At 70.2% G+C, this 57,671-nt stretch carries 49 protein-coding genes; 27 read left to right on the top strand and 22 right to left on the bottom strand.

Going from position 1 to position 57,671, the window contains the following annotated elements; translation table 11 throughout:
- Window positions 1–25: 25 nt before the first annotated feature.
- The 5 genes from AMK22_RS24750 to AMK22_RS24730 all read right to left on the bottom strand — a co-directional run bounded on the left by AMK22_RS24750 (window position 26) and on the right by AMK22_RS24730 (window position 4,991).
- Window positions 26–781 carry an SDR family oxidoreductase gene (locus AMK22_RS24750; protein WP_073788422.1) on the bottom strand — a complete coding sequence of 252 codons (756 nt, stop codon included), beginning with the start codon at window positions 779–781 and terminating at the stop codon, window positions 26–28.
- 5 nt (window positions 782–786) lie between these two features.
- Window positions 787–2,601: a glycoside hydrolase family 15 protein gene (locus tag AMK22_RS24745; protein WP_073788420.1), complete on the bottom strand. Its 1,815-nt coding sequence runs from the start codon at window positions 2,599–2,601 to the stop codon at window positions 787–789.
- 103 nt (window positions 2,602–2,704) lie between these two features.
- Window positions 2,705–3,520, bottom strand: a complete 816-nt coding sequence (locus AMK22_RS24740; protein ID WP_073788418.1) for an SURF1 family cytochrome oxidase biogenesis protein — start codon at window positions 3,518–3,520, stop codon at window positions 2,705–2,707.
- A 174-nt stretch (window positions 3,521–3,694) separates the two neighbouring features.
- Window positions 3,695–3,928: a hypothetical protein gene (locus AMK22_RS24735; protein WP_073788416.1), complete on the bottom strand. Its 234-nt coding sequence runs from the start codon at window positions 3,926–3,928 to the stop codon at window positions 3,695–3,697.
- A 64-nt stretch (window positions 3,929–3,992) separates the two neighbouring features.
- Entirely contained in the window at window positions 3,993–4,991 is a 999-nt protein-coding gene (locus AMK22_RS24730) for a DEDDh family exonuclease (protein WP_073788415.1), read from the bottom strand.
- 255 nt (window positions 4,992–5,246) lie between these two features.
- On the opposite strand from AMK22_RS24730, the gene AMK22_RS24725 reads away from it, so the two are divergent.
- On the top strand, window positions 5,247–5,960 hold the full coding sequence (locus AMK22_RS24725) for a VIT1/CCC1 transporter family protein (RefSeq protein WP_073788413.1): 714 nt from the start codon (window positions 5,247–5,249) through the stop codon (window positions 5,958–5,960).
- Window positions 5,961–6,082: 122 nt separating this feature from the next.
- Here AMK22_RS24725 and AMK22_RS24720 read toward each other — a convergent pair whose 3' ends face one another.
- Window positions 6,083–9,181 carry an NACHT domain-containing protein gene (locus AMK22_RS24720; RefSeq protein ID WP_073788411.1) on the bottom strand — a complete coding sequence of 1,033 codons (3,099 nt, stop codon included), beginning with the start codon at window positions 9,179–9,181 and terminating at the stop codon, window positions 6,083–6,085.
- Window positions 9,182–9,351: 170 nt separating this feature from the next.
- Here AMK22_RS24720 and AMK22_RS24715 point away from each other — a divergent pair, with 170 nt between their 5' ends.
- Entirely contained in the window at window positions 9,352–10,308 is a 957-nt protein-coding gene (locus AMK22_RS24715) for a sterol desaturase family protein (protein ID WP_073788409.1), read from the top strand.
- Window positions 10,305–10,997, top strand: coding sequence for a lysoplasmalogenase (locus tag AMK22_RS24710; protein WP_073788407.1), 693 nt, complete (start codon window positions 10,305–10,307; stop codon window positions 10,995–10,997). The genes AMK22_RS24715 and AMK22_RS24710 overlap by 4 nt, the downstream gene beginning before the upstream one ends.
- 58 nt (window positions 10,998–11,055) lie before the next feature.
- On the opposite strand, the gene AMK22_RS24705 is transcribed toward AMK22_RS24710, so the two are convergent.
- Together AMK22_RS24705 and AMK22_RS24700 are read right to left on the bottom strand one after the other, a co-directional pair.
- Window positions 11,056–12,489 carry a CoA transferase gene (locus AMK22_RS24705; protein WP_073788405.1) on the bottom strand — a complete coding sequence of 478 codons (1,434 nt, stop codon included), beginning with the start codon at window positions 12,487–12,489 and terminating at the stop codon, window positions 11,056–11,058.
- Window positions 12,490–12,574: 85 nt separating this feature from the next.
- Window positions 12,575–14,110, bottom strand: a complete 1,536-nt coding sequence (locus AMK22_RS24700; RefSeq protein ID WP_073788403.1) for a S8 family peptidase — start codon at window positions 14,108–14,110, stop codon at window positions 12,575–12,577.
- Window positions 14,111–14,422: 312 nt separating this feature from the next.
- Here AMK22_RS24700 and AMK22_RS24695 point away from each other — a divergent pair, with 312 nt between their 5' ends.
- The 3 genes from AMK22_RS24695 (at window position 14,423) to moaA (ending at window position 17,706) form a co-directional block, all read left to right on the top strand.
- Window positions 14,423–14,791, top strand: a complete 369-nt coding sequence (locus AMK22_RS24695) for a DUF485 domain-containing protein (RefSeq protein WP_073788401.1) — start codon at window positions 14,423–14,425, stop codon at window positions 14,789–14,791.
- On the top strand, window positions 14,788–16,431 hold the full coding sequence (locus tag AMK22_RS24690; RefSeq protein WP_073788399.1) for a solute symporter family protein: 1,644 nt from the start codon (window positions 14,788–14,790) through the stop codon (window positions 16,429–16,431). Before AMK22_RS24695 ends, AMK22_RS24690 begins: the two co-directional genes overlap by 4 nt.
- Window positions 16,432–16,716: 285 nt before the next feature.
- Window positions 16,717–17,706: a GTP 3',8-cyclase MoaA gene (moaA, locus tag AMK22_RS24685; RefSeq protein WP_073788397.1), complete on the top strand. Its 990-nt coding sequence runs from the start codon at window positions 16,717–16,719 to the stop codon at window positions 17,704–17,706.
- A gap of 9 nt (window positions 17,707–17,715) precedes the next feature.
- Here the strand turns inward: moaA and AMK22_RS24680 are convergent, their stop codons facing one another.
- Both AMK22_RS24680 and AMK22_RS24675 read right to left on the bottom strand, forming a co-directional pair.
- Window positions 17,716–17,958, bottom strand: a complete 243-nt coding sequence (locus AMK22_RS24680) for a hypothetical protein (RefSeq protein WP_073788395.1) — start codon at window positions 17,956–17,958, stop codon at window positions 17,716–17,718.
- Window positions 17,959–18,288: 330 nt separating this feature from the next.
- The gene (locus AMK22_RS24675; RefSeq protein ID WP_073788393.1) at window positions 18,289–18,651 is read right to left on the bottom strand and encodes a DUF3099 domain-containing protein; all 363 of its coding nucleotides are present in this window, start codon (window positions 18,649–18,651) and stop codon (window positions 18,289–18,291) included.
- A gap of 233 nt (window positions 18,652–18,884) precedes the next feature.
- On the opposite strand from AMK22_RS24675, the gene AMK22_RS24670 reads away from it, so the two are divergent.
- Complete coding sequence (locus AMK22_RS24670) at window positions 18,885–19,196, top strand: GlsB/YeaQ/YmgE family stress response membrane protein (RefSeq protein ID WP_073788391.1); 312 nt, start codon at window positions 18,885–18,887, stop codon at window positions 19,194–19,196.
- 101 nt (window positions 19,197–19,297) lie between these two features.
- Here the strand turns inward: AMK22_RS24670 and tyrS are convergent, their stop codons facing one another.
- The 3 genes from tyrS to AMK22_RS24655 all read right to left on the bottom strand — a co-directional run bounded on the left by tyrS (window position 19,298) and on the right by AMK22_RS24655 (window position 23,818).
- Window positions 19,298–20,563, bottom strand: coding sequence for a tyrosine--tRNA ligase (gene tyrS / locus AMK22_RS24665; protein ID WP_073788389.1), 1,266 nt, complete (start codon window positions 20,561–20,563; stop codon window positions 19,298–19,300).
- 253 nt (window positions 20,564–20,816) lie between these two features.
- Window positions 20,817–22,211, bottom strand: coding sequence for a metallopeptidase TldD-related protein (locus AMK22_RS24660; RefSeq protein ID WP_073788387.1), 1,395 nt, complete (start codon window positions 22,209–22,211; stop codon window positions 20,817–20,819).
- Window positions 22,212–22,294: 83 nt separating this feature from the next.
- Window positions 22,295–23,818, bottom strand: a complete 1,524-nt coding sequence (locus AMK22_RS24655) for a TldD/PmbA family protein (RefSeq protein WP_073788385.1) — start codon at window positions 23,816–23,818, stop codon at window positions 22,295–22,297.
- 220 nt (window positions 23,819–24,038) lie between these two features.
- Between AMK22_RS24655 and AMK22_RS24650 the strand changes: the two genes are divergently transcribed.
- Genes AMK22_RS24650 through AMK22_RS24640 form a run of 3 tightly spaced genes read left to right on the top strand, consistent with a single transcriptional unit; the run spans window position 24,039 to window position 30,831 of the window.
- Window positions 24,039–27,722, top strand: coding sequence for a DEAD/DEAH box helicase family protein (locus AMK22_RS24650; RefSeq protein ID WP_107430630.1), 3,684 nt, complete (start codon window positions 24,039–24,041; stop codon window positions 27,720–27,722).
- Complete coding sequence (locus tag AMK22_RS24645) at window positions 27,719–29,206, top strand: restriction endonuclease subunit S (protein WP_073788383.1); 1,488 nt, start codon at window positions 27,719–27,721, stop codon at window positions 29,204–29,206. Before AMK22_RS24650 ends, AMK22_RS24645 begins: the two co-directional genes overlap by 4 nt.
- Window positions 29,207–29,214: 8 nt before the next feature.
- A complete protein-coding gene (locus AMK22_RS24640; protein ID WP_079186390.1) occupies window positions 29,215–30,831 on the top strand; it encodes a class I SAM-dependent DNA methyltransferase in 1,617 nt (538 codons plus the stop codon).
- Window positions 30,832–30,897: 66 nt separating this feature from the next.
- Here AMK22_RS24640 and AMK22_RS24635 read toward each other — a convergent pair whose 3' ends face one another.
- Together AMK22_RS24635 and AMK22_RS24630 are read right to left on the bottom strand one after the other, a co-directional pair.
- On the bottom strand, window positions 30,898–31,119 hold the full coding sequence (locus tag AMK22_RS24635) for a DUF397 domain-containing protein (RefSeq protein ID WP_073788380.1): 222 nt from the start codon (window positions 31,117–31,119) through the stop codon (window positions 30,898–30,900).
- Window positions 31,116–31,985, bottom strand: a complete 870-nt coding sequence (locus tag AMK22_RS24630; RefSeq protein WP_073788378.1) for a helix-turn-helix domain-containing protein — start codon at window positions 31,983–31,985, stop codon at window positions 31,116–31,118. The genes AMK22_RS24635 and AMK22_RS24630 overlap by 4 nt, the downstream gene beginning before the upstream one ends.
- A 153-nt stretch (window positions 31,986–32,138) precedes the next feature.
- Here AMK22_RS24630 and AMK22_RS24625 point away from each other — a divergent pair, with 153 nt between their 5' ends.
- From AMK22_RS24625 to fabI, 5 genes are all read left to right on the top strand, one after another.
- The gene (locus AMK22_RS24625; RefSeq protein ID WP_073788376.1) at window positions 32,139–32,609 is read left to right on the top strand and encodes an ATP-binding protein; all 471 of its coding nucleotides are present in this window, start codon (window positions 32,139–32,141) and stop codon (window positions 32,607–32,609) included.
- A 484-nt stretch (window positions 32,610–33,093) separates the two neighbouring features.
- Window positions 33,094–34,599 carry an HsdM family class I SAM-dependent methyltransferase gene (locus AMK22_RS24615; RefSeq protein WP_073788374.1) on the top strand — a complete coding sequence of 502 codons (1,506 nt, stop codon included), beginning with the start codon at window positions 33,094–33,096 and terminating at the stop codon, window positions 34,597–34,599.
- Window positions 34,600–34,653: 54 nt separating this feature from the next.
- Window positions 34,654–36,810: an AIPR family protein gene (locus AMK22_RS24610; RefSeq protein ID WP_073788372.1), complete on the top strand. Its 2,157-nt coding sequence runs from the start codon at window positions 34,654–34,656 to the stop codon at window positions 36,808–36,810.
- 273 nt (window positions 36,811–37,083) lie between these two features.
- Window positions 37,084–37,803 carry a 3-oxoacyl-[acyl-carrier-protein] reductase gene (gene fabG, locus AMK22_RS24605; RefSeq protein ID WP_073788370.1) on the top strand — a complete coding sequence of 240 codons (720 nt, stop codon included), beginning with the start codon at window positions 37,084–37,086 and terminating at the stop codon, window positions 37,801–37,803.
- Between the two features lie 5 nt (window positions 37,804–37,808).
- Window positions 37,809–38,576 (top strand): enoyl-ACP reductase FabI, encoded by a 768-nt coding sequence (fabI, locus tag AMK22_RS24600; protein WP_073788368.1) that lies wholly within the window; start codon window positions 37,809–37,811, stop codon window positions 38,574–38,576.
- A gap of 203 nt (window positions 38,577–38,779) precedes the next feature.
- Here the strand turns inward: fabI and AMK22_RS24595 are convergent, their stop codons facing one another.
- On the bottom strand, window positions 38,780–39,454 hold the full coding sequence (locus tag AMK22_RS24595; RefSeq protein WP_073788367.1) for a FadR/GntR family transcriptional regulator: 675 nt from the start codon (window positions 39,452–39,454) through the stop codon (window positions 38,780–38,782).
- A gap of 151 nt (window positions 39,455–39,605) precedes the next feature.
- On the opposite strand from AMK22_RS24595, the gene AMK22_RS24590 reads away from it, so the two are divergent.
- From AMK22_RS24590 to AMK22_RS24580, 4 genes are all read left to right on the top strand, one after another.
- Window positions 39,606–40,907 (top strand): CynX/NimT family MFS transporter, encoded by a 1,302-nt coding sequence (locus AMK22_RS24590; protein WP_073788365.1) that lies wholly within the window; start codon window positions 39,606–39,608, stop codon window positions 40,905–40,907.
- 26 nt (window positions 40,908–40,933) lie between these two features.
- Window positions 40,934–41,047, top strand: a complete 114-nt coding sequence (locus tag AMK22_RS41850) for an SGM_5486 family transporter-associated protein (RefSeq protein WP_274535436.1) — start codon at window positions 40,934–40,936, stop codon at window positions 41,045–41,047.
- A 154-nt stretch (window positions 41,048–41,201) separates the two neighbouring features.
- Entirely contained in the window at window positions 41,202–41,408 is a 207-nt protein-coding gene (locus AMK22_RS24585; protein ID WP_073788364.1) for a hypothetical protein, read from the top strand.
- A 74-nt stretch (window positions 41,409–41,482) separates the two neighbouring features.
- Complete coding sequence (locus tag AMK22_RS24580; protein WP_073788362.1) at window positions 41,483–42,001, top strand: SixA phosphatase family protein; 519 nt, start codon at window positions 41,483–41,485, stop codon at window positions 41,999–42,001.
- A gap of 132 nt (window positions 42,002–42,133) precedes the next feature.
- On the opposite strand, the gene serB is transcribed toward AMK22_RS24580, so the two are convergent.
- Window positions 42,134–43,390: a phosphoserine phosphatase SerB gene (gene serB, locus AMK22_RS24575; protein WP_073788361.1), complete on the bottom strand. Its 1,257-nt coding sequence runs from the start codon at window positions 43,388–43,390 to the stop codon at window positions 42,134–42,136.
- Between the two features lie 430 nt (window positions 43,391–43,820).
- On the opposite strand from serB, the gene AMK22_RS24570 reads away from it, so the two are divergent.
- Window positions 43,821–46,457 carry an ABC transporter ATP-binding protein/permease gene (locus tag AMK22_RS24570; protein WP_073788359.1) on the top strand — a complete coding sequence of 879 codons (2,637 nt, stop codon included), beginning with the start codon at window positions 43,821–43,823 and terminating at the stop codon, window positions 46,455–46,457.
- Window positions 46,458–46,612: 155 nt separating this feature from the next.
- On the opposite strand, the gene AMK22_RS24565 is transcribed toward AMK22_RS24570, so the two are convergent.
- A complete protein-coding gene (locus AMK22_RS24565) occupies window positions 46,613–47,344 on the bottom strand; it encodes a transglycosylase SLT domain-containing protein (protein WP_073788358.1) in 732 nt (243 codons plus the stop codon).
- A gap of 632 nt (window positions 47,345–47,976) precedes the next feature.
- Between AMK22_RS24565 and AMK22_RS24560 the strand changes: the two genes are divergently transcribed.
- Together AMK22_RS24560 and AMK22_RS24555 are read left to right on the top strand one after the other, a co-directional pair.
- Window positions 47,977–49,122 carry a GAF domain-containing sensor histidine kinase gene (locus AMK22_RS24560; RefSeq protein ID WP_073788357.1) on the top strand — a complete coding sequence of 382 codons (1,146 nt, stop codon included), beginning with the start codon at window positions 47,977–47,979 and terminating at the stop codon, window positions 49,120–49,122.
- Complete coding sequence (locus AMK22_RS24555) at window positions 49,115–49,756, top strand: response regulator (RefSeq protein WP_073788355.1); 642 nt, start codon at window positions 49,115–49,117, stop codon at window positions 49,754–49,756. The genes AMK22_RS24560 and AMK22_RS24555 overlap by 8 nt, the downstream gene beginning before the upstream one ends.
- Window positions 49,757–50,092: 336 nt before the next feature.
- On the opposite strand, the gene AMK22_RS24550 is transcribed toward AMK22_RS24555, so the two are convergent.
- Window positions 50,093–50,878, bottom strand: coding sequence for a hypothetical protein (locus AMK22_RS24550; protein WP_073788353.1), 786 nt, complete (start codon window positions 50,876–50,878; stop codon window positions 50,093–50,095).
- Window positions 50,879–51,021: 143 nt separating this feature from the next.
- Here AMK22_RS24550 and AMK22_RS24545 point away from each other — a divergent pair, with 143 nt between their 5' ends.
- From AMK22_RS24545 to AMK22_RS24530, 4 genes are all read left to right on the top strand, one after another.
- Window positions 51,022–51,819 (top strand): ABC transporter ATP-binding protein, encoded by a 798-nt coding sequence (locus tag AMK22_RS24545; RefSeq protein ID WP_073788351.1) that lies wholly within the window; start codon window positions 51,022–51,024, stop codon window positions 51,817–51,819.
- A 243-nt stretch (window positions 51,820–52,062) separates the two neighbouring features.
- Complete coding sequence (locus AMK22_RS24540) at window positions 52,063–52,491, top strand: NfeD family protein (RefSeq protein ID WP_073788349.1); 429 nt, start codon at window positions 52,063–52,065, stop codon at window positions 52,489–52,491.
- 149 nt (window positions 52,492–52,640) lie between these two features.
- A complete protein-coding gene (locus tag AMK22_RS24535; protein WP_073788347.1) occupies window positions 52,641–53,573 on the top strand; it encodes an SPFH domain-containing protein in 933 nt (310 codons plus the stop codon).
- Between the two features lie 62 nt (window positions 53,574–53,635).
- On the top strand, window positions 53,636–54,403 hold the full coding sequence (locus AMK22_RS24530; protein ID WP_073788345.1) for a sulfite exporter TauE/SafE family protein: 768 nt from the start codon (window positions 53,636–53,638) through the stop codon (window positions 54,401–54,403).
- A gap of 93 nt (window positions 54,404–54,496) precedes the next feature.
- On the opposite strand, the gene AMK22_RS24525 is transcribed toward AMK22_RS24530, so the two are convergent.
- The 3 genes from AMK22_RS24525 to AMK22_RS24515 form a co-directional block, all read right to left on the bottom strand.
- Window positions 54,497–55,003 carry an HNH endonuclease gene (locus tag AMK22_RS24525; RefSeq protein ID WP_073788343.1) on the bottom strand — a complete coding sequence of 169 codons (507 nt, stop codon included), beginning with the start codon at window positions 55,001–55,003 and terminating at the stop codon, window positions 54,497–54,499.
- Window positions 55,004–55,205: 202 nt separating this feature from the next.
- A complete protein-coding gene (locus tag AMK22_RS24520; RefSeq protein ID WP_073788342.1) occupies window positions 55,206–55,739 on the bottom strand; it encodes a YbhB/YbcL family Raf kinase inhibitor-like protein in 534 nt (177 codons plus the stop codon).
- A gap of 118 nt (window positions 55,740–55,857) precedes the next feature.
- Complete coding sequence (locus AMK22_RS24515; protein ID WP_073788340.1) at window positions 55,858–56,640, bottom strand: sporulation protein; 783 nt, start codon at window positions 56,638–56,640, stop codon at window positions 55,858–55,860.
- Between the two features lie 73 nt (window positions 56,641–56,713).
- On the opposite strand from AMK22_RS24515, the gene AMK22_RS24510 reads away from it, so the two are divergent.
- Window positions 56,714–57,355: a DNA-3-methyladenine glycosylase gene (locus tag AMK22_RS24510; RefSeq protein ID WP_073788338.1), complete on the top strand. Its 642-nt coding sequence runs from the start codon at window positions 56,714–56,716 to the stop codon at window positions 57,353–57,355.
- Window positions 57,356–57,671 lie beyond the last annotated feature (316 nt).

Raw genomic sequence — 57,671 nt, 5'->3', positions numbered from 1 at the left:
GGACCGGGGCAGGAATCGCGCCGGGTCAGAAGCCGTGCCGGAAGCCGCCGTCGACCGGCAGCATGACCCCCGTCAGATAGGACGCCGCGGGAGAGAGCAGGAACGCCGCGGTCCGGCCGAACTCCTCCGGAGCCCCGTACCGGCGCAGCGGGATGAGCGCCGCGCCGGCGGCGCGGGCGGCCTCCGCGTCACCCGACAGGGCGTCGAGTTCACGGACCCGGTCGGTGTCGATCCGGCCCGGCAGCACGCCCACCACCCGGATCCCCCGGGGCCCGAGCTCGTCGGCCAGGGACTTGGCGAAACCGGCCAGGCCGGGGCGCAGCCCGTTGGAGATCGTCAGCCCGGCGATCGGCTCGTGCACGGAGCCGGAGAGCACGAAGCCGATGACACCGCCCTCGCCGAGGGAGGCCGCCGCGGCCCTGGCGAGACGGACCGCCCCCAGGAACACCGACTCGAAGGCCGACCGCCACTGCTCGTCGGTGTTGTCGGCGACGAAGCCGGGCGCCGGGCCGCCCACGCTGATGAGGATGCCGTCCAGCCGCCCGAACCGTTCGTGCGCGCCGTCGACCAGGCGCTGCGCCGAGGACGGGTCGGCGTTGTCGGCGACGACTCCGACGGCGTCCGGCCCCAGCTCCGCGGTCGCCGCCTCGACACGCCTCTCGTCCCGGCCGGTGATGATCACCCGGGCGCCGTCCTCGGCCAGGGCACGCGCCGTGGCGTTGCCCAGCCCCCGGCTCGCGCCGGTGACGATGTACACACGGTCCTTCAATCCAAGATCCATGCGCCCTATCCTGCCTGGTCGGGCCCCAGGGTGTCGGTCTCCGTCGTATCCTCGCCGGCCAGGGTCATGGCGGTGCTCACCAGCCCGATGTGGCTGAACGCCTGCGGGAAGTTGCCGACCTGCCGATGCGTGACGGTGTCGTACTCCTCGGCGAGCAGCCCCACGTCGTTGCGCAGCCTCAGCAGGCGTTCGAAGAGGTTCCTGGCCTCCTCGGCCCGCCCGGTCATCGTCAGGGCGTCGGCCAGCCAGAACGAGCACGCCAGGAACGTCCCCTCACGGCCGGGCAGCCCGTCGATCGAGGACCCGTCCGTGCTGTAGCGGCGGACCAGGCAGTCGCTGCCCAGCTCCCGCCGGACCGCGTCGACCGTGCCGATCACCCGGGGGTCGTCCGGGGGCAGGAAGCCGGTCCGGGGGATCAGCAGGGTCGCGGCGTCCAGGTTCCGGGAGCCGTAGGACTGGGTGAAGGTGTTGCGCACCGGGTCGAAGCCCTTCTCGCACACCTCCCGGTGCACGGCGTCCCGCATCGCCCGCCACCGGTTCGCGTCCCCGGCCAGTGCCGGGTTCTTCTCCAGGGTGTGCACGGCACGGTCGGCGGCGACCCAGGCCATGACCTTGGAGTGCACGAAGTGGCGGCGCTGCCCGCGGATCTCCCACAGCCCCTCGTCCGGCTCGCGCCAGGTGGACTCCAGGAAGCCGAGCAGGCTCAGCTGGAGGCTCCAGGCGTGCGGCTGGTCGTCCAGACCGGCCTCGCGGGCGAGCCGCAGCGAGTCGATGACCTCGCCGTACACGTCGAGCTGGCGCTGGCGGACGGCGGCGTTGCCGATCCGTACCGGAGCGGAGTTCTCGTACCCGCGCAGCCACGGCAGCTCCGCCTCGGGCAACCGGCGCTCGCCCGACAGGCCGTACATGATCTGGAGGTCGGCGGGGTCACCGGCGACGGCCCGAAGCAGCCAGTCCCGCCAGGCCGCGGCCTCCTCCAGATATCCGGCCGAGATGAGGGCGCCGAGGGTCAGCGTGGAATCGCGCAGCCAGCAGAAGCGGTAGTCCCAGTTCCGTACGCCGCCGATCTCCTCGGGCAGCGAGGTGGTGGGTGCCGCCACGATGCCGCCCGTCGGACCGTAGGTGAGTGCCTTCAGCGTGATCAGCGAGCGGATCACCGCCTCCCGGTACGGGCCCCGGTACCGGCAGGTGGCCGACCACTCGGTCCAGTCGGCGAGGGTGTTCTCCAGCGCCTCGAACGGGTCGACGAGGTCGGGGCGCGGGGAGTGCGAGGGGTGCCAGGTCAGCACGAACGCGACCCGTTCACCCGCGGCGACGGTGAACGACGAACAGGTGGAGAACTGCTGGCCCCAGGTCTTGACCGGCGGCTCGCTGCGCAGCCAGGCCGAGTCGGGTCCGGCGACCGCCACCCGGTGCCCCTGCGAGCGGCGCATCCACGGCACGACCGAGCCGAAGTCGAAGCGCAGCCGGATCACGGAACTCATCTCGACCCTGCCGCTGATGCCTTCGATGATCCGCATGACCTCGGGCTCCTGGTCGCGCTGCGGCATGAAGTCGATGACCTTGACCGTGCCGGTACGGGTCTCCCAGAACGTCTCCAGGACGAGGGACTCACCCGCGTAGCCGCGTCGGGTACAGACGTCGCCGCCCTGCGGCGCGATCCGCCAGTGGCCGTTCTCCTCGTCGCCGAGCAGGGCCGCGAAACAGGCGCCCGAGTCGAAGCGGGGCAGGCAGAGCCAGTCGACGGAACCGTTCCTGCCGACCAGGGCGGCCGTCTGCAGATCGCCGATCAGGGCGTAGTCCTCGATGCGTGGGGTCACGTTCTGGCGTGTTCCCGAACATAGGCCCTGTTAAGCAGTCGCACCCCACGAGCGACGCTCCGCCGCCCACCGGCGACGCCCGGGTCCGGGCCGGACCCGGGCGTCAGGCCGTGGCGGGTTCCGTCCGCTCCGGTTCGGACGCCGACCGCTCCTCGGCGGCCTGGGCCGCCGCGGCCGTGGCCCGGTCGAGCTTCTCCCGGCGGGCGAGGATCACGAAACCGACCGGGACGGCGGCGGCGAACAGCCACCACTGCACGGCGTACGCCATGTGCGGGCCGATCGAGCTGTCGTCGGGGGCCGCGATCAGTTCCGGGGAGCCGCCGGACGGCTCGGGCGAGATCTGCTCGATGTAGCCGCCGAGCACCGGCCGGGACAGCCGCTCGGCCTCCTGGGAGCTGTTGATCAGCATCACCTGGCGGTCGGGCAGGTCCGAGATGTCCTTGATGCCGCTGGTGCTCGTCGTCTCGTCGGCCTTGAGCCGTCCGGTGACGGTCACCTCGCCCCGCGGCGGGGGCGGGACCTCGGGGAAGGCGCGCTGGCTGGCGGCGGCGGGCACCCAGCCGCGGTTGACCAGGACCGTCCCGCCGCCCTTGAGGTCGAACGGGGTCAGCACATGGACGCCGACCCGGTCCTCGGTGGAGGTCCTGCGGCGCACGACCACCTGGTGCGCGGTGTCGTACGTGCCGGTGGCCGTCACCGTGCGCCAGTAGTCGGAACGCGGGACCGTGTGCCCCGGCGAGGTGAGCGAGGCGACCGGAACGGGGGCCGCCTTGAGGTTGCGCGAGATCAGGGAGTTCTGCGCGACCCTGTGCTCGTGCCGGTGCAGCTGCCAGAAGCCCAGCTCGACCATCGTGGGAATCAGGACGAGGACGAGGAGGGCGAGGAGCAGCCACTGCCGGGTCAACAGGAAGCGGTACACCCCACGACCGTACAACTGCGTCATGGGGCGCAACGCGCAGGGGTGGGGAAGAGGGCAGGGCCGAAGGGGCGGGAGACGAGGGACCGGGGACGAGGGCAGGGCCGAAGGGACGAGGGCCGAGGGGCCGGGAACGAGGGGACGGACCGGTGAAGGGGAGCGGACGGCGGGCCGTGGTCAGACCTTGTCGATGATGCCCACCCTCCCCTCGGCGCGGGAGCAGTGACCGCCGCAGTACCAGTGGCCGCCGACCTCGACGCCCTGGCCGATGATCTGGACCCGGCAGTGTTCACAGATGGGTGCCATGCGGTGAATGGCGCAGGCGAAGCAGTCGAAGACGTGCACCGCGCCCTGCGCGTGCACCTCGAAGGACATGCCGTAGTCGTTTCCGCAAACCTCACAACGTGCCATGCGCCACAGGGTCGGACGCGGGGGCGGCGGTGGGCGAGCGGCGGACGGGCGAGTCGCCCCCGGTTCACTCCGATGACGGCGCGTGCGGCCGCGTCGCCGCGGGGGCCACGTCGCGCAGCAGATGGGTGAACGCGCTCTCGTCCAGGATCGGCGTGCCGAACGACTTGGCCTTCACCGTCTTCGACGTCGCCGCGTCCGGGTCGTTGGTCACCAGCAGACTCGTCAGGCGGGACACGCTGGTCGCCACGTGCAGTCCGGCCTCGACGGCGCGGTCCTCCAGCAGCTCGCGGTCTATGGAGGTGTCCCCGGAGAACGCCACCCGCATGCCCTGCATGAGCGGCTTGTCCTTCTCGTACCTGCCGGGGTTCGGATACGGGCACGCCGGGCGCTTGCGCGAGGGGCGCCAGCTGTTCTGCCCGTACGAGGGCTGGTAGCCGATCCGGGGCGTGACCGGGGAGTCCGACCACTCGGTCAACGGGCGGCACTCCAGCAACGGCAGCCGCACCCCGCCGTGCGCCGCCGCGTGCAGACTCGGCCGGAACGCCTCGGCCAGCACCCGGGCGTCGTCCAACGCGTGGTGGGCGCGCCGCTGCACGACTCCGAAGTGCGCGGCCAGCGACTCCAGTTTGTGGTTGGGCAGCGGCAGCCGCAGTTCCTTGGCGAGCGCGATGGTGCACAGCCGCTGCTCGACGGGGGCGGTGACCGAGGCACGGGCGTACTCCCGGGCCAGCATCGACCAGTCGAAGGCCGCGTTGTGCGCGACGAGCACACGGCCCGCGAGCCGTTCGGACAGCTGGGCGGCGATCTCCGGGAAGAGCGGGGCGCCTTCGAGGACATCGCTGGTCAGTCCGTGGATCCAGACGGGGCCGGGATCACGCTGCGGGTTGACGAGGGTGTACCAGTGGTCCTCGACGTCGCCCTGCTCGTCCAGACGGTAGACGGCGGCGGAGACTATCCGGTCGTCGCGGGCGAGGCCGGTGGTCTCCACGTCGACGACCGCGTACCCCCGGGGGTACGCGGTCGGCCACGGTGCTGCGGTCTGGCGGTCGTCGAGCATGGTCACAGAGAATACGGGCCGCGACTGACAGTCTCCTATTCCGGCCGTGCCCCGCCGCCCCTGTTCCGGCCGTCTCCGGCCCCGGCGGACGTGCCCTCTCCCGCGCCCGTGAGCAGGCTCTTTCCCGGAGTCCGCACATCGGTTCCGGCGGGTACGACGCGGCCCCGCCCGTTCCCGGACGTCCGAAGACCGCCCGGGTTCCGCGACGGCGGGCCGGGTCGGTGCGCGACCGGCGGCCGGGCGGGGTGAGACCATCCCCCGATGACGGATATCCGGACGCATGACGAACCGCACGGCAACGGGCTCGGCGCCCGGCTGAACTGGCTGCGCGCCGCGGTCCTCGGCGCCAACGACGGCATCGTCTCCACCGCGGGACTCGTCGTCGGCGTGGCCGGCGCCACCGGCGACAGGGGCACCCTGCTCACGGCGGGTCTGGCCGGGCTGCTGGCCGGTTCCATGTCGATGGCGGCGGGCGAGTACGTGTCGGTCTCCACCCAGCGCGACTCGGAACGGGCCGCGCTGGCCACCGAGAAGTACGAGCTCGCAGAGGCTCCCGAGGCGGAACTGGTCGAGCTCACCGGCCTGTTGGAGGACAAGGGGCTGAGCCACGAGGTCGCCCGCGAGGCCGCCCTCCAGCTCACCGCCCGCGACGCGCTGCGCGCCCACGCGGAGGTGGAACTCGGCATCAACCCGGACGAGCTGACGAACCCGTGGCACGCGGCGGGCGCGAGCTTCCTGGCGTTCACGGTGGGCGCGCTGCTGCCCCTGCTGGCGATCGTGCTGCCGCCCGCGTCGCTGCGCCTGCTCGTGACCGTGCTCTCGGTGCTCGCGGCCCTGGCGCTGACGGGCTGGTGGAGCGCCCGCCTGGGCGACGCGGCCCCGTGGCCGGCGGTGGCGAGGAACATGGGCGGGGGAGCGCTGGCGATGGCGGTCACCTATGCGGCGGGAGAGCTGCTGGGGGCGGTGGGGGTGTAGGGGCGCCATGGGCGCCCGGCGTACCGGGCAATGCGCCCATGGCCGGGCTGCGCCCGGTGTTCCTCCGGTACGCCTGATTCCTCCGGTCCGCCTGAGAGCTGCCCGATGCGTGCGTTCCGGACTCAGGCACGCCGGACGATGCGCTCCGGCGGGAAGAGTTCGGTGCCGACGGCCCGGGTGTGGTGCGAGAGAGTGATGGTCAGCTCGTTTTGATCGCTCAGCGGGGACAGGTCGACGGGGCCGGACAGTGACGTCAGGTCGAGGGAGGTGAGGCGGGGCAGCTCGCGCAGGGGGCCCAGGCCGTCGGGTACCTCGCACCCGGACAGGCTCAGCGTGCGCAGTCCGGTGAGCGGTGACAGCAGTCGGAGGTCGAGCGGTGACAGCCGATTCAGCATGAGCGATTCCAGGCCGGCGAGTGGCGGCGCACCGGTGAGCTGGAGCAGATGCGTGTTGTCCCAGAGGGACAGTGTGCGCAGGGCGGTCCAGCGCTCCAGTCCCTCCAGGCGCATGGGCCGGTTCTGGATGCGAAGCGTCAGGTTGGTGATCCGTCGGCCGACGGGAAGTTCGCCGATGCACTCGATGAGGGGGGCGTGCCCCAGGGTGAGTCTGCGCAGATCGGGCATGTCGCGCAGGGGGCCGGGGTCCAGGTCCGGATGCAGTTCGACCAGGGAGAGCCATTCCAGACCGGGGCGGGCCAGCGGACCGAGTTCCCTGATCCGCGGGCACATGCTGAGGCCCACCTCGCGCAGCCGGGGCATGGCCGCGATGTGACTCAGCTCGTCGAGGGCCTGGTTGCGGAAGACGAACAGCCGTTCCACATCCGTCCGGGAGGTGACGTCCGGGAAGCATGCGTGATCTCCCTGGACATGCACGCCTCGCACGGTGGGGATGTGACGCAGCGCGGCCAGCTGGGCCTCGGTCCGTACGTAGACACGCGGTCCGGAGTCCCAGGACCGGTCAGCCAGGATCTCGCGCGCGTAGGTCTCCGCGTCGAAGGAACTCCACGCATCGGAGAGGGCGTCAGCCACCAGGAACCGGTCGTCCGACCGGAAGCGGCCGATGACCTCGTAGGCCGCGTCACCCTTGATCTCCGCCGCCGTCCGCACGATCTCGGCCGCCTCGCGCTCGTTCACCTCGTCCGGGCCCGGCAGCAGTCCCAGCACCAGTTCACCGACCTTCGCGAGCGCATCGGTGTCCTCCGGAGTGGCCGGCGGCAGCAGTTTCGCGGTCCGGCGCTCCACCTCCTGCCGGACGTCCGGTTCCAGCTCCGGGGCGTGCTCCAGGCTCGCCGCCGCGAGCAGCACCAGCCGGTGGCCGAGGTCGGGGTCCCGGTCCGCACGGCGCAGCAACCCGCGCAGGAGCTCGCTCCGTTCGTCCACCCGGGCGTGCCCCACGGCCATCTGCACCACGTCGTCCCAGCCGTCGTCGTGCGCGTTGCGCACCAGCACCCCGAAGTCCCGGGCCTCCACAGCCGCCTTCGCGCCCAGGTGGTCCAGGAACGTCCGGTGCACGAAGTCCACGGCGCCCGGGGCCGGTTCGCGCAGCAGACCGCTGCGGATCAGCAGGTGCGAGAACACCTGCTCCGCCGTGCCCCGCACCTGCGGCATGGCCCGCAGCCAGTCCCCGAGCAGTGCCACCGCCTGCGCGCGGTCCGCCTCCAGCCGGCCGTTGCGGATCAGCCAGTACGCCAGCCGCTGCAACAGCGCCGTCTGCTCCTCGCGGGTCAGGTCGACGCCCTCCACACCCACGATCTCGCGCTCGGTGTCCCGGCGGACCAGCAGCATGTCCAGCGCGGCGTCGTACAACTCCTTGCGGGCGCGCGGGAGCTGCATCCGCCGGTCCCGGTTGAGGGCGCACAGCAGCGCGCACATCAGCGGGTTCGTCGCCAGCCGGCCCAGGTCCCGGCGCGTCCCGACCGCCCGGCGCAGCGCCTCCTCGTACGTGTCGAGCCTCGTCCGCTCGTCCCCGGACGGGCACTCCGTCCGTGCCGCGTCGTGCCAGTGCCCGATGAAGGAGCGGATGTCCTCCCGTTCCATCGGCTGCAGGGAGTGCGCGACGAAGCCCTGTCGGTCCAGCCAGCCGTCCGGGACGGCGGAGGGCCGGGTCGTCACCACGTAGCGGGCCTGCGGATAGGCCGCGATCAGGTCCTTGAGCCAGCGCTCGGTCCGGTTGCGCAGTCGCATCGGGACCTCGTCCACCCCGTCCACCAGGACCAGCGCCCGGCCCTCGGCCAGCAGCCGGTCCGCCCAGCCCGGGGGCGCCGCGCCGTGCAGCGGGACGCCGGTCGCGCGCAGGAAGTCGTCGGGCACGGGCAGGGACTCGTACGAGGTGAAGGCGCGCAGCCGCAGGACGAAGGGCACGCAGCGGTTCCAGTCCGCGAGCCCGTCGGCGAAGGTGCGGCGCGCGGCGTTCACCGCCAGCCACTGCACCAGCGTGCTCTTCCCGGAACCCGCGGGCCCGCGCAGCAGCAGCCGGCTGGTGTCCGCGAGCGCCTGTTCGACCCTGACCGTCACCCGGTCCGGGGCGGGCAGTTCCCACCACTGCGGGCCGGAGGAGTCGTGGGAACTCACCGTCAGGCCGATGTAGGCCGTCTCCAGCGGCCATTCGCCCGCCGAGCGCCCCAGCGTCAGCCCGAACAGTCCCATCCGGCTGTGCGTGACGGCCACGAAGTCCGCGTACCGCTGCTCGAAGTCCAGGGCCGCCGCCTCCGGGCGCGGACCCGTCCGGGAACGGACGTCCTCCATCAGCTCCCTCGTCCGCGCGGCCGAACGGACCTGCTCCACCGCCGCCCGCGCCGCGAACGACGGCTCGGCGGTCAACTGCTCCACGACGTGCTCGCAGCACCGGCCCAGCAGTTCCTCGTACAGGTCGCTCGCGCGCTCCCCGAGGCCCGCGGCGGGCACCGGCAGTTCGGCGCGCAGCCGTGCCGGATCCAGGTCCAGTGCGAACAGCCGGTCCGCCGTCAGCCCGCCCGCCGCCGCGAACGCGTCCCGTACCGCGTCCACGGCGGCCAGCCGCTCGTGCTCGGGGAGATCCGCGTACGACTCCGTCAGACGCTTCCCGAGCACCTTCGCCAGGCGGTCCGGCTTCGCCGGGCGGGGGAGTGGGCGCACCGGATCGGGGACCAGCCCCGCGCCGGTCCTCGGCCGCACCAACGACCTGGCGACCGCGCCGGCCACCGTCGTGGCCAGCCGGAGCACCGCAACGTCCAAACCCTGCATGGCAGTTCCTCCCCCGAGGTGGTTCCGTTCACAGGGATCGTACGACGCCCGCGCCGACGGGAGTGACGGAGGATTTGGTGGAAGCCACCAAAGACTGTTGACATCGTGTCTCGCATACTTGTTGGTAACAACGTCTGGTCCTCGGCGACGTGCGGCTCTACGGTGCTGGCATGCCGTCGAACCTGCCCGATGTCGTGCTCTGGTCCATACCGGCCTTCATCCTGCTCACCGTGCTGGAGCTGGCCCTCCACCGCCTCCATCCCGACGAGGACGCCGCGGGGTACGAGGCGAAGGACGCGGTCACCAGCGTCACCATGGGGGTGGGCAGCCTGGGCTTCGACCTGCTGTGGAAAGTGCCCATCGTCGCGATCTACACCGCGGTCTACGAACTGACGCCGCTGCGGGTCCCCGTGCTGTGGTGGACCGTCCTGCTGATGCTGCTCGCCCAGGACTTCCTCTACTACTGGTCCCACCGGGGCCACCACGTCATCCGGATCCTGTGGGCCTGCCACGTCGTCCACCACTCCAGCCGGAAGTTCAACCTCACCACCGCGCTGCGCCAGCCCTGGACGTCGTGGAGCGTCTGGCCGTTCTACGTGCCGCTGGTGGCCTGCGGGGTCCACCCGGCCGCGCTCGCCTTCTGCTCGTCGGTGAACCTCGTCTACCAGTTCTGGGTGCACACGGAACGCGTCGGCAGGCTTCCCGGGCCGTTCGAGTACGTACTGAACACGCCCTCGCACCACCGGGTGCACCACGCCTCGCAGGGCGACTACCTGGACCGCAACTTCGGCGGCATCCTCATCATCTGGGACCGGCTCTTCGGAACCTTCACCCCCGAGACGCAGCGGCCCGTGTTCGGCCTCACCAAGAACATCGACACCCACAACCCGCTGCGGGTCGCCACCCACGAGTACGCCGCCATCGCCCGCGACGTGCGGGCGGCGCACAGCTGGGGCGAGCGCGCCGGGCGGATCTTCCGCGGGCCGGGCTGGCAGCCGGCGACCGCGACGGCCTCCCGGGGTCCCCGGGCCGGCACCGCCGAGGCGGCTTCGGCGGCCACCGAGCCCCGCGGCGGCGAGGCGCCGACGAGCTCCATGACCCTTCGCACCGAGGAGCGTGCCGGATGAGCGCCGACATCGGAACGGACCGCCGGGAACGTCTCGCCCGCGCGCTGCTCACCGCCTTCCTGGTGGCCGCGGCCGTCGACCTCGTCGCCGTGCTCGCCGGCATCCCGGTCGCCGGCCTCGTCGCCAAGCCGCTGCTGATGCCGCTGCTGGCCGGGTACGCCGCGGTCCGGCGCGGCCCCCGGCTGCTCGTCGCGGCGCTGCTGTTCGGCTGGGGCGGCGACGTGCTGCTGATGGCCGACTCCGACACCGCCTTCCTCCTCGGGATGGGCTCCTTCGCCGTCGGACACGTCTGCTACCTGTGGCTGTTCGGACGCGCCCGGAGTTCGCCGTCCGCCGCGGTCGCGTACGCCGTCGTGCTGACCGTCGCCCTCGTGCTGCTCTGGCCGGGGCTCCCCGCCGACCTGCGGATCCCGATGGTCGGCTACAGCCTGCTGCTCACGGCCGTGGCCTACCGCGCCGGTGTCCTCGGCCGGTACGCGGCCGTCGGCGGGGCGCTCTTCCTGCTCTCCGACGCGCTCATCGCCGTCGGGGTCGCCGACGCGCCGCGCCTGCCCGCCCACGGCTTCTGGATCATGCTCACGTACATCGCCGCGCAGTTCCTGCTCGCGGGCGGGGCGCTCTCGCCCGGGACGCGGCCGTGGGCACGCGCCTCGGCCGTCCCCCTCGCGCCGGGGACCCCGCGGCCGTGACCCCGCCACCGGGGACGCCGGGCGGTGGGTGAACGACACGTGGACGCGTACGGCCCGTTCAGCCCGCGCCGAGCCAGACCGGCGCGTCCGAGCCCAGCGGGCCGGGCGGGCGCGACCAGTCGGCGGGCGAACCGTCGAAGCCGACCGGCGGCAGGACGTGACGCAGGCGGCCGAGCGGACCGTCCGTCTCCGTCAGCCACTTCTCCGGGTCGTACGGATCCGCCGCTCCGTCGCGGGTCCCGGGCCGGGGGGCCGCGGGCAGTTCGTCGAGCAGCCACGCGGCGGTACGGGCGAGCGAGAGGGTGACCAGCCGGGAGCCGCCCTCCTCGTGCTGTCCGGTCAACGCGCGCAGTACGGCGGCGGCCAGCAGGTAGCCCGTGCCGTGGTCCAGTGCCTGGGCGGGCAGCGCGCCCGGTGGGTGCTCCGCCCCGTCCGGGGCCTCGACCGAGGCGATGCCGGTCGCCACCTGCACCAGGCTGTCGAAGCCGCGCCGCCCGGCCCACGGACCGTGCCCCCACGCCGAGAGCCTGCCGATCACCACCCCCGGCCTGCGGGCGGCCAGCGACTCGGGAGTCAGCCCGAACCGCTCGACCGAACCGGGCCGGTAGCCGATGACCACCACGTCCGCGCCGGCCAGCAGCTCGTCGAAGACGTCCGCGCCGCGGCGGTCGGCGAGGTCCAGGTCCACGGACCGCTTCCCGAAACCGGTGTCGCTGTGCGCGTCCGGGCTCTCCGGCAGCTTCGGGGCGTCGATGCGCAGCACGTCCGCGCCGAGCAGTGCGAGCGTACGGGTGGCGACGGGGCCCGCGATCACCCTGGTCAGGTCCAGCACGCGCAGCCCGGCCAGGGGCAGCAGGGGGCTCTCACCGGTGAGCGGCGCGGTGCGGCGCACCGGCGCGTCGTCGAGGCGGACCCGGTCCACCAGCGGCGTGTCCCGGACCGCGGCGCCCCGGGGACCGGCGGCCCACTCGCCGGGCGTACGGGCGGCGACGGCCAGGCCGCCCGCCGCGTACACGGTCTCCTCGATCTCGTCGCCCCGGCGTCCGGCGAACGAGGCGGCGACGGCGTCCGCGGCGGCCGGATCCGGGATGTCCTCGGGCAGGCCCAGCGTGCCGAGCAACCGGGCCCGGTGGTGCGGGTAGTTGGCGTGCGTACGGACCCAGCCGTCCGCCGTGCGCCAGAACCGGGACAACGGGGCGAAGGAGGTCGGCGCGCGCCCGTCGATCCGCAGATGGCGTTCGCTGGTGAACGCCGTGGCGACCGCGCCGTCGTCGACCCGGACCCGGGGCACGGGGCGCGCGGCGCGGAGCGCGGCCAGTTCGGCGGCGGCCAGCGAACAGACCGCGACCGAGGAACGGGCCAGCTCCATGACCGGCAGCCGGGCGGGCAGCAGCCCCGCCGGGCCGCCCGTCACGAGGTGCGGGAGGAGCGCGGGGTCCCCGCCCAGCGCCGCCCATGCCTGCCGCGTCCCGGACACGTGTGCGTCACTCATCTCCGCACTATGGCACCGAGTGCCACCGGCCGGGAAGGGAGGGCGGCGGCCGGTGCCGGCCGCCGCCCCGGGATCCTCGCTGTCGCTACCAGCGGACCGCGTTCAGCGCGTTGACGATTCCGGCCCCGTAGAAGCCGTTGTCCTTCTTGCCGCCCTCGCACACGGCGTCGATCTCGCCGTCGCCGTCGATGTCGTACGGCGCGCCGCACGCGGTGGCGTCGGCCTCGACCGCCAGGAGCGCCTTCACCGCGGCCGCCGAGGCGTACGGGTGCTTGGACTTGATCAGCGCCGCGACGCCCGCGACGTGCGGGGACGCCATCGACGTACCGGCCTTGTAGCCGTACTTGCCGCCCGGCAGCGTGGACAGGATCAGACCGCTCGTGGCGGGCGCCTCGGGCTTCTGGTAGATCGTCGAGTCACCGCCCGGGGCGGCGACGTCGATCATGCCCTTGCCGTAGTTCGAGTACGAGGACTTCAGCCCCTTGGCACCGGTCGCCGAGACCGTCACGACACCGGGCAGCATCGCCGGGATGTCGAGGCACTGGCGCGGGTCGATCGTCCGGCCGACCGCCGTGGTGTCGTTCGGGCTGGTCGTGTCCTCGATCGTGCGGGCGGCCAGGTCGAAGGCACTGTTGCCGGCCGAGGCCACGTTGACCGTGCCCCTGCGCTCCGCGTAGCGGCTGGCGCGGGCGACGGCCTCGACCAGCGCGCCCTGGTCGAGGTCGTCCTTGCAGTTGAACATCCAGGGGTCGGTATAATAGCTGTTGTTGGTGACGTCGATCCCGTTCTCGGCGGCCCAGACGAAGCCGCAGACGATCGACTCGGTGTAGAAGAAGCCGTCCGGGTTCGCCACCTTGATGCCGGCGACCTTCACGCCCGGCGCGACGCCCGTGATCCCGACGCCGTTCTTCGCGGCGGCGACGGTGCCCGCCACGTGCGTGCCGTGGTCGCTCTCCCCGGTCTTCGGACGCCAGGCGCCGTCCGACGTGTCCGGCGCCCCGGACACGCAGCTGGCCGAGGCCCCGCGGTCGAAGTTCGGTGCCAGGTCGGGGTGGGTGTCGTCCACGCCCGTGTCGATGACACCGACCGTGACCTTGCTGCTGCCCAGCGATATGCGGTGCGCCTGGTCCGCCTTGATGGCGGGCAGGTCCCACTGCAGCGGCTCCATCGGGTCCTGCCCGGCGGTCGCCTCCGCCGCCGCGGCCTCGGCCTGCGCGGCGGTGAGCGGCTGCTCGGCCCCGGTGTCCGTGGTGGCCTGCGGAACGATGGGGTTGGTGCGGGTGGCTCCCGCCGAGTCGACGCCCTTGGCACGGCGGATCGTCTTGGCGAAGTCCGGGTTCTGCGAGTGGACGACGATCACGCCGATCTGCTCGTAGGCGGTCACCACCGTGCCACCGGCCGCGGCTATCGCCTTCTTCACCTGCTTGACGGTGCCGTGGTTGGCCCGGGTGTTGACCACGTACGAGAGCTTCGGGCCGTCCGTCGACACCGCCGCCGAGGGCTGCGCGTCCGCCGGAGCGGCGGAGGCGGCCCCCGCCGGCAGGAAGCCGAGCGAAGCCGTGAGTGCCAGTCCGACGGAGATCGTCAGGGTGCGCGTCCGTCTGGAACCCAGCTGAGCCATGGGGTCTCCACATCATCAGTGCCGGGCGACCGGACACCGGCCGTACCCGGTCGCGTACATGACCAGTGAAGTTATCGCTGATCATCCCCATTCATCAATGAGTAAGGCCGACCGATTTGACCGGACGGCCGCGCACGGACGCGTCCGAGGAGTGTGAACCGGCGGTGAACCACCGTCACACGCCGTCCGTGTCGTAGGCAGGGGCAGCCGCCGTCACCCCGGGAGAGCGCACCACACGTCCCCGGCCGGCCGCGGTTCCCCGGCGAAAACCCACCGTTCCCGTTCACCGCACCCGCGTCGCGAGGAGATTCCGTGACTACCGATGCAGCACCACCGCCCGAGAGCGTTACGGACACCCGCCCCGCCGAACCGACGACCGAGGTGTTCGTCGCGACCCAGGAGAGCGCGGAGTTCGGTGAACTGCGCCGCACCCACCGCTCGTTCGCCTTCCCGCTGACCGTCGCCTTCGTCCTCTGGTACCTCCTGTACGTCCTGCTGTCCAACTACGCGGGCGACTTCATGGGCACCCAGGTGTACGGCAACATCAACGTGGCCTTCGTGTTCGGCCTCGCCCAGTTCGTCAGCACCTTCCTCATCGCCTGGCTCTACTCGCGCCACGCCGCCGCGAAGCTCGACCCGAAGGCCGAGGCCATCAAGTCCCGTCTGGAGGCCGACGCATGAGCGCCGCACACCCCTCGCCCGCCGTTCTCGACCTGGCCGTCGCCTCCTCGACCGCCGAGCACCGGCCGCTGATCATCACGCTGTTCGCGGTGTTCGTCGCCGCGACCCTCGGCATCACCGTCTGGGCCGGCCGGCAGACCAGGAGCGCCTCCGACTTCTACGCGGGAGGCAGGCAGTTCACCGCCTTCCAGAACGGGCTCGCGGTCTCCGGCGACTACATGTCGGCGGCCTCGTTCCTCGGCATCGCCGGAGCCATCGCCCTCTTCGGCTACGACGGCTTCCTCTACTCCATCGGCTTCCTCGTCGCCTGGCTGGTGGCGCTGCTGCTGGTCGCCGAGCCGCTGCGCAACTCCGGCCGCTACACGATGGGCGACGTCCTCGCCTACCGGATGCGGCAGCGCCCGGTCCGCACCGCGGCCGGTGTCTCCACCATCGTCGTCTCGATCTTCTATCTGCTGGCCCAGATGGCGGGCGCGGGCGTCCTGGTCGCCCTGCTGCTCGGCATCACCAGCGACGCGGGCAAGATCCTCATCGTCGCGCTGGTCGGTGTGCTGATGATCGTGTACGTCACCATCGGCGGCATGAAGGGCACCACCTGGGTCCAGATGGTCAAGGCCGTGCTGCTCATCGCCGGTGCCCTGCTGATGACGTTCCTGGTGCTGCTGAAGTTCGACTTCAACGTCTCGGACCTGCTGGGCACGGCCGCGGCGAAGAGCGGCCACGGAGCCGCGTTCCTGGAACCCGGTCTCAAGTACGGCGCCACCGGCACCTCGAAGCTCGACTTCCTCTCCCTCGGCATCGCGCTGGTCCTCGGCACCGCCGGTCTGCCGCACATCCTGATCCGCTTCTACACGGTGCCGACCGCCAAGGCCGCCCGTAAGTCGGTCAACTGGGCCATCGGCATCATCGGCGCCTTCTACCTGATGACGATCGCGCTCGGCTTCGGTGCCGCGGCGCTGATCGGCCCGGCCGAGATCAAGGCGAAGAACCCGGCCGGCAACGCCGCCGCCCCACAACTCGCCGAATACCTCGGAGGCGTGGGCTCCACCGGCGGCGCCGTGCTGCTGGCGGTGATCTCGGCCGTCGCCTTCGCCACCATCCTCGCCGTGGTCGCGGGCCTCACCCTCGCCTCCTCTTCCTCCTTCGCGCACGACATCTACGCCAACGTCATCCGCAAGGGGAAGGCCACCGAGAAGGAGGAGATGCGGGCCGCCCGCTGGGCCACCGTCCTCATCGGCGCGGTCGCGATCGTCCTGGGCGTCTTCGCCCGCGACCTGAACGTCGCCGGGCTGGTCGCGCTCGCCTTCGCCGTCGCCGCCTCGGCGAACCTGCCGACCATCCTCTACAGCCTCTTCTGGAAGCGGTTCACCACCCGGGGCGCGCTCTGGTCGATCTACGGCGGCCTGGCCACCTCGGTGATCCTGGTGCTGTTCTCACCGGTCGTCTCCGGCAACGAGAAGACGTCCATGTTCAAGGGGGTCGACTTCGCCTGGTTCCCGCTGGAGAACCCGGGGCTGATCTCCATCCCGCTGGGCTTCCTGCTCGGCTGGATCGGCTCCCTCCTCTCCAAGGAGGAACCCGACAAGGGCAAGTACGCCGAACTGGAGGTGAAGTCCCTCACCGGCGTCGGAGCCCACTGAGCCGGGCGGACACCAACCCCGTCGCCGTCGCACCGTCGTGGCCGGGCCGCAGGATCTGCGCCCCGGCCACGACGCTCCCGGAATCCTACGAGTGCCGTGCGCACCCCTCCGATGTCACAGGTCTCGCGTAGGCTCGGAAGAGCCGGCCGCAAGGGCCGGGCCGGACATCCCGCCGACGGGCTCCGCCCGACGCCCGGCCGGAGCGGTGCCCGGGACGCCCGGCCGGTACCGCGAGCCGCGACAGCCCGGAAGCGGAAACCGGAGAACGACGGGGAGGGGGGCCACATGCTCATCGACACCTACGGCCGGGTCGCCACCGACCTGCGCGTGTCGCTGACCGACCGGTGCAATCTGCGCTGCACCTACTGCATGCCCGAAGAGGGCCTGCAGTGGCTGGCCAAGCCCGACCTGCTCAGCGACGACGAGATCGTCCGGCTCGTCCGCATCGCCGTCACCCGCCTCGGCGTCACGGAAGTCCGCTTCACCGGCGGCGAGCCGCTGCTGCGCCCCGGGCTCGTCTCCGTCGTCGAACGCTGCGCGGCCCTCGCCCCACGCCCCGGGCTCTCGCTCACCACCAACGGCATCGGGCTGGGACGCACCGCGGGCGCGCTCAAGGAGGCCGGGCTGGACCGGGTCAACGTCTCGCTGGACACCCTGCGCCCCGAGGTCTTCAAGGCACTCACCCGCCGCGACCGCCACCACGACGTACTGGCCGGCCTCGAAGCCGCCCGTGACGCGGGACTCACGCCGGTCAAGGTCAACACCGTCCTGATGCCGGGGCTCAACGACGACGAGGCGCCCGAGCTGCTCGCCTGGGCCGTCGAGCACGGATACGAGCTCCGTTTCATCGAGCAGATGCCGCTCGACGCCCAGCACGGATGGAAGCGCGAAGGCATGATCACGGCCGGTGACATACTCCGGTCGCTGCGCACCCGCTTCACCCTCACCGAGGAGGACGGGAACGCGCGCGGATCCGCGCCCGCCGAACGCTGGATCGTCGACGGCGGACCCCACCGCGTCGGTGTCATCGCCTCCGTCACCCGGCCCTTCTGCCGGGCCTGCGACCGGACCAGGCTCACCGCCGACGGGCAGGTGCGCAGCTGCCTCTTCGCCCGTGAGGAGACCGATCTGCGAGGCGCGCTGCGCTCGGACGCGCCGGACGAGGAGATCGCCCGGATCTGGACGAGGGCCATGTGGGGGAAGAAGGCCGGATCCGGGCTGGACGACCCGTCCTTTCTGCAACCGGACCGGCCGATGTCGGCGATCGGCGGCTGACGGCGGCCCTCAGCGGCCGGCGGCCCCGGACTCCCAATCGGCCAGCGTCACGACGTCCTTGAGGAAACCGCGGACGCCCAGGAACGAGGAGAGGTGCTCGCGGTGCTCCTCGCAGGCCAGCCACGTCTTGCGGCGTTCCGGGGTGTGCAGCTTCGGGTTGTTCCAGGCCAGCACCCACACGGCGGCGGCCCGGCAGCCCTTGGCGGAACAGATGGGTGCGGCGTTCTCGGCCGCGGTATCGGGGGAGTTCACATGATCAACCCTAGTGGGCCCGCGGCAGGTGGTCCGGGGCCCGACGCCCGACCGGCACCCGCCCGTCGCGCGTCCCCCGCGCATCCCGCCCGTCGCGCATCCCGCCACGACGAACAAAAACGACGCCGAGCAGCCACGGGGGGAGCTGCCCGGCGTCGGTCCGTCGCTCCGACGGGGGATGCGGAGCGCGTACGAAGTATGTCACGCAGACCGGGGTGCGGTGCACCGTAACTCCAGGATTGATCTGACGTTTTCGCGAATCCCGGGTTCGGCGCGGAGTTCCCGGGGACCCGAACCGGCCTCCAGGGCGTCACTACGGTTTCTCGTGGTTCACACGGGGTCTCCGCCACGCTTTTCGTCGTCGGCAGGGCCCGACGGTGTCGTACCGGACACGGACGGGGCGTCGAGCGCCGGGCGTACCGGAGCGGGGATGAACGTCGGAGGGAGCGCGGGAGTGGTTTCCCGGCCCGCGTTGGCGATGACCACCGCCACGTACGGGAGCAGAGCTCCGAGGACCAGGGCCACGATCGCCACGTACCGTTCGACGTTCCACAGCGCCGCGGCCAGGATCACCGAGACCGTCCGCACGGACATCGAGATCACATAGCGCCGCTGCCTGCCGCGCACATCGTCCTCGAGCCCCTGCCTGGCTCCCGTGATCCGGAAGACCTCGACGGCGTTCTGCTTCCGCATCACGTCTCCACCACCCTTCCCCCAGTGCCCGGCGCCCCGGGGGAGACCTCGTTCCCGAGCCGGACATGTCCCGGTCCGGACGCATCCACGGTACGCCCGGCGTCCGGAGGCTTCGAGGCCGGGGCGCGTCCCGCCCGCGCGATCGCGCATACGGACGCGTCCGGCATGCGACGCGGGGCAGTCACGCCGAGACTGGGCCGCAGATGCGACATCGCGTCGCACGAGGAGGCGACATGGGCTGGCTGTGGGCAATCATCGTGGGACTCGTGCTCGGCCTGATCGCGAGGGCGATCCTGCCCGGCAAACAGAACATCCCCCTCTGGCTGACGGCGCTCCTGGGTCTCATCGGCAGCATCCTGGGCAATGCCGTCGCCAGCGGGATCGGAGTCCACGACACCAAGGGCATCGACTGGATCCGCCACCTGCTCCAGCTGATCGGCGCGGTGATCGTCGTCGGTATCGGCAGCGGTCTGTGGGCCAGGATCCGCGGCTCCGAGGACAGAGGCGCGGGCCGCGCCCGAGCGAGCCGTGACCACCAGGTCTGATCCCGGACCACGACGCGCCGCGGCCGGGCACGCGTCAACACGTACCCGGCCGCGGGCCGGCATTCGGGAACCCCGGTGGTCCGAGGCCCCGGACGGCGGGATCAGCCGGTGACCTCGACGGCGGCGAGGTTCTTCTTGCCCCGGCGCAGCACCAGCCACCGCCCGTGCAGCAGCAGCCCACGGTCCGGTGCGCTCTCGCCGTCCGTGACCTTGACGTTGTTCACGTACGCTCCGCCCTCCTTCACCGTGCGGCGGGCACCGGACTTGCTCGGCGCCAGGCCGACCTCCACCAGGAGGTCCACCAGCGGGCCGAGCTCGGCGACCCGCGCGTGCGGGACCTCGGACAGGGCGGCGCCCAGCGTCGCCTCGTCCAGCTCGCCCAGGTCGCCCTGGCCGAAGAGGGCCTTCGACGCGGCGACGACCGCGGCGCACTGGTCGGCGCCGTGCACCAGCGTCGTCAGCTCCTCGGCCAGCGCGCGCTGCGCCGTCCGGGCCTGCGGACGCTCCTCGGTGACCTTCTCCAGTTCCTCCAGCTCCGCAGGGGTGCGGAAGCTGAGGACGCGCATGTACCGGGAGACGTCCCGGTCGTCCACGTTCAGCCAGAACTGGTAGAACGCGTACGGCGTCGTCAGCGTCGGGTCGAGCCAGACGGCCCCGCCCTCGGTCTTGCCGAACTTGGTCCCGTCCGCCTTCGTCATCAGCGGGGTCGCCAGCGCGTGCACCTCGGCGCCCGGCTCCAGCCGGTGGATCAGGTCGAGACCCGCGGTGAGGTTGCCCCACTGGTCGCTGCCGCCCTGCTGGAGGGTGCACCCGTAGCGCCGGTACAGCTCCAGGAAGTCCATGCTCTGGAGGAGCTGGTAGCTGAACTCGGTGTAGCTGATGCCCTCGTCGGACTCCAGGCGCCGGGCGATGGCGTCCTTGGTCAGCATCTTGTTGACGCGGAAGTGCTTGCCGATGTCGCGCAGGAACTCGATCGCGGACATGCCCGCGGTCCAGTCCAGGTTGTTCACCATGACCGCCGCGTTCTCGCCCTCGAAGGACAGGAACGGCTCGATCTGCCTCCGCAGCCGCGACACCCACTCGGCGATCGTCGCCGGGTCGTTCAGCGTGCGCTCGGCGGTCGGCCTCGGGTCACCGATCTGACCCGTGGCGCCGCCCACCAGGGCGAGCGGCCGGAGCCCCGCCTGCTGGAGCCGGCGCATGGTGAGCACCTGCACCAGGTGGCCGACGTGCAGACTCGCCGCGGTGGGGTCGTAGCCGCAATAGAACGTGACGGGGCCGTCCGCGAGAGCCTTGCGCAGTGCGTCCTCATCGGTGGACTGGGCGAACAGCCCACGCCACTTCAGCTCGTCGACGATGTCCGTCACGGTACTTTCTCTCCTCGCATGTGCATCGGATGTGCGTCCGGACGCGTCGGGCGCGTCGGACGGCACCAGCCAGTCTAAGGGCCGTCCCGTAATCCCCGGCGGGCGCGCGACGACGGCTGAGGCACCTCACCGCGTTGCCGGAACGCCCGCATACGTCCTGTATGCGGGCGTTCCTCCGCCTTGCGACGCACCACATCCGACGCCGCGCGCCGATCCGCCACGGATGAGATGAGGGGGACAGCCCTCGGGCGGGTCAGACGCCAGGGCTCACGGAGCTCATGTTGAAGTCCGGGATCCGCAGCGCGGGCATGGCGGCCCGGGTGAACCAGTCGCTCCACTCGCGCGGCAGCGTCTTCTCCGTACGGCCCGCCTCCGCGGCCCGCGACAGCAGGTCCACCGGCGACTCGTTGAACCGGAAGTTGTTCACCTCGCCGACGACCTCCCCGTCCTCGACGAGATACACCCCGTCGCGGGTCAGCCCGGTCAGCAGCAGCGTCGCCGGATCCACCTCCCGGATGTACCACAGGCAGGTCAGCAGCAGGGCGCGGCCGGTGGTCGCGGCCACCATCTCCTCCAGGGACCGCTTCCCGCCGCCGTCGAGCAGCAGGTTGTCGATCGTCGGCGCGACCGGCAGCCCGGTCAGCCCCGCCGTGTGCCGGGTGGTCGTCAGATGCTCCAGTCGGCCGTCCCGGATCCAGTCCGTCGACGCCAGCGGCAGACCGTTGTCGAAGACGGAGGCACTGTCCCCGGACGCGTGGGCGATCACGAACGGCGCCGACTCCAGCCCCGGCGCGTGCGGGTCGCTGCGCAGCGACAGCGGCAGCTCGGTCAGTTTCTCGCCGAGCCGTGTCCCGCCGCCGGGCAGGGAGAACACCGTGCGGCCCTCCGCGGCGGCCCGTGCCGACGACGACCACAGTTGGTAGACCAGCAGGTCGGCCACGGCGGACGGCGGCAGCAGCGTCTCGTACCGTCCGGCGGGCAGGTCGACGCGGCGTTCGGCCCAGCGCAGCCGCCCGGCCAGTTCCGTGTCGAGTTCGAGCGGGTCGACGTCCCGGAAGTCGCGGGTGGAGCGGCCCGCCCAGGCCGACCGGGTGCGGTCGGGGGACTTGGCATTCAGCTCCAGCGTCCCGTTCGGCTGGTCGTGGCGCAGGCGCAGCCCCGTCGACGTGCCGAGGTACGTGGAGGTCATCTGGTGGTGGGCGAAGCCGTACAGCTCGCGACCGCCCGACCGGGCACGGGCGAACGCGTCGCCGAGCGCCGGGGCGAACGCCGCGAAGACGTCCGGCCCCGTCTCGGCCGGCGCGTCCGTGAAACCGGGGGACGGCGGCACCCCCTCGACCAGCGGCTGCGCGTCCTCCGCCGGACCGGCCCCGCGCGCGGCGGCCTCGGCCGCCCGCACCAGCGGCTCCAGGTCGTCGGCGGTGACGGCGGACCGCGACACCACACCGGACGCGGTGCCCTGCGTACCGTCGACGGTCGCGACGACCGTGAGGGTCCGCCCCCGCGTCACCCCGTTCGTCGTCAGCGCGTTCCCGGCCCAGCGCAGATTCGCGGACGACTCCTCGTCCGCGATGACGACACACCCGTCGGCCGTGGACAGGTCGAGTGCCCGCTCGACGATCTCGTGCGGCTTGGTCACGCGGCTCATCGCCCGGCCTCCTGCGTCGTGTTGAGACTGTGCCCGCCCGGGGGACGCCCCCCCGGACCCCCGGCCGGTTCCGTGGTGACCGCTCATCGCCCGGCCTCCTGCGTCGTGTTGAGGATGCTCACGCCCCGGAAGAGGGCGGAGGGGCACCCGTGCGAGACGGCCGCGACCTGGCCCGGCTGGGCCTTGCCGCAGTTGAACGCGCCACCCAGGACGTACGTCTGCGGGCCGCCGACCTTCTCCATCGAGCCCCAGAAGTCCGTCGTCGTCGCCTGGTACGCGACATCGCGCAGCTGACCGGCCAGTCGGCCGTTCTCGATGCGGAAGAACCGCTGCCCCGTGAACTGGAAGTTGTAGCGCTGCATGTCGATCGACCACGACCGGTCGCCGACCACGTAGATCCCGCGCTCCACCCCGCCGATCAGGTCCTCCGTGGACAGCCCGCCCGGATCCGGCCGCAACGACACGTTCGCCATGCGCTGCACGGGGACGTGGCCGGGCGAGTCCGCGTACGCGCAGCCGTTGGAGCGGCCCAGCCCCGTCAGCTTCGCCATCCGCCGGTCCAGCTGGTACCCGACCAGCGTGCCGTCCTCGATCAGGTCCCAGGACTGCGCCTCGACGCCCTCGTCGTCGTACCCGATGGTCGCCAGCCCGTGCTCGGCGGTCCGGTCACCGGTCACATTCATCACGGGGGAGCCGTACACCAGACTCCCCAGCTGGTCGAAGGTGGCGAACGAGGTGCCCGCGTACGCCGCCTCGTACCCCAGGGCCCGGTCCAGTTCGGTGGCGTGGCCGATCGACTCGTGGATGGTCAGCCACAGGTTCGACGGGTCGACGACCAGGTCGTACGTCCCCGCCTCGACGCTCGGCGCCCGCATCTTCTCCGCCAGCAGCCCGGGGATCCGCTCCAGCTCGTCGTCCCAGTCCCAGCCGGTCCCGGTCAGGTACTCCCAGCCGCGGCCCACCGGCGGGGCGAGCGTGCGCATCGAGTCGAACTCGCCGGTGGTCCCGTCGACGGCGACGGCGGTCAACTCCGGGTGCAGCCGCACCCGTTGCTGCGTGGTGACGGTGCCCGCCGTGTCCGCGTAGAACTTGTTCTCGTGGACGGTCGTCAGCGAGGCGTCCACGTGCGTGACGCCCTCCGCCCGCAGCAGCCGCCCGCTCCACTCGGCGAGCAGCCCCGCCTTCTCCTCGTCCGGTACGGAGAACGGGTCGATCTCGTACGACGAGACCCAGGTCCGCTCGCCGTGCACCGGCTCGTCGGCCAGCTCCACCCTCTCGTCGGACCCGGCCGCGGCGATCACCTTCGCCGACAGTTTCGCCATGGCGACGGCCTGGGCGGCCACCTTCGCCGCGGCGGCCATCGTGAGATCCACGCCCGAGGCGAACCCCCACGCCCCGCCGTGCACCACCCGTACCGCGTACCCGAGGTCGGTGGTGTCCGAGCTCCCGGCGGGCCGGGCGTCCCGCAGCCGCCAGGACGCGCTGCGCACCCGCTCGAAACGGAAGTCCGCGTGCGCGGCCCCGAGCGCCCGGGCCCGGGCGAGCGCCGCGTCGGCCAGGGAGCGCAGGGGCAGCGCCGTGAACGATGGATCGATCTCATGAGCCATGTGCGGCCTCCCCTTATAGGCATGGCGCGGTCCGGGTGAGTGAATCATGTTGCCAACGTGTTGGCGTGGCTTTTCGACGGTGGCGGGAACCAGATCACGGCGGTCGGAACCGTGGGGCAGAAGAACCAGCGGCAAGGACCGGTCGCCGGTTAGGCTCGACGGGTGATCACACTGTACGAGCAGCGGTGACCTTCTTACTCTCGGAAGGCGGTACCAACTCATGAGCAGCGCAGACGGGGCGTCTCAGGCGCCAGACCCCCGACTCGTACGCCTGGCCGGGAAGTCTCGCAACTTCGGGTTCCTGCTGCCGCACCTTCCGCTGCTCGTCGCCTACGGAACCGCCGCCGAGAGCCATGTCTTCACCGACCCGAACACCTCCCTGATCAAGTGCCGCCAGTTCGCGGAGGCTATGGCGGCCGACCTGATCAGCCGGGCCCGGGTCCGTGTGGAGGGAACCACCCAGTTCGACCGGCTGCGAGCCCTGGACCGGGAGGGCTACCTCCACGGCGACGTGGGCTCCGCCTTCCACGAGGTGCGTACCCTCGGTAACGAGGCGAACCACTCGGGGCTCGACAGCGCCGACGATGCCTTCCGCGCCCTGCGTACCTGCTTCCGTCTCGGAGCCTGGTACCACCGGCTGCTCACCGGCTCGCGCGAGCAGCTGCCGTTCGTGCCGCCCAGCCCCGACCACACCCCGGCCACCGAGAACGAGCGCCTGCTCCAGGACGTCGCCCGGGCCCGCAGGGAGCTGGAGGAGGCCCGCCTCAGCTACCACGACCAGGCATCCCAGGCCCAGGCAGAGCAGGCCGCCCGCAGTGCCGTCGAGCGCGAGCTGGCCCAGGCCCAGGCCGAGCGCGAGGAACTGGCCCGCGCGGTTGCGGCCATGCAGCACCAGGTAGAGGAGTTCCAGGCCGCCGCCGAGGCCGCACAGCTCAGCCGCCGACACGCAGGCGCCACCGACACCGCCGCCGCATCGGCCGCCGTCGCCGAGCGCGCGCGTCTCCTCGACAACGCCGAGCAGGCATCCCGCGAACCCCTCACCGAAGTGCAGGTCCGCAAGCGGCTCGACGCCATGCTCACGGCGGCGGGCTGGGACGTCCAGGACGGTCGCGCCGACCTCAACCTCCACGTCCAGGGCGACTGGCGGGGCAACGGCGTGGCTGTCCGCGAGGTCACCACCGCCCGGGGCCGCGCCGACTATGCCCTCTACGTCGACCGCAAGCTCGTCGGCGTCATCGAGGCCAAGCGCGAGGGCGCCGACCTGTCCGCCGCGGAGGCCCAGGCCGACCGCTACGCCGACCATCCCACCGACGCCCAGCAGCGCCTCACCGCCTGGCGCACCCCGCTCCCGTTCCGCTACGTCAGCGACGGCGGCGAGACCCGCTTCCGGTCCGTCCTCGACCCGCACTCCCGCACCCGCCGCATCTTCTCCTTCCACCAGCCGCGCACACTGGCCCGCTGGGTCCGCCAGGCCGAGGAGGACGAGCAGGCCCCCAGCTACCGGGCCAGACTGCGACGGCGCATGCCCGAACTCGACGAACGCCCCCTGAGGCCGGCGCAGATCGCGGCGGTACGCGGCGTGGAGAACTCGCTGGCCTTCGGCAAGGGCCAGCAGGGGATGGGACAGTCCCGTGCCCTCGTGCAGATGGCCACCGGCGCCGGCAAGACGTTCACGGCCGTCACGTTCTCGTACCGGATCCTCAAGCACGCCCGCGCCGAGCGCGTGCTATTCCTTGTCGACCGCAACAACCTCGGTGTACAGGCCTTCGCGGAGTTCGAGAACTTCAGGACCCCGGACACCGACCGCAAGTTCGCCGACCTCTACAACGTCCAGCGCCTCGGCGCGGAGGGCATGTTCGCCTCCTCCAAGGTCGTCATCTCCACCGTCCAGCGCCTCTATATGGAACTCACCGGTGCGACCCTGCCGGGGACCGAACGAGGGGAGGGGGAGACCGGCTACGACGTCGAGGTGCCGGGCGGCATCGAGGTCGGCTACAACGCGAACATCCCCCCGGAAGCCTTCGACCTGATCGTCGTCGACGAGTGCCACCGCTCCATCTACGGCAAGTGGCGCTCCGTCCTCGAGTACTTCGACGCCCCCATCGTCGGCCTCACCGCCACCCCCGTCGCCCAGACCTTCGGTTACTTCAACGCCAACCTGGTCAGCGAGTACTCGTACCCGGAGGCCGTGGCCGATCGCGTCAACGTCGACTTCTCCGTGTACGAGATCGAGACACGGATAACCGCCGAGGGCGGAGTCATCGCGCAGGGCACCATCCCGGTCCGTGACCGCCGCACGCGCCGCCAGCGCTACGAGGACATCGACGAGGACATCGAGTACGGCGCGCGCCAGGTAGGTGTCGGAGTCATCAGCAAGGACCAGTTGCGTACGGTCGTCCAGACCTTTCGCGACCGGCTGTTCACGGAGATCTTCCCCGAGCGGGCCAGACGTCATCCGGACACGGGTGCTCTGCTGTGGGACGAGATGTATGTGCCCAAGACGCTGGTCTTCGCCAAGAACGACAACCACGCCGAGGAGATCGTCGAGGTCATCCGGGACGTCTTCGGCAAGGGCAACGACTTCTGCGCGAAGATCACCAGCGCGGCCCGCAACGCCGCTGAGCGCCTCGTGGCCTTCCGTAACCTTCCCGACCTGCGCATCGCGGTCACGGTCGACATGATCGCCACCGGGACGGACGTCAAGCCCCTCGAGTGTCTGCTGTTCCTCAGGGACGTCAAGAGCTGGGCGTACTTCGAGCAGATGAAGGGCCGTGGCGCCCGCACGCTCTCCCTCACGGATTTTGAGAAGGTCACCCCCGGTGTCGGGCCCAAAACTCGCTTCGTGATCGTCGACGCGGTCGGCGTGACAAAGAAGCCGAAAGTCGACGCGGCGCCGCTGGAACGACACACCGACAAACAGATCAGTCTGGAAAAGCTGCTTCGTAAAACTGCCGCGAACACCATCGAGGAGGAAGAGGTCTCCACCCTCGCGGCCCGACTCGCCAAACTCGATATTCAAATGACGGACGAGGAGCGAGCCGAGATCCAGCGCCTGAGCGGCGGAATGGAACTGGCGAAGATCGTTCACGAGATGGTCGACGCCGTTTCGGCGGACCGGCAGCTCGAAGTTCGGGAGGCCGCCGAGCGCGCGGGCCGCGATCCCGCGCGCGCGGTACGTGACCTCATCGAGCGTGCTGTGCAGCCGCTCGCCGCCCAGCCACCGCTGCGCGCCCGACTGCTGGAGATGCGGCGCGCGAAGGACATCCTCTACGACGAGAACGGCGTGGACGAACTGCTCCGTGCGGGCGCGGTCGCCGATGACGAGGACACGGCGGCGCGGACGGTCCGTGACTGGCGCCAGTACATCGCTGACAACCGAGACGAGATCGCGGCCATGTCCATCGCGTTCAGCGCCGGCTCCGACGTGCCGCCGAGCGTCGCCATGAACAGGCTCAACGACGTGGCCCGCAGCATCGCCCGCCCACCGCGCGCCTGGACCCCGGACAAGCTCTGGCAGGCGTACGAGAAGCTGGGCGAGGCGGCGACCGACGGGGCTCGCCGCACACACACGGCCCCTGACCTTCTGGCCCTGCTCCGCTACGAACTCGCGGGCGGCGCCGAGCGGGGCGCACCGGCTCCGCGCCCGCATGAGGAGGTCGTGCGTGGGCGCTATCAGACATGGATCGTCAGCCAGGAGCAGATGGGCACCCGGTTCACGGAACGGCAACGCTGGTGGCTCGACCGCATCGCCGAGGCGACCGCCAAACGTGTACGCTTCGACACCGCTGACCTCGATTACGCCCCTTTCACCTCGCACAACGGCACGGACGGTTTCATCGCCGAATTCGGGGGGACGCGGGCGGAACAAATCATCACTGAACTGGACAGGGAGCTGAGCGCGTGACAACCGACTCGGGTACGGGGCCGGAGCCGGGGGGTTCGGATTTCGAGGGGGATGTCACGGAGGGGCTTCCTGCGGGGTGGGTGCGGGCGACGATTGGCGAGTTGTGCGATGTGAATCCCCGGGGCTTCGACGAGGAGCCCGGTGACGACGAACTGATTTCCCAGGTGCCTATGGCTGCTGTTGAGGCGGCGACGGGGCGCATAGACGCATCGACGCAGGTGCGGTACGGCGACGTCAAGAATAGGTCGCTGACCAGGTTCCAGGAAAACGACGTACTTTTCGCGAAAATTACGCCCTGCATGGAGAATGGGAAGATCGCGAAGGCGCAAGGGCTGACCGGCGGACGGGCAATGGGAAGCACTGAGTTCCATGTGTTGCGGAGCCGTGGAGCTGTTCTCCCCGAATACTTGATGCATTTTCTGCTGCAACGGCACGTCCGCCGGACGGCGGAGCGACACATGACCGGTGCCGTGGGCCAGCGACGTGTACCGCGCCCCTACCTGGCCGAGTTGGAGATCCCGGTACCGCCTCTCACTGAACAGCACCGCATCGTCGCCAAGTTGGAGGATCAGCTGGTGCATGTTGGGACGGGGGAGGCGGCTTTGTGCCTGGCTGCCAAGAAGTTTGAAGATCTTATCCAGGCTGTGCGTTCTCGGGGTGTCTGGCAAGCAGATGGGGATTCGCTACCCGAAGGGTGGAGGTGGGGTGTTGTAGGGGACGTCCTCGAAAGAATCGAGGCTGGGAAATCTTTCACTTGCCTTCCGAGGTCAGCTCGTTATGATGAGTGGGGTGTCATCAAGGTCAGCGCCATGACTTGGGGTGAATTCAGGGCGGACGAAAACAAGGCATTGCCTCTCGAGCGTGAACCGAATCCTGACTATGAGATCCATAGTGGCGATATTCTCATGAGTCGCGCGAATACCGTTGACTACGTTGGTGCCCCAGTCTTGGTCGGCGCTACTCGTGCCAAGCTGATGCTCAGTGACAAGAGTCTGCGATTGGTGCCAAAAGCCGGGATTGACAGGAATTGGCTCATCGAAGTTCTCTCGTCGCGACCAGTGCGTTCCCAGTATTCTGCGGCAGCGACAGGAACCAGCGACTCGATGCGGAACATCTCGCAGGCAACTGTTCGCTCTGCTCGAATTCCTATTCCTCTTAAAGGTGCGGAGCAGAAAGGCGTGGCGACTGCCATTGCGGATACCATGAGTCGGGTGAGCCCGCTGAAAGGGCAGTTGGATAAACAGACTCGTGAAGCTGCACGGCTTCGTAACGCGCTCCTCCACGCCGCCTTCACCGGCACCCTGGTCCCCCAGGACCCCGACGACGAGCCCGCCCCCGTCCTCCTCGACCGGATCCGCGCCAAGCGGGCCGTCTGCGCCAAGCCAGCCAGGCGTAAGCGCGTGCCCCGTACGACACCCCCGGCCGCTCCCCAGACCTCCGGCCGGCCGGTTCCCTCTGGCACCCAGGAAGCACTTCCCCTGTGAGCACGATCATGAGCAGCAGCACCGAGAAGCCGATCCCCGAGAGCCCCGCCGACGCGGTGGCCTCGCCGTCGGCGGCCGGTGCGGGCACCGCCCCCCAGGCGACCGAAGCTAAAGTCAAGGCCACTCCCGCCACCCCGGTCTCGACCTCCACCCTCGTCAACCGCCTCTGGTCGTACTGCGAACTACTCCGCCACTCTGGCGTCTCCACCCTCGACTACGTCGAGCAGCTCACGTACCTCCTCTTCCTGAAGATGGCCGACGAGCGCGCCAACCGTCCGGCCATCTTCCGGCGCAACGTCCCCGAGAAGCCTCTCGTACCCGAGGGCCGGGACTGGAAGAGCCTGATGACCCGGTCCGCCGAAGCGCTGCTCGACCACTACGAGTTCATCCTCAAGGACCTCGGTCAGCGTGGCGGCACCATGCTCGGCGAGGTCTTTACCAAGGCGCAGAACAAGATCCAGGAACCGGCGGTCCTCGAACGTCTGATCAAGGATCTGATCAATCCCTACACCTGGACCACCGAGAACCAGGACCTCAAGGGCGATGCCTACGAAGGTCTTCTCCAGCGCGGTGCAGAGGACCGCAAGACCGGCGCGGGTCAGTACTTCACGCCCCGCCCACTCATCGACGCCATGGTCGACTGCGTGCGGCCGAAGCCCGGCGAGACCATCACCGACCCGGCCTGCGGCACCGGCGGCTTTCTCATCGCGGCACACGCCCACCTTGTCCAGAACTACGAGAACGAGCTCTACGGCGACCAGGGCCGGGCCCTCCAGACCGGCGCGATCACCGGTTACGAACTCGTCCGCGAGACCGGCCGGCTCGCCCTGATGAACATGCTGCTGCACGGCATCGGAAGCTCCGAGGCCAAGCCGCTCATCACCATCCAGGATTCCCTGGCCCGCCCCCCGAAGCGGCACTACGACATCGTGCTCGCCAACCCGCCCTTCGGCGTCGGCTCGGTGACCGGTGAGTCGTACACCGCCCGCACCGACTTCTGGGCGCAGACGACCAACAAGCAGCTCAACTTCGTCCAGCACATCTACAACCTGCTGAAGACCAACGGCCGAGCCGCCCTTGTCCTCCCCGACAACGTCCTCTTCGAGGGTGGTGCTGGCGAGAGCATCCGCAGAAACCTGCTCAACCTCTGCGACGTCCACACCCTCCTGCGCCTGCCCACCGGCATCTTCTACGCCAACGGCGTCAAGGCCAACGTCCTGTTCTTCGACAAGACGGGCCAGCGCACCGGAGGCCGCCCCGGCACCCGCAAGCTCTGGGTCTACGACTTCCGTACGGATCAGCGCTTCACGCTCAAGCAGCGCCAGCTGGGCCGGCAGCATCTCGACGACTTCGTCGCCGCCTACCACTCCGGCGGCAGGCACTTCACCCAGCGCACCCCGAGCGACCGGTTCCGCCCGTACGACTACGACGAGCTGATCGGCCGGGACAAGGTCAACCTGGATCTTGCGGTGCTCAAGTCCGACACCGCCGCGAGCACGAGGTACGAGTCACCGGACGTGATCGCGCAGGAGATCGTCGACGAACTCGAAGTGGCACTGGCTGAGTTCACGGCCGTGGTCCGGACCCTGAAGAAGGACGCACCGCCGTCGGCCGACGAAAAGTAGACAAGGACGACGGGCCGGTGGTTCTCCGAGAACCACCGGCCCGTCGCCGCATCCTCCTCTACGAGCTCACAGCTCGCCCGCCACGACACCGGCCCGGAACGCGGCCCACTCCGACGCGGTGAAGCGCAGCGGTTCCCGATCCGGGTTCTTCGAGTCCCGTACGGCCCGTGCGCCGTGCGGCAGTTCGGCGACCTCGACGCAGTCGTTCTCGCCTGCGCTCGCGGATGCCTTGCGCCACTTCGCGGCAGAGAGATCCTCTGCGTACAGCTCGGCCTTTGACTCCTTCACCTGCGGCTTTCCTCTTCCATCCGTGTGATGAGGGCCATCGAGTCATCCACCGGGAGTGCTGCCGCGACGATGCGCTCGAAGGCGTCGGCGAAGACCTGCACTTCGTCGACGCCCTCAACGTAAGTCGCGCCGATGAGGTTTTCCAAGAGAACGACGTCCGGCATCGGCCCGGGAAAGCCGACCAGGTTGAAGCCGCCGGCACCGCCGGGGTGCGGAGTCGCGGCCAGGGGCATGATCTGCAGGGTGACATTGGGCAGTTCAGCGACGTCCAAAAGGCGTCGTAGCTGATCACGCATGGTGTCGGGCCGTACCGCGAAGCGTTGATGCAGGACCGCTTCGTGGAGAACCGCCCAGAACTTCAATGGGCCGTCGGGGCGGGTGAGCACAGCCTGTCGAGCCATGCGTACCTCTGACAGTGCGGTGACCTCTTCCGGTGTGCGCGTGGTGGCATTGGCGCTCACCGTCTCGCGTGCGTATCCGGCGGTCTGGAGCAGCCCAGGAACCAGTAGGGGGCTCCAGATGCGCAAGCTCTCCGCGTCCGATTCCAGGGAGATGTAGTCCGCGTACGCGGGAGCCACCACCCCGCTGTACGTCTGCCACCAGCCTTGCTTTCGGGCGTCCTTGGCGAGTCCTTCCAGCGCGCTCACGACGTCGGGTTCGGTCACGCCGTAGACCTTGAGTAGCGGGGCGACCTCGGTTGGGCGGATGTGGCCGTTGGCGGTCTCGATCCGCGACAACTTCGGCCCCAGCCAGCCAAGCTCGGCGGATGCCGTATCAAGACTCATGCCGGTCGCGTTGCGGTACCGGCGCAGTGCCTCGCCAAGTCGTCGACGTCGAACGGTAGGTACAGGGCGCACGTTTGGCATGAGCCGAGCCTTCCACCGAAAAACAGCGACCGTCCAGGGGAATGGAAGTTCGATCCATCATTTCGGGTGACAAACTTGCAAGTGATCACGGAGGGCGGGCACTCTCAAGCCAGCGCAGAGCGAGCAGAGTTCACCCTCGACGTAGGAGCCTCTATGCCCCACTCCCTCGGCTGGTACCACACCTCCACCCCCACCGGGTTCGTCCTCCATCTCTCCGCCACGCCCGACCATCTCCGCGCCACCCGCGCCCTGATCGGCAAGACGCTCGCCGACTCCGGGGTGGCTGAAGGGCAGGCACACGCCGTGCAGTTGGTGATGTCCGAGCTGTTCGGGAACGCGGTCCGCGCCTGTGGTGACTTCGTGCCGCTCGTCGCCGAGGTGGCCGTGGAGCCGCCGCAAGGGTGCGGTGGCGGAGCGGAGCGAGGTGTCCGGGTCAGGCTGCACGACCCCTACCAGGCGGCGATGCCCGTGCTCGGCGGTGTACGGCTGGACGATCCCGAGGCGGAGTCGGGGCGGGGGCTGCCCCTGATCGACCTGCTCGCGCCCGGGTGGCGGGTCGCGGGCACGCCGGTGGGGAAGCAGGTGCGCTGCCGGATTCCCGCCGAGAGGGAGTCCGGGCTCTGACGGGTGACGCTGTCCCGGCTTGGCGATCGCCGATGTGCCCACCTGCGGTCACCATGGCACGCGACATGCTCAAGGTGGCGGCTCTGCATGGTCACAAGTACGCCATCGGCGCCGCTCTGGCGGCTCTCGCAGGACAGGAAGCCGAGCGGGAGCTGAGGCGACCGTGTTCACGCCCGGCACCGACGACATGACTCAACTCCTCGTGGGACACCCCGTGCGGGTCGAGAAGATCTGACACATCGCCGCCCGTGCCGGGCGGCGTTGCCCGTGCTCGGCGGCGTACGACTGGACAATCCTGTGACCTATCTCGTCGTACCAGCGTGAACTTGTGCCTACGATGGAAGGGAGTTGATCGCCTGCGACCCGATCGGCCGGTCTGATGTGCTCTCGGAGCCTTCGTCTCCGAGGTCGGCGCCTGCCCAGGCAGGGGGGACGGCCCGCCGGCGTATCCGCTCGGACCGGGACGTACGAGAACGGGTGGGGTATGGCAGCGGAGCGCGACGGTGTCGGGACGAGAGGGCCGGAGAAGCACTGGACGGCGAAGGAGATCTTCGAGCGCTGGCAGCGCTTCTTCGAGCAGAAGACCAGCGCCAAGGCACTGACCCGGCTGGAGTTCACCGAGCACATCGCGTATCTGCTCTTCCTCAAGCTCGACCACGAACGCGCCCAGCGGTCAGGGATGTTCGCGAGTCAGTCGATCGCCCCGGCGGACAGCTGGCCGCACCTCGTACTCGCCAGCGGTGAGGATCTGCACGGTGCCCTCACCCGGCTGATGGCGGACCTCGGCAGGCCGAACCCGCAGGACCCCCGTCGCGCCATCGCCAGTGTCCTCTTCCAGGACTCCCGCCCCTGGCCCGTGGACAGGATGGCGGAACTCGGACGGCTGATCATCGAGGACTTCGACCCGTACCGCTGGTCGGACGTGAACCGGGACGAACTCGGCGCGGCCTTTTCCCTGATGATCGCCGACTGCCGCGACGACATCCGGGCCAAGCGGGAGACGGGCCAGTTCCTCACCCCGCCGTACCTGCTGAAGGTCATAGCCAAGGCGCTCGCCCTCACCCCGCACGACCGGGTGATCGATGCCGCCGTCGGGGCCGGCACCAGCCTCATAGCCGCGCACCGCGAAATGGCCGCGCACGGAGACCGCGTCGACGCCTCCGCCATCGCCGGTGCCGACATCGACGTAGAGATGTGCCGCCTGGCGACGATGAACGTGCTCCTCAACACCGGGCGCCAGTTCCATGACGTCCCGCCGATTCTGCGGGCCGACTCGCTCAAGGTGAAGGAGCGGCTGGTGCGTCGGCACGAGCGGGACGTGGCCGCCACCGTCGCCATCTGCAATCCGCCGTTCAAGAGCGTCGAGACGAATACCGAGCAGCGGGACGACTTCTGGGCGCAGAACGCCACGCTTCCGGCCAACTTCCTCCAGCACCTGGCCATCACCCTGCCCCGGGGCGCCAGAGCGGCCGTCTTCGTCCCCGACGGTGTGCTGTTCCACCGCGGTGCGGCGGCCACCATCCGCAGGGAGCTGCTGAAGAACTGCACCGTACACACGCTGCTGCGCCTGCCGACGGGCATGTTCCACGACACCGGTTCCAAGTCGAACGTGCTTTTCTTCACCAAGGCGGTGCGGCATCCGACCGGCGAGCCGAACACCGATGAGCTGTGGGTGTACGACGCCCGCGACCTCCACCACACGGACACCGAGAACCCGCTCACCGAGGACGACTTCGCGGAGTTCCTGGAGGCGTACCGGCCCGGGGAGGAAGGATTCTCCGGCCGTACCGAATCGCCCCGCTTCAAGCGCTACGACCGTGACGCCGTGCGGAAGATACTGGACAGTCCCGGTGCCAGCCTCGACCTGAGGGCCGATCTCGCCGACGCACCGGACGACTTCGGTGATCCGCGCGACATCGCCCGCTCGATCGTGGACCACCTCGGCGACGCGCAGCGGAGCTTCGAACTGGTCCTGGACTCCCTCGGCTGAGACCCGCCGTACCCTCCCCCCTTCACCGCTCGCAGCCGGCCGGACAGGAAGACCGTGAACGCCACACCTCAGCAGCCCGACGCCCCTACCCAGGTCCGTCAGACCGAGCGTGCCTTCGACGAGACGTACGCCGGCCTCATCGACATGAGTGACTTCGGCAATCGTCCGCCGGAGCAGACCAAGCCCGCCTTCCGCTCCCGCGCCCTGGCGGCGCACGCCGTGCGGGTCATGACGGGATGGACCCCCGAGCAGGCGGCCGACTGCGTCATCGACGGCGGCCAGGACCAGGGGATCGACGCCATCGCCATCGACGAGGCAGCCGCACACATCTATCTCGTGCAGGCCAAGTGGAGCCCGAACGGGAAGGCCAGGCCGGACGAGACCGCGGTCCAGAAGCTCTTCGCGGGACTGACCCTCATCGACTCCGGAGAGGCCGCCCAGTTCAACCCGCGCGGCCAGATCCTCGCCAAGCGGGCACACGAGCTGATCGGCGAGAAGGCGACCCGGATCACACAGGTGATCGTCCTCATGGGAACCGAACAGCCCGCACCGGGCGTACGACAGGCCATCAAGAACGGTGAGAAGGAGTTCAACTCCCACGGCGACTACGTCGACCACCGGTTCCTGCACGCTCCGGAGATACACGCGCTGGTCCGCGAAGATCAGCGAAGCGAACCCGTCACCCTGGAAGTGACGCTGCGCCCCTGGTTCAGCGTGCCCTCACCCTACCTCTCCTACGAGGGGATCGTGCAGGCGGAGGAGATCGCGAGCTGGGCCAAGCACGGCAATGAGCTGTTCGCTCGCAACATCCGCAACCCGCTGGGACTGACCCCCATCAACAAGGAACTGGTGGACACCCTCACCGACGAGCCGTCCCACTTCTGGTACTTCAACAACGGCGTCACGGTCCTGTGCGACTCCGTGGACGCGGTGCCCGTGTCGCAGAAGTTCCCGGAGCGTCACCCCGTCCGACTCACCGCCCACGGCGCCAGCGTGGTGAACGGCGCACAGACCGTACGCTCCGTCATCGACGCCGCCCAGCAGGCCGAGGAAGCCGAACTCGCCCAGGTCACCGTCCGCTTCATTGTCACCGGCGGCGACGCCGATTTCGCCAACCGCACCACCCAGGCCACCAACCGGCAGAACCACATCACCGAACGGGACCGGATCGCCCTCGACCCTGTCCAGGCGGAACTGATCGCCGAGTTCCGCGCCGAACTCGGCCTCGTCTACAGCGTGCGCCGCAGCGAACTCGAACCGCAGGACGACGAGGGTTGCTCCGTCGTGGAAGCCGCGTGTGCGCTCGCCTGCGCCCACACTGGCAGCCGGTTCGCGGCCCGGCTCGTCGCGTCCGGCTCTACGGACGTGCTGTGGGAGCGGGGCGGCAGCGGCATCTACGACCCCCTCTTCCGTTCAGTGCCCAGCGTGTACGAGACCTGGAACGCGGTGAACGTCCTGCGGGCGGTGCGTACGGCTCTGCGCACGGAACGCGAACAGTACGCGGGGCGCGCGGCTGCCGTCATCGACGACGGCACGTTCCTCATCACCCACCTGGTGTTCCGGCAGTTGCTCGCCCAGGACGCTGGCATGGGGGAGCCGGACCAGTCGCTGGCATGGGCCGGTGCGGCCGTGGCGCAGGTACCCGACCTCGTCAAGCATGTCGTTCCGGTGCTCGTGCAGGTTCTGGACGACGAGGTGGGCACCCGGACGAGTGTCCAGCGCGTGTGCGCCGACCCTGGGCAGGCCGCCGAGCTCGTGACTGCGGTCCTGGAGTCCCTCGAAGGGGGCGGGGCCGGAGACGCCGCCGCGAAGTATCTGCGACAGGAGAACAAGCCACGCAAGCGACGCAGGCCCAATGCCGTGCATGTGATCGTCGACAGCGGCGCTCTGGACGAAGGCGCCCCCCTTCACCTGGCGCTGTACCTCCAGCCGGAGAAGGACGCGCTGACCGAGTGGCTCGCCGCGAACCCGCGCCGGGCACTGGCGAAGTGGACCAACACCAACCGGGCGCGTCCGATTGTCTGGGCCGCCGACGGCCTCGCGTACTCGCCCAGCGGTCTCATCGCACGCATGTGGGAACTGGCCGAATGGGAAGGACGCCCCGTCTCCAACCAGGGCACCGCCCGCTGGGCCACCCAGGACGGAGAGACGCTCGCCGTCCTCGCGCGGCGGCTCCTCGACGGTATGGAGGAGGGGAAGGACGCCCAGTGACAGCAAGGGGCCGCCCCCGTGGCGCGCCTGCCGGCCGAGCATGAAGAGGACGACCGTTGATCTCATGGATACGTCCACACTGGTCACCTGGATGACCCAACGTAGTCACGGGGGCGCGTGAGACGCCTTCCTCTGGAGCGGGGCCATGGAGGCTTCCTTCTGTAGGGACCCGACAGCGGGGGCCGTACGGCGCTGTCAGGCCCCGATTCTCCGTACGGTCGCCCGGACCGATAGTTTGCAGAGGTACCAGACCGCTATCGAAAGGGTGATCCGTTGAGCCGCTCGGTTCTCGTCACCGGAGGAAACCGGGGCATCGGCCTCGCCATCGCCCGCGCTTTCGCCGCCAACGGCGACAAGGTCGCGATCACCTTCCGCTCCGGCGAGCCTCCCCAGGAACTCACCGAGGCGGGTTGCCTCGCGGTCCGTTGCGACATCACGGACGCCGAACAGGTGGAGCAGGCCTACAAGGAGATCGAGGAGAAGCACGGTCCCGTCGAGGTACTGGTCGCCAACGCCGGTATCACCAAGGACCAGTTGCTGATGCGGATGTCCGAGGACGACTTCACGTCCGTGCTCGACACCAACCTCACCGGCACGTTCCGGGTCGTCAAGCGCGCCAACCGCGGCATGCTGCGGGCCAAGAAGGGCCGCGTCGTCCTCATCTCCTCCGTCGTCGGGCTGCTCGGCTCGGCGGGGCAGGCGAACTACGCGGCCTCCAAGGCGGGTCTGGTCGGCTTCGCCCGGTCGCTGGCCCGTGAACTCGGCTCGCGGAACATCACCTTCAACGTCGTCGCACCCGGCTTCGTCGACACCGACATGACCCAGGTGCTCAGCGAGGAGCAGCGCAAGGGCATCGTGTCCCAGGTGCCGCTCGGCCGCTACGCGCAGCCCGAGGAGATCGCCGCCGCGGTGCGCTTCCTCGCCTCCGACGACGCTTCGTACATCACTGGAGCCGTCATCCCCGTTGACGGCGGATTGGGCATGGGTCACTGATCACCATGAGCGGAATTCTCGACGGCAAGCGCATCCTCGTCACTGGCGTGCTGATGGAGTCCTCCATCGCGTTCCACGCCGCCAAGGTGGCCCAGGAACAGGGCGCCGAAGTCATCCTGACCGCCTTCCCCCGGCCCACGCTGACCGAGCGCATCGCCAAGAAGCTGCCGAAGCCGGCCAAGGTCATCGAGCTGGACGTGACCAACACCGAGCACCTGGACCGGCTCGCGGGCCTGGTCCGTGACGAACTCGGTTCGCTCGACGGCGTCGTCCACTCCATCGGCTTCGCGCCGCAGGACGCGCTCGGCGGCAACTTCCTGAACACTCCGTTCGAGTCCGTCGCCACCGCGATGCACGTCTCGGCGTTCTCGCTGAAGTCGCTCGCCATGGCCTGCAAGCCGCTGATGAACGAGGGCGGCTCGATCGTCGGCCTCACCTTCGACGCGCAGTTCGCCTGGCCGCAGTACGACTGGATGGGCCCGGCCAAGGCCGCGCTGGAGGCCACCTCCCGCTACCTCGCCCGCGACCTGGGCAAGGACAACATCCGCTGCAACCTGGTCTCGGCCGGACCGCTCGGCTCCATGGCCGCGAAGTCCATCCCGGGCTTCTCCGACCTCGCCAAGGTGTGGGACACCCGCTCCCCGCTGACCTGGGACATGGCGGACGCGGAGCCGGCCGGCCGCGGCATCGTCGCGCTGCTCTCGGACTTCTTCCCGAAGACGACGGGCGAGATCATCCACGTCGACGGCGGCGTGCACATGATGGGCGCCTGACCCCGTACGGGCCCTGAAACGCGACGGCCGCGCACCACCTGCGAACAGGCGGTACGCGGCCGTCGCGCGTGCCGGGCCGGTCCCGGTCCGCTCGCGCCGGCCCGGGTCACCCACCACGCGCCGGCGGCCCCGGAACATCCGCTCAGGTGATCCGCCGCGGAGGGCGTCGGCCCGCACGGATGCCGCGGGTTCGCCGGGTTCCCTCAGACCCGGTCCACCAGGCAGCTCAGCGCGTGGCTCGCGGCCTCGGCCGCCGCCGTCTCGGCGTCCCCCGCCCGGATCGCCTCGACCAGACGGCCGTGGTCCATGTGGTTCTCCGGCCGCAGCTCCCGGCCGACATTGCTCCTGAGGCGGTCCCGCAGCAGACTGCCCAGATCGGCGTACAGGCCGGTCAGCACGTCGTTGTGCGAGGCCGCGACGACGGCCAGATGCAGCGTCGCGTCCGCCTCGACGAACGCCTCGGCGTCGCCGTCGGCCCAGGTCTCCTCGCGGCGCTCCATGAGCATGTCCAGCTGCTTCAGGTCCCGCTCGGTGCGCCGGGCGGCGGCCAGCCGGGCCGCGGACGACTCCAGGGTGGAACGCAGCTCGGCGATGTGCTGCGGATCGGCGTCGGCGAAACGGCGGTGCATCACCCCTGCCAGTTCGCTGGTGGCGACCACATAGGTGCCCGAGCCCTGCCGGATGTCGAGCAGGCCGTTGTGCGCGAGCGCGCGCACGGCCTCGCGGACCGTGTTGCGCGCCACCCTCAATTGCTCCACCAGTTCGGGCTCGGTGGGAATGCGCGAACCCACGGGCCACTCGCCCGAGGTGATCTGATTCCTCAACTGGGCAATCACCTGGTCGGCGAGTGCCGAACGCCGGGGGGACGTCAGCGCCATGGTGCTCCTTGCTCGGGTCGCTCGGTCGATCGGGGGGCCTGCGGGGCGTACGGGACACGTGTCGCGCGGGGCATCCCGGATGTTCCCGGCCGTTCCCCGCTGTTCTCAGAGCATTGGACAAGTAATCATCCCATGATTCTATGATGAGCTCATGCCCGACGAGCCCCAGCCGCAGAACCGAACCCGAACCCGGACCCTGAGCCCCGCCGACGCCCCGGACGTCCCGACCGGAACCCCGACCCCCCGCACCTCGCGGACCGCACCGGCCGCCAACCGGCTGCTTCCGCTGGTCGCCGTCGGGCTCGTCCTCACCGCGCTCAACCTCCGCCCCGCCATCACCAGCCTCGGCTCCCTCCTCGAAGAGGTGCGGGACGGCCTGCACATGAGCGGCAGCGTCGCCGGTGTCCTCACCTCGGTGCCGCCGCTCTGCTTCGCGGTCTTCGGCATCACGGCCCCGCGCCTGGCCCGTCGCTTCGGGCCTGCGGCCGTCGTCTGCGCCGGCATGGTCGCCATCACCGCCGGTCTGGCGATCCGGCCCCTGGTCGGCGGCACGGCCGGCTTCCTCGCCGCCAGCGCGCTCGCCCTCATGGGCATAGCCGTCAGCAACGTCCTGATGCCGGTGATCGTCAAGCGCTGGTTCCCGGACCGCGTCGGCTCCATGACCGGGCTCTACTCGATGGCGCTGGCCCTCGGCACCTCGCTGGCCGCCGCGGTGACCGTGCCCATGACCAGCGCGCTGGGCGGAAACTGGCGGACGGGCCTCGGAGTCTGGGCCGTTCTGGCCGCTGTCGCGGTCCTGCCCTGGATCCCGCTGCTGAGGGACCGCGGCGGCGCTGCGGGACGGTCCGCCGTCCAGCACCGGGACACCCCGGAACTCAGGATCACCCGCAGCCGCACCGCCTGGGCCCTCGCCTGCTTCTTCGGCCTCCAGGCAACGGCCGCGTACATCACCATGGGATGGATGCCGCAGATCTTCCGCGACGCGGGGGTCTCGGCCGGCACCGCCGGAGTGCTGCTCGCCCTCACCATGGCGCTCGGCGTGCCGCTGGCCTTCGTCATCCCCAGGGTCGCCTCCCGGATGAGGAACCAGGGCCCCATCGTCCTCTTCCTCGGCAGTTGCGGCCTCGCCGGATACGCGGGCCTCCACCTCGCACCGGCCGGCGGGGCCTGGGTCTGGGCGCTGCTCCTCGGCATCTCGAACTGCGCCTTCCCGCTCGCCCTGACCATGATCGGGATGCGGTCGCGCAGCGGGGCCGGAGTGGTCCGTCTCTCCGCGTTCGCGCAGTCCGTCGGCTATCTCATCTCGATCCCCGGCCCGTTGCTCATCGGCGTCCTGTACCAGCACAGCGGCGGCTGGGGACTGCCGCTCGCGCTGATGGCGGGCCTGATGGTGCCGCAGATGGCGGCCGGGTTCCTGGCCGGGCGGGACCGGACGATAGAGGACGAGTGCTGAGGTGCGAGACTGACCCCATGTCTCCTGTGCTCGACCCCAATCCCCAGAACGGTCAGAAGAAGCTCCTCCTCGTGCTCGGGGCGATGCTCCTTGTCACGGTGATCATCGGGGTGATCGCCTCGATCGCGTCCCCCTCCTGACCGGTCCGGGGCAGCCCCTGGGGATGGTGGGGCCTGCCCCACCATCCCCTAGGGGGCTGGGCTCAGGGTGAAGTGGGTGGATCGCCGGATGGGACCGGTGCCCCGGCGTCCGTAGGTTCGTGGGTGTCGGAACCAGCGATCCACGGAGGCGGACATGTCGGCTCCCGCACCTACCCGGCCCACGGCCGCGCCCACGGGCGGAGTCGACGTGCGGCTGCCGTGGTGGGCCGTCGCGCTGCCCGCGGTCGCGTTCGCCGCGCTCCTGCTGATGATCGTGGGATCCGGTGACGCCCACGCGGCGCCGGCCGACCCCGCGGTCGGCCGGCTGCTCGCGCGAGCCCTCGCCCTGTTCACCGGCTGACGTCGCCCGCGGTCCGCGCAGGAGCCCTTCAACCCCCTGCGCCGGGCGGCACGTTTCATGCGAAGCTGAGGTGTATGAGCGTCGATACACCTCGCAGGATCGTCCTTCTCAGGCACGCGAAGGCGGAATGGTCGCAGGACTCCGACCACGAGCGGCCGCTCGCGGAACGCGGCCGCAGGGATGCCCCCGTCGCGGGCCGCAAACTCGTCGACTCCGGGATCAACCTCGATCTGGCCCTCTGCTCCACCGCCGCCAGGACGCGCGAGACGTGGAAGCTCGCGGTGCACGAGATGCCGCGACGCCCGCGGACCGTGTACGAGGAGCGGTTGTACGAGGCGTCTCCCGGCGAGCTGATCGCCCTGATCAACGAGACACCCGACGATGTGCGCGATCTTCTGCTCATCGGCCACAACCCCGGAATGCACGCGGTCGCCGACGCCCTCTCGGCATCGGCCGAGGGAGACGCCCTGGCGAGGATGCACCGCGGCGGTTTCCCGACGGCCGCGTTCGCCGTCGTCGCGTTCTCCGGTTCCTGGAAGGGCGTGGAGCACGGCGTGGGCAGGCTCGTCGAGTACTGGACCCCCAACGACTGACCCGCCGTCCGGCCCACCATCGTGCGTCCGGGCCGCCTCATGGGAAGGGCCCCGGTACGGAAGCTCACCGCTTCCGTACCGGGGCCCTTCCCGTCGTCGGGGACATCCGGGGCGATGGACGCGACGGACGCGTCAGTCCACCAGGCCGTCGGCGGCCTCGACCTCCTCGCGGGTGATGCCGAGCAGATACAGCACGGTGTCCAGGAACGGCACGTTCACCGCGGTATGGGCGGCCTCGCGGACCACCGGCTTGGCGTTGAAGGCCACCCCGAGCCCCGCCGTGTTCAGCATGTCCAGGTCGTTGGCACCGTCACCGATCGCGACGGTCTGCGCCAGCGGCACCCCGGCCTGCTCGGCGAAACTACGCAGCAGACGGGCCTTGCCGGCCCGGTCGACTATGTCCCCGACGACCCGCCCGGTGAGCTTGCCGTCGATCACCTCCAGCGTGTTGGCGGAGGCGAAGTCGAGTCCGAGCCGTTCCTTCAGATCGTCGGTGACCTGCGTGAAGCCGCCCGACACCACACCCACCTGGTAACCGAGCCGCTTCAGCGTACGGATCAGGGTCCGGGCGCCCGGCGTCAGCCGCACCTCGGCCCGCACCTTGTCCACCACCGACGCGTCGAGGCCCGCCAGCAGGGCCACCCGCGCGTGCAGCGACTGCTCGAAGTCGAGCTCGCCGCGCATCGCCCGCCCGGTCACCTCGGCGACCTTGTCCTCGCAGCCCGCGTGGGCGGCGAACAACTCGATGACCTCGTCCTGGATGAGCGTCGAGTCGACGTCCATGACGACCAGCCGCTGCGCCCTGCGGCTCAGCCCGGCTGACACCACCGCGACATCGACACCGATCTCGGCGGACTGTGTCGCCAGGGCCGTCCGCAGCTCCTCGGTGCCCGTGCCGGAGACCGCGAACTCGACGGCCGTCACCGGGTACTTGGCGAGCCGGAAGATCCGGTCGATGTTGCCGCCCGTCGAGGTGATCCTGGCCGCTATGGCGGCGGTCGACTGCGCGGTAAGCGGGTGCCCGAGCACCGTCACGTGGGAGCGCCCGAAGCCGCGCGGACGGTTGTCGCCCGTGCCGGAGATGATCTCGGCCTGGAGCTTCAGCGACTCCGCCCAGCTGTGCACGGTCGCCCGCAGATCGCCCTCGGTGGTGCCGGCCGCGTCCGGCGTCGTGATCAGCGCGCACAGGACGATGCGCCCGCGGGTGACGACCTGCTCGATGTCGACGACATCGACCGAATAGGCCGCGAGAGTGTCGAAGAGCCCGGCGGTGATCCCGGGGCGGTCCTTCCCGAAGATCTTCACGAGAAGGGTGGGGGTGTCGGCGCCCCGGCGGGATTCCCCGGGCACGGGAGACGGCGAGGACTGAGATGGCTGCGATGCGCTCATGGTGCTTCCACCGTATCTGTCCGCCTCCTCGCCCCGTTGGCCCGTCCCGAGGACCGGGACAGCGGTCCCGCCCGGCGTTCCCGGCCCTCGTACCCGCCGTGCGCGCACCACGGCGGAGCGCGTACGCAGCCCGGCTCCCCCGGGCCGGGGCCCGGCGCCCGGCGTCGTCCGCCCGTCGCGGACCGGCCCCGTTCCCTCGTGATTCACGCGGACTTCGCCGACGTTCACGCAGATTTCGCTCACGTTCGGGGGACTCGTGGCGGCTTGCCGTCCTCCGGACCGTTCGTCCCGCCCGGTGGTGCCGCCCCGGGCCCCCCGCAGGGTCTTCACCCCGCCCGGCTTTCGTATCCGGGACCGCTCCTGGAATAGTTCCCCACGATGTTCAGCATCCCTAGACCCCCTGCGACGGGGGGCAATCGGGGGACAACAAGTGGGGCGCGGAGTGCCGGAACTCGTACTTGAATTGAATGGCAGGACCTGGACGCTCGATCCGTCCAGGCCGTACACCGTGGGGCGCGATCCGCAGGGGGACCTGACGATCGAGGACGCCAGGGTGTCGTGGCGGCACGCCACGATCAGCTGGGGAGGCCGTGGCTGGTCCATCGAGGACCACGGCAGCACGAACGGCACCTACGCCCAGGGCCGTCGCATCCAGCAGCTGGAGATCGGCCCCGGCGTCGCCGTGCACCTGGGCAACGCCAATGACGGACCGCGGCTGAGCTTCACCGCCGCGGACACGGGTGCCGCCGCGGACGCCGGTGCGTACGGCGGACAGGGCGCGGGTGCGCAGCTGCCTCCCGCTCAGCAGCCCCAGCAGGCGCCCGCCCACCAGCCGCAGCAGGGCGGCGCGGGCCGGCTGGGCGGCCAGGCGCCCGCTCAGCAGCAGCCGCACCAGGGCTGGCAACAGGCCCCCCAGGGGCACCAGGCTCCCCAGGGACACCAGCCGCAGCAGCCCGTGCAACCCCAGCAGCCCCAGGTCCCGCACCAGCAGGGCATGGGACCCACACCCGGCGCGGCCGGGCCCGGCGGTGTCGCGGGGGCCCCGTCGGTGCGCGGTGACCGCAGCCCGACCACGTTCCACCAGCTGGCCCTCGGCCGCGTGATGCGCATCGGCCGTGCGCTGGAGAACGAACTGGTCGTCTCCGACCTCCAGGTCTCGCGGCACCACGCCGAATTCCACGCGACGCCCGACGGCCGTTTCGAGCTCCGTGACCTCGGCTCGCACAACGGCACCTACGTCAACGGTCAGCCGCTCCCCAAGTCCGGTTCCGTGCTCATCGGCCCGAACGACATCGTCGGTGTCGGTCACTCGACGTTCCGCCTGGTCGGCGACCGGCTGGAGGAGTTCGTCGACACCGGTGAGGTCACGTTCTCCGCCCGCCACCTCACCGTGACGGTCGACGGCGGGAAGCAGATCCTGAAGGACGTCTCGTTCGGCGTCCCGGAGAAGTCGCTCGTCGCGGTCATCGGACCGTCAGGCTCCGGCAAGTCCACCCTGCTCAAGGCGCTCACCGGCTACCGGCCCGCCAACCAGGGCGACGTGCTCTACGACAACCGGAACCTGTACAAGCAGTTCGCCGAGCTGCGCCAGCGCATCGGTCTGGTCCCGCAGGACGACATCCTGCACAAGGAACTCACCGTCACCAAGGCCCTCAAGTACGCGGCCAAGCTCCGCTTCCCCGCGGACACCACCGAGGCCGAGCGCGAGGCCCGCATCCACGAGGTGCTCGCCGAGCTCAAGCTCGACATCCACAAGGACAAGAAGGTCACCTCGCTCTCCGGAGGCCAGCGCAAGCGCGTCTCCGTGGCGCTGGAGCTGCTCACCAAACCGTCGCTGATCTTCCTGGACGAGCCGACCTCCGGCCTCGACCCGGGCATGGACCGTGACGTCATGCAGCTGCTGCGCGGTCTGGCCGACGACGGGCGCACGGTCCTCGTCGTCACCCACTCCGTGGCCGAGCTGGCGCTCTGCGACAAGCTGCTCGTCATGGCGCCGGGCGGGTCCGTCGCCTACTTCGGCCCGCCGGAGGAGGCGCTCAACTTCTTCGGCTACACCACCTGGGCCGACGTGTTCTCCGCGTTCGAGAACTACCGCGACTACGACTGGGCGGGCCGCTGGCGCGGCTCCCAGCACTACCAGATGTACGCCGCGGACATCGACGCCGTCGCCGCCCAGCCCGTCCACATGCCGACCCCGCAGCAGATACGCCCGCCCAAGCCGCAGAGCTGGTCGGCCCAGCTGTGGACACTGATCCGCCGCTACCTCTCGGTGATCGCGTCCGACAAGGGCTTCATGGGCCTGATGGTGATCCTGCCCGCCGTGCTCGGCATCGTCAGTGTGGTCATCCCGGCCAAGTTCGGCCTTGCGGCGCCGGAGCCGCCGTCCCGGTTCAACAGCGCCGCCGGCACGATCATGCTGATTCTCGCGGTCGGCATGTGCTTCAGTGGTGCGGCCAACTCCGTACGAGAACTGATCAAGGAACGGGTCATCTACGAACGGGAACGGGCCACCGGCCTCTCCCGCTCCGCCTACCTGATGTCCAAGGTGATCGTTCTCGGAGTCATCACGGCCCTCCAGGGCGTCATCATCTGCGGCATCGGCTTCGCCACCCGCAAGCTGCCCGACGAGGGCCTGATCATGCCGCCCGCCGTCGAACTCTGCTTGACGATCATCGTGCTCGGCTTCACCTCGATGATGTTCGGCCTGGTCATCTCCTCGCTGGTGAAGACCTCCGAGAAGACCATGCCGCTGCTGGTCATGTTCGCGATCGTCCAGGTCGTCTTCACCGGCATCCTCTTCCAGGTGTACGGCTCGCCCGGCCTGGAGCAGTTCGCCTGGCTGATGCCGTCCCGCTGGGCCATCGCCGGCGCGGGTGCCACCCTCGACCTCTCGCACCTCATGGCACCGTGGGACCCCAAGGACCCGACCGACCTGGACCCGCTGTGGGAGCACACGGCCGGTCAGTGGGCGATGGACGTCTCGGTACTGCTGTTCCTCGGCATCGTCTGCGGCTTCGTGGTCGCGCGACTGCTGCGCCGCCACGAGCCGGAGGTCATGCGCAAGTAGTCCCACAGGCCCGTGAGCGGACGGCCGTGTCATGGCCGCCGCCGGGCATCGCCACGCACGACGCCGGAGGGCGGCACCCCAGCACTGGGGTGCCGCCCTCCGGCGTAGTGCGTCGTGCGTTGGACGGAGGACGTACGACGCACGCCCTGATCCGGTCAGTACGCGCTGTTGACGTTGTCGATCGAGCCGTAGCGGTCGGCGGCGTAGTTGGCCGCGGCCGTGAGGTTGGCGACCGGGTCGTAGATGTTCTTCGAGGTGCCGGGCACGTGGTACGCGTCGAACGTGGGCTGGATGACCTGGAGCAGGCCGCGGGACGGGACGCCGTTGCGGGCGTTGATGTCCCAGTCGTTGACCGCGTACGGGTTGCCGGAGGACTCCCGGATGATGTTCTTGTGCAGACCGTGGTAGGTGCCGGGGATGCCGTGCGCCCTCATGACGTCCAGGGCCTCCCGGATCCACCCGTCCAGGTTGTTCGCGTAGACCGGGGTACGGACCGTGGAGCGGCTCGCGGGGGCGTTCTCGGCCTGGCTCCGGGCCTTGGCCTCGGCGACGGCGGCGGCCTTCGCCCTGGCGGCGGCCTCGGCGTTCTTCTTGACCGCGACTTCCTTGGCACGGGCCTGGTCGGCGGCCTTCACCAGCTTCTCGGCGGTCGAGTTCTGCTCGATGAGGCTGGCCTGCAGCGCCTTGGCGTGCGGGTTGCCGACGACCGAACCGAACACCACGGGCGCGGTGGACGCGGCGGCCTCGGCCTCCGGCTTGGACTCGGCGTTGGCGGGGACGAGCGAGAACGAAAGGGACGCGACGGCAGCGGCTGCGATACCTGCGAGGGAGAACTTCTGGGCCTTGTTCAGACGACTACGACGGGCGGTGACGCCGGACACGGTCATGCAGAGATACCTCTTCGAATCGCGGAAGTCCTCACGGAGGACGAGGACGGGAAGCGCTGTGTGCGCACCTCCGTCGGGGACGAGAGCAATTCTTAGCGCCAGCAAAATTCGCTGGCAAAGGTGTGACGTACGACCCCGGATAGTGGACCGGGGAGGCTCTGGATCGGGGCGGCCCGCGCTCCTGCCCAGTGATGCCGTGCTTATGCGTCCACTAGCATTCTTCGTAAGTGATGTGGGTCCTATGCCCGGCCTCACATCGGCCGCCCGGCAAACTCACCAACCGTTGCTCAAGCAATTCGGAGGGTGAGGAGTCGGGGTACGAGCCCCCGCGAGCGCCCGCACCGGCCCCGCCGCGCGGCAGCGGTGGTCCGACGGCAGGGCCTGGGGCGTGTTGCGAAAGTGGCGTCGTCCGCCCGAAGGGCGGGGCCCGCGGCGTCCGGTGCGGTGCATCGCAAGGCGGAGGGTCGTCCTCGTACTGGGCTTGCGTGGACGATCCCGACAACGCGGCGAGGCGCCGTGCCGGGCGTCGCGGGCCGGACGGGACTTCCGCAACACGTCCTAGTCCCCGAGCCCTAAGCGGCAGCCGTCCACAGGCCGATACGGCGTACGCGTCCCGCTTGTACGGTGAGGCCATGAGCCATCGCCCACCGTCGGGCCTCGCAGCGGTGAGTGCCGCACTCCTCGCCATGAGCCGGCCACTCGAAGTGCGCGACGTCCTGAAGACGATCGTCGCCTCGGCCCGCGAACTGCTGGACGCCGAGTACGCCGCGCTGGGCGTCCCCGACGACCACGGAGGTTTCGCCCAGTTCGTCGTCGACGGCGTCAGCGACGAGCAGTGGAGGGCCATCGGCCCGCTGCCCCGGCAGCACGGCGTCCTCGCCGCGATGCTCCACGAGGCGCGGCCCGAGCGACTCGCCGACGTCCGGAAGGACCCCCGCTTCGGGGGCTGGCCCGCCGCCCACCCCGACATGTCCGACTTCCTCGGCCTGCCCATCCGGGACGGCGACGAGACCCTCGGCGCGCTCTTCCTCGCCAACAAGCGCTGCCCGAAACCGGAGGGCAGCTGCGGTTTCACCGCCGAGGACGAGGAACTGCTGTCGATCCTCGCCCAGCACGCGGCGATCGCCCTCACCAACGCCCGGCTGTACGAACGCAGCCGGGAACTGACCATCGCCGAGGAGCGATCCAGGCTCGCCCATGAGCTGCACGACGCCGTCAGCCAGAAGCTTTTCTCGCTGCGGCTCACGGCCCAGGCGGCCACCGCCCTGATCGACCGCGACCCGGTCCGTGCCAAGGGAGAGCTCCACCAGGTCGCCGCGCTCGCCGCCGAAGCCGTGGACGAACTGCGCGCTGCCGTCGTCGAACTGCGCCCGGCCGCCCTGGACGAGGACGGCCTCGTCGCCACGCTGCGCACCCAGATCCAGGTCCTGGACCGCGCCCACACGGCCCGGGTCACCTTCACCGGCAAGGGCGTACGCGCCCTGCCCGCGGCCCAGGAGGAAGCGCTGCTCCGGGTCTCCCAGGAAGCCCTGCACAACGCCCTGCGCCACTCGGGCGCCGCACACGTCGACGTCACCCTGACCCGGCACGGCAACGGCGCACGGCTGCGCATCACCGACGACGGCGGCGGCTTCGACCCCGCGGCGACCAGGCAGGCGGGCCGCCACCTGGGCCTGGTGTCGATGCGGGACCGCGCGAGCGGGGTCGGCGGAAGGCTCACCGTTGAATCGGTGCCCGGCAGGGGCACCACGATCGAGATGGAGATACCCGGTGGCTGAGAAGATCATCAGGGTGCTGCTGGTCGACGACCACCAGGTGGTCCGCCGCGGTCTGCGTACGTTCCTGGAGATCCAGGACGACATAGAGGTGGTGGGCGAGGCGTCCGACGGCGCCGAGGGCGTGGCCAGGACCGAGGAACTCCGTCCCGATGTCGTCCTGATGGACATCAAGATGCCCGGAACCGACGGGATCGAGGCCCTGCGCAGACTCCGTGAGCTGGCGAACCCGGCCAAGGTCCTGATCGTCACCAGCTTCACCGAACAGCGCACCGTCGTGCCCGCCCTCCGGGCCGGGGCCTTTGGCTATGTGTACAAGGACGTCGACCCCGACGCCCTGGCCGGGGCGATCCGCTCGGTGCACGCCGGACACGTGCTCCTCCAGCCGGAGGTCGCGGGAGCCCTGCTCACCCAGGATGAAGGCGGCGGCACGGGCCGGGGGAGCACCCTCACCGAACGGGAACGGGAAGTGCTGGGCCTGATCGCCGACGGCCGCTCCAACCGCGAGATCGCACGGGCCCTGGTCCTCTCCGAGAAGACCGTCAAGACCCACGTCTCGAACATATTGATGAAGCTGGACCTCTCGGACCGGACCCAGGCGGCCCTCTGGGCCGTACGGCACGGAGCGGCCGGCTGAGCCGAACGGCACCACGACCGTGCGCACCCCGGACGGTGCCGACCTGCTGAGCGGAGCGGCACCACGACCGGGCGGACCCCGACGGCGCCCGCGCCCGCGACCGGGCACGGCCGGAGGGGCGCACCGCGGACGATGCGCACGTCGCGGACGGTGTGGCGCCGCGACCGGACGCCGTCACGGGGTGCGCCCCGCGACGTGAGACCGCCGGTCGGTGCGCGCGCCGACCGTCCGGTGGGAGGCCCGACCGCGCGGACGCGACCGTCCCTCCCGCGCCCCCGGGTCCTCCCGCGTCCCCGGGCCGGGCGCCGACCTGCCCCGCGGCGGCGACCTGCGGACCTACCGTTCCCGCTCGCGCTCCTCCACGCAGGCGTTGTACGCGGCGACCTGCGCCCTCCGGGCCACCCGCTCGACCGGTCGCAGCGCCTCCGCACGTGCCGCGATCTCCGAGGCGCTCACCGCCCCGCCGTGCCCGTTCCCGTACGCCACCGAGATCAGCAGCCCGACCCGCTGTGCCAGCTCCAGCACCCGCACCGCGCGCGGCGGATACCCCGGAGCCAGTACCTCGCGGCTCCGCTCCGCCCGCGCCCGGTACGCGTCCACCGCCGCCTCCGCCATCGGCCCGGAACCGGCCACGTCCAGCCGCGACAGCACCTCCGTCGCGTCCCGCAGCGCCTCGGCGAGCTCCCGCTCCGCCTCGCCCAGCGACGGCACATCGGCCGGCGGAGCCTCTCGTACCGGCAGGCAGTGCCACACCACCTCGACGTGCAGATCCCCCTCCGGTCCCCGCTCGCTCACCTCGGGAACCAGCCCGTACGGGGCACCGGAGGCGATCACCGCCTCCTCCGCCTCCAGCGCCCGTGCGTTGAACTCCGGTGGACCGCTCAGCCCCAGCGGATGCCCCGGGGCGGGCAGCGCGACCCGGAACCCGCTCACCCCCAGGGCGCGCAACCGCCCGAGCGCCAGCGTCAGCCCCACCGGCCCCGCCTCGCCCGGCAGCCCCTCCACACGGTGCACCGCGTCCTCCCCGACGATGGCGAGCGCCGCGTCGTCCGGTGACACGAGTCCCGCGAGCAGCGCGTTTCCCCAAGCGGCCAGCAAACCTGAGCGTGGTTCCGAAAGCATGGGGACAGCCTAGGGAACAGGCGGGCGGCCCGGGGGCACTCGGGCCCAGCGCCGGGCACACTCCCGCGGTGGCGTAGATTTCCCTGGGAGCTGTGCCCACAGGCACGCGACGACCTCGACACTGCATGGGGAGACAACGCGCCATGAGCGATGTACTGGAGCTGGTGGACGTATCCGTGGTCCGCGACGGACGTGCTCTGGTGGAAGACGTCTCCTGGCAGGTCAAGGAGGGGGAGCGCTGGGTCATCCTCGGCCCGAACGGCGCGGGCAAGACCACCCTCCTCAACATCGCGTCCAGCTACCTCTTCCCGAGCACCGGCACCGTCGGCATCCTCGGTGAACGACTCGGCGGCGTCGGCACCGACGTCTTCGATCTCCGCCCCCGCATCGGCATGGCGGGCGTCGCCATGGCCGAGAAGCTGCCCAAGCGCCAGACCGTCCTGCAGACCGTGCTCACCGCTGCCTACGGCATGACCGCCACCTGGCACGAGAACTACGAAGCCGTCGACGAGGAGCGCGCCCGCGCCTTTCTCGACCGCCTCGGCATGAACGAGTACCTCGACCGCAAGTTCGGCACCCTGTCCGAGGGCGAGCGCAAGCGGACGCTGATCGCCCGCGCCATGATGACCGACCCCGAACTGCTGCTCCTCGACGAGCCCGCGGCGGGACTCGACCTCGGCGGGCGCGAGGACCTGGTCCGCCGCCTCGGCCGACTGGCCCGCGACCCCTACGCCCCCTCCATGATCATGGTCACCCACCATGTCGAGGAGATCGCCCCGGGCTTCACCCACGTCCTGATGATCCGCCAGGGCAAGGTGCTCGCAGCCGGGCCCATGGAGACCGAGCTCACCTCGCGCAACCTCTCCCTCTGCTTCGGCCTGCCGCTCGTCGTCGAGCGCACCGGCGACCGCTACACGGCCCACGGACTCCCGCTGTCCTGAGACGTCCCTGCCGAGGTGCCCGTCCTGAGGGCGCCCGTACTGAGACGTTCCTCCTGAGACGTCTCCCGGGACGTCCTCCCCGGGAGAGCGCGAGCCGCCGACCGCCCGACGGTCCATCGCCCACCCCCCGGCTGCCGTCGCCCACCGTCCACCGCCGGCCGTGGACCGCCCGGGCCGTGGGGCCGTCGAGCCTGTCCGCTTGCGCACTGTCCGCGAGGGCACTCGCGGTCCTACCATGACCACGTGGACATCGATGCGTGGGTGTGGTGGCTGATCGGCGCGGCGGGGCTGGGCATCCCGCTCGTCCTGACCGCGATGCCCGAATTCGGCATGTTCGCCGTCGGAGCGGTCGCCGCCGCGGTCGTCGCGGCGCTCGGCGGCGGCATCGTGGTCCAGGTGCTGGTGTTCCTCGTGGTCTCCGTGGCGCTCATCGCCGTGGTGCGCCCGATCGCCACCAGGCACCGCGCCGACCGGCCCCAACTCGCCACGGGCATCGATGGGCTGAAAGGCCGTCAGGCCGTTGTCCTGGAACGGGTCGACGGCAACGGCGGCAGGATCAAGCTGGCCGGCGAGATCTGGTCCGCCCGGGCACTCGACGGGGACCAGAGCTTCGATCCGGGCCAACAGGTCGATGTCGTCGACATCGACGGAGCAACAGCAGTCGTCATGTGACCGAATCACCCCCACCGCAGTGCGCGTTCTGTCAGACTCGAAGTCGATCATCATGAGATCGAGGTCGCATCCGTTTTCGACCTCTTCACTCGATCTCGACCCCGATCACCCGCGATCCGTCGGCAACCGAAGGGCAACGAGGAACCACGATGCAACCGATCATCATCGTCCTGATCATTCTGGTGGTGCTCGTCTTCATCGCCCTGATCAAGACGATCCAGGTCATTCCGCAGGCCAGCGCCGCCATCGTGGAGCGCTTCGGCCGCTACACCCGTACGCTCAACGCGGGCCTGAACATCGTCGTTCCGTTCATCGACACGATCAGGAACCGCATCGACCTGCGTGAACAGGTCGTCCCGTTCCCGCCGCAGCCGGTGATCACCCAGGACAACCTGGTCGTCAACATCGACACCGTCATCTACTACCAGGTGACGGACGCCAGGGCCGCCACGTACGAAGTCGCCAGCTACATCCAGGCGATCGAGCAGCTCACCGTCACCACGCTCCGCAACATCATCGGTGGCATGGACCTGGAACGGACGCTGACCTCCCGCGAGGAGATCAACGCCGCGCTCCGCGGAGTCCTCGACGAGGCGACCGGCAAGTGGGGCATCCGCGTCAACCGCGTCGAACTCAAGGCGATCGAGCCGCCCACCTCCATCCAGGACTCGATGGAGAAGCAGATGCGCGCGGACCGCGACAAGCGCGCCGCGATCCTCCAGGCCGAAGGAACCCGTCAGTCCGCGATCCTCACCGCGGAGGGCGAGAAGCAGTCCGCCATCCTGCGTGCCGAGGGTGAGGCCAGGGCGTCCGCCCTGCGCGCGGACGGTGAGGCCCAGGCCATCCGTACGGTCTTCGAGTCCATCCACGCCGGTGACCCGGACCAGAAGCTCCTCTCGTACCAGTACCTCCAGATGCTCCCGAAGATCGCCGAGGGCGATGCCAACAAGCTCTGGATCGTGCCCAGCGAGATCGGTGATGCACTGAAGGGCCTTAGCGGCGCCTTCGGCAACCTCGGCAACGGCGCCCCCGGATTCGACACCGGCGGCAAGGAGCGGCGGGAACAGCCCCCGGTCGAATGATGCGTACATGCCCTCGTGCATGATCGGTGCACGACGCATCGACCATGCACGGGGGAGTCGCCATGACCATCTGGGAGATGCTCGCCGTCTTCGCGGCGGGCATCAGCGCCGGCACGATCAACACGATCGTCGGATCCGGAACGCTGATCACCTTCCCGGTGCTGCTCGCCACCGGGCTGCCCCCGGTCACCGCCACCGTCTCCAACGCGCTCGGCCTGATCCCCGGCTCGATCAGCGGCGCCATAGGCTACCGCGCGGAGCTCGCGGGGCAGAGCCGCCGGGTCCTCAGATTCGCCGTCGCGGCCCTGATCGGCGGTCTCACCGGGGCCACGCTCCTGCTGTCCCTGCCGTCCACGGCCTTCGAGACGATCGTGCCGGTGCTGGTGACGCTGGCCCTGATCCTGGTCATCCTGCAACCACGCATCAGCAGGGCCGTTCAGCGACGACGCGAACACAACGGCGGTCCCACCCGCACCGACGGCGGCCCCCTCCTCTTCACCGGGCTGATGCTCGCCAGCGTCTACGGCGGCTACTTCACCGCCGCCCAGGGGATCATCTACCTCTCCCTGATGGGGATGCTGCTCGACGACACGATGCAGCGGCTCAACGCCGTCAAGAACGTTCTGGCAGCCGTCGTCAACAGCATCGCCGCGCTCTTCTTCCTCTTCGTCGCGGACTTCGACTGGACGGCGGTCGTGCTGATAGCGGTCGGCTCCGCCCTGGGCGGCCAGATCGGTGCCAAGGTCGGCCGCCGCCTCAGCCCCACCGTCCTGCGCACCCTCATCGTCGTGGTCGGCACGGTCGCCATTGTCCAGTTGCTGCTCCGCTGAGACCGCCCACACACGGGAAGCCCGCCCTCGCAGGAGGACGGGCTTCCGCACATTTCGACGCGTATGTCCCGTTGCGTGCCGCGCGTACGCCGACTACGCGGCGGCGTGATCCAGCCATTCCGGCAGCGCGGACCGGTCGTCGGTCCGCATCGCCAGCAGCATCGCCTCCGCGGGAGAGGGGACGAACGGCTGCCGCAGCAGCGGCATCCCGGCCTGCTCCGGCGTCCGGGCCGCCTTGCGGTGGTTGTCCTCGGCGCAGGACGCCACCGTGTTCAGCCAGGTGTCCTGGCCGCCCTGGGCCCGCGGCACCACGTGGTCGACGGTGCTCGCCCGCCGTCCGCAGTACGCGCACCGGTGCTGGTCCCGTATCAGCACGCCCCTCCGGGACCACGGGGCCTGTCTTCGGAACGGCACCCGTACGTACCGGCAGAGCCTGATCACCCTGGGCACCGGGATGTCCACGGCGGCGCCACGCATGCGGAGGTCGGGGTGGGACTGCTCGACGACGGCCTTGTCCTGCAGCACCAGCACCACCGCACGGTTCAGCGTCACCGTCGACAGCGGCTCGAAGCTCGCGTTCAGCACCAGCGTGTCCCGCATCTCGCCCACCTCCCGTGTGCCGCCCGCCCCCTGGCAGGCCCGGAACAACTCTGGCCGGGCGGGCTGTGGGGGACAACGCAATAAAAAATGCCCTGCCCCGATCGCTTCAGGACCAGGGCAGGGCGAACAACGGGGGAACTCTGGGTTCCGGCGACCTCTCGGGCCGCCCGCCCGGGGCGGCCTCCCGGTGACGGCTCGGCGCCTACGCGGCCGGGGCCTCGTACTCACCGATCAGCTGGGCACGCCCCAGCGTGTGGAACCGTAGATTGAACCCGACGACCGCGGGCGACGTGTCGCTGTCGACCCCGAGCTTCTCGCTGTCGACGGCGTACACGGTGAAGACGTAGCGGTGGTTCTCGCCGGCCGGCGGCGCGGCGCCGCCGAAGTCCTTCGTCCCGTAGTCGTTGCGGGCGTGCACGGCCCCGGCGGGCAGTCCGGCGAACTCCCCGCTGCCCGCACCGGCCGGCAGCTCGGTGACCGAGGCCGGGATGTCGAAGAGCACCCAGTGCCAGAATCCGCTGCCCGTGGGGGCGTCGGGGTCGAAGCAGGTCACGGCGAAACTCTTGGTCTCCGCGGGGAAACCCTCCCACCGCAACTGCGGTGAAGTGTTCCCGGCCGCCAGCACCTGCGCGTCGGCCAGCACGGCCCCGGGGGCGAGAGTGTCGCTCACCACCGTGAACGACGGCACCTCGGGATGGAAGTCGTGCGGCAGCGGCGCCCTTTTCTGCTCGGTCACGTCAGCACCTCTCCTGATCGCCCTGCCGCCGTCGGCAGGTCTTTCCCCGACCCTAGTGCCGTGGCCGGCGATGTCCGCGGGGCGGACGTCGCCGGCCACGGCACCGGAATCCGGATCATCAGAACCAGTTGCGCCGACCGCCGACCTCGGCGAGCCACTGGTTGAGATACGCTGCCCAGTCCGTCGTGTGGAAGTCGTTCAGCCCGACCTTGAAGGAACGGTAGGTGTCGCTGCCCTCGCTGAAGAGTCCCGGCTTCTTGTCCATCTCCAGGACGACGTCCATCTCGCGGTCGTCCGCGACGAACGACAGCTCCACCTGGTTGAGCCCGCGGTACTGCTGCGGCGGGTAGAACTCGATCTCCTGGTAGAACGGCAGCCGCTGGCGCGTACCGCGAATGTGGCCGCGTTCCATGTCCGCGCTGCGGAAACCGAAACCGAGCCGCCCGAAGGCGTCGAGAATCGCCTCCTGGGCCGGCAGCGGATGCACATTGACGGGGTCCAGGTCGCCGGAGTCCACCGCCCGCGCGATCTCCAGCTCCGTGGTCACGCCGATGTGCATGCCGTGCAGGTGCTGACCGGCGAACATCGTGATCGGCGTCTCCCACGGGATCTCGAGCCCGAACGGAACGACGTGCACCGCACCGGCCTGCACCTGGAACGCGCCACCGAGCCGGAGCTTGGTGAACTCGATGTCCTGCTTGGTCTCCGTGTCCTGCCCCTCGACCTCGACCCGGGCCTGCAGCCCCACGGAGAGCGCCTCGATCTGCTGATCCACGCTGCCGCCCTGGATCCGCACCTCGCCCTGGACGACCCCGCCCGGTACGACGTTGAGTTCGCTGAGTTCGGTCTCCACCGAAGCACCACCGGCACCCAGGCTCGCGAGCAGACGTTTGAAGCCCATGTTCTCTCCTCCTAGATCCTGACCCCTAGATACGCGCCAGGACCACGGTCGGTTCCCGGTACCCTCGAACGTCATGACCGAGGGTCTGGAACGTACACCGCTCACCCGCGACTTCTTCGACCGCCCCGTACTGGACGTGGCCCCCGACCTGCTGGGACGGATCCTGGTCCGCACCACACCCGACGGCCCCATCGAGCTCCGCCTCACCGAGGTGGAGGCGTACGCGGGCGAGGCCGACCCCGGATCGCACGCCTTCAGGGGCCGCACTCCGCGCAACAGCGTCATGTACGGACCGCCCGGTCACGCGTACGTCTACTTCACCTACGGCATGTGGCACTGCCTCAACCTGGTGTGCGGCCCGGAGGGCAGGGCCGGCGGTGTCCTGCTCCGCGCGGGCGAGATCCAGGTGGGCGCCGAACTCACCCGGGTACGTCGGACCTCCGCCCGCAGCGACAAGGAACTGGCCAAAGGGCCGGCCCGGCTGGCCACCGCCCTCGACATCGACCGCGCGCTCGACGGCACCGATGCCATCGCCCACCCCGGCAACGCGCTGCATCTGCTGCATGGCACCCCACCGCCCCGCGACCGGGTACGCAATGGTCCGCGTACCGGAGTCGGCGGCGACGGAGCCACACATCCGTGGCGGTTCTGGATCGACGGCGACCCCACGGTGAGCCCCTACCGGACCCATGTGCCACGCCGCCGCGCAACTTGACTCGCCCATGCGGACCACCTAATGTGGTCCGAGCCGTTTGAAACGGGCACTGTTGTCGGTGCGATCCATTGGATCGACCGGAGCAACTCGAAGCGGCAAACCACTACCTACGACACACACCCTCAGGGTGCGCTTTCGTCATGCCGTAATTCGGATTGATTTGGCTCGATTATGAGCGGTCCGAGAAATCGGTTAACGTAGTGATCACGCCGAAAGGCGAAGGCCCTCCAACGGCCACCGGAATTGAAATTCGGACCGGAAACGGAACGGAAAAAGAATCTGGTAAGGTTGGAACCGCCGAAAGGGAAAAGCGCGA

Source organism: Streptomyces sp. CB01580 (assembly GCF_001905795.1).
In the GTDB taxonomy this organism is placed as follows: domain Bacteria; phylum Actinomycetota; class Actinomycetes; order Streptomycetales; family Streptomycetaceae; genus Streptomyces.
This window is presented reverse-complemented; position numbering and strand designations above follow the sequence as displayed.

Coding starts and splice junctions, on each gene's coding strand:
- AMK22_RS24510 (WP_073788338.1), top strand. CDS start 56,714: ATGACCGAGGGTCTGGAACGTACACCGCTCACCCGCGACTTCTTCGAC.
- AMK22_RS24725 (WP_073788413.1), top strand. CDS start 5,247: ATGACGGATATCCGGACGCATGACGAACCGCACGGCAACGGGCTCGGC.
- AMK22_RS24535 (WP_073788347.1), top strand. CDS start 52,641: ATGCAACCGATCATCATCGTCCTGATCATTCTGGTGGTGCTCGTCTTC.
- AMK22_RS24585 (WP_073788364.1), top strand. CDS start 41,202: ATGTCGGCTCCCGCACCTACCCGGCCCACGGCCGCGCCCACGGGCGGA.
- AMK22_RS24630 (WP_073788378.1), bottom strand. CDS start 31,985: ATGCCAAACGTGCGCCCTGTACCTACCGTTCGACGTCGACGACTTGGC.
- AMK22_RS24625 (WP_073788376.1), top strand. CDS start 32,139: ATGCCCCACTCCCTCGGCTGGTACCACACCTCCACCCCCACCGGGTTC.
- AMK22_RS24590 (WP_073788365.1), top strand. CDS start 39,606: ATGCCCGACGAGCCCCAGCCGCAGAACCGAACCCGAACCCGGACCCTG.
- AMK22_RS24700 (WP_073788403.1), bottom strand. CDS start 14,110: ATGGCTCAGCTGGGTTCCAGACGGACGCGCACCCTGACGATCTCCGTC.
- moaA (WP_073788397.1), top strand. CDS start 16,717: ATGCTCATCGACACCTACGGCCGGGTCGCCACCGACCTGCGCGTGTCG.
- AMK22_RS24615 (WP_073788374.1), top strand. CDS start 33,094: ATGGCAGCGGAGCGCGACGGTGTCGGGACGAGAGGGCCGGAGAAGCAC.
- AMK22_RS24655 (WP_073788385.1), bottom strand. CDS start 23,818: ATGGCTCATGAGATCGATCCATCGTTCACGGCGCTGCCCCTGCGCTCC.
- AMK22_RS24675 (WP_073788393.1), bottom strand. CDS start 18,651: ATGCGGAAGCAGAACGCCGTCGAGGTCTTCCGGATCACGGGAGCCAGG.
- AMK22_RS24670 (WP_073788391.1), top strand. CDS start 18,885: ATGGGCTGGCTGTGGGCAATCATCGTGGGACTCGTGCTCGGCCTGATC.
- AMK22_RS24580 (WP_073788362.1), top strand. CDS start 41,483: ATGAGCGTCGATACACCTCGCAGGATCGTCCTTCTCAGGCACGCGAAG.
- fabI (WP_073788368.1), top strand. CDS start 37,809: ATGAGCGGAATTCTCGACGGCAAGCGCATCCTCGTCACTGGCGTGCTG.
- AMK22_RS24735 (WP_073788416.1), bottom strand. CDS start 3,928: ATGGCACGTTGTGAGGTTTGCGGAAACGACTACGGCATGTCCTTCGAG.
- serB (WP_073788361.1), bottom strand. CDS start 43,390: ATGAGCGCATCGCAGCCATCTCAGTCCTCGCCGTCTCCCGTGCCCGGG.
- AMK22_RS24705 (WP_073788405.1), bottom strand. CDS start 12,489: ATGAGTGACGCACACGTGTCCGGGACGCGGCAGGCATGGGCGGCGCTG.
- AMK22_RS24525 (WP_073788343.1), bottom strand. CDS start 55,003: ATGCGGGACACGCTGGTGCTGAACGCGAGCTTCGAGCCGCTGTCGACG.
- AMK22_RS24515 (WP_073788340.1), bottom strand. CDS start 56,640: ATGGGCTTCAAACGTCTGCTCGCGAGCCTGGGTGCCGGTGGTGCTTCG.
- AMK22_RS24710 (WP_073788407.1), top strand. CDS start 10,305: ATGAGCGCCGACATCGGAACGGACCGCCGGGAACGTCTCGCCCGCGCG.
- AMK22_RS24595 (WP_073788367.1), bottom strand. CDS start 39,454: ATGGCGCTGACGTCCCCCCGGCGTTCGGCACTCGCCGACCAGGTGATT.
- AMK22_RS24660 (WP_073788387.1), bottom strand. CDS start 22,211: ATGAGCCGCGTGACCAAGCCGCACGAGATCGTCGAGCGGGCACTCGAC.
- AMK22_RS24690 (WP_073788399.1), top strand. CDS start 14,788: ATGAGCGCCGCACACCCCTCGCCCGCCGTTCTCGACCTGGCCGTCGCC.
- AMK22_RS24715 (WP_073788409.1), top strand. CDS start 9,352: ATGCCGTCGAACCTGCCCGATGTCGTGCTCTGGTCCATACCGGCCTTC.
- AMK22_RS24545 (WP_073788351.1), top strand. CDS start 51,022: ATGAGCGATGTACTGGAGCTGGTGGACGTATCCGTGGTCCGCGACGGA.
- AMK22_RS24640 (WP_079186390.1), top strand. CDS start 29,215: ATGAGCAGCAGCACCGAGAAGCCGATCCCCGAGAGCCCCGCCGACGCG.
- AMK22_RS24565 (WP_073788358.1), bottom strand. CDS start 47,344: ATGACCGTGTCCGGCGTCACCGCCCGTCGTAGTCGTCTGAACAAGGCC.
- AMK22_RS24750 (WP_073788422.1), bottom strand. CDS start 781: ATGGATCTTGGATTGAAGGACCGTGTGTACATCGTCACCGGCGCGAGC.
- AMK22_RS24650 (WP_107430630.1), top strand. CDS start 24,039: ATGAGCAGCGCAGACGGGGCGTCTCAGGCGCCAGACCCCCGACTCGTA.
- AMK22_RS24530 (WP_073788345.1), top strand. CDS start 53,636: ATGACCATCTGGGAGATGCTCGCCGTCTTCGCGGCGGGCATCAGCGCC.
- AMK22_RS24550 (WP_073788353.1), bottom strand. CDS start 50,878: ATGCTTTCGGAACCACGCTCAGGTTTGCTGGCCGCTTGGGGAAACGCG.
- AMK22_RS24720 (WP_073788411.1), bottom strand. CDS start 9,181: ATGCAGGGTTTGGACGTTGCGGTGCTCCGGCTGGCCACGACGGTGGCC.
- AMK22_RS24560 (WP_073788357.1), top strand. CDS start 47,977: ATGAGCCATCGCCCACCGTCGGGCCTCGCAGCGGTGAGTGCCGCACTC.